The organism is Nioella ostreopsis (assembly GCF_004000255.1).
Taxonomy (GTDB): domain Bacteria; phylum Pseudomonadota; class Alphaproteobacteria; order Rhodobacterales; family Rhodobacteraceae; genus Nioella; species Nioella ostreopsis.
Genome location: NZ_RCIQ01000027.1, coordinates 1 through 45,180, shown reverse-complemented (window position 1 = coordinate 45,180; position 45,180 = coordinate 1). Strand labels below are relative to the sequence as shown.

At 59.3% G+C, this 45,180-nt stretch carries 59 protein-coding genes; 30 read left to right on the top strand and 29 right to left on the bottom strand.

Going from position 1 to position 45,180, the window contains the following annotated elements; all coding sequences use genetic code 11:
• The first annotated feature begins 107 nt into the window (after positions 1-107).
• The 3 genes from EP237_RS20095 to EP237_RS20085 are packed head-to-tail and all read left to right on the top strand — an operon-like array spanning position 108 to position 1,142.
• Complete coding sequence (locus tag EP237_RS20095) at positions 108-353, top strand: type II toxin-antitoxin system VapB family antitoxin (protein WP_074647545.1); 246 nt, start codon at positions 108-110, stop codon at positions 351-353.
• A complete protein-coding gene (locus tag EP237_RS20090; protein WP_088716897.1) occupies positions 353-778 on the top strand; it encodes a type II toxin-antitoxin system VapC family toxin in 426 nt (141 codons plus the stop codon). The genes EP237_RS20095 and EP237_RS20090 overlap by 1 nt, the downstream gene beginning before the upstream one ends.
• A gap of 22 nt (positions 779-800) precedes the next feature.
• On the top strand, positions 801-1,142 hold the full coding sequence (locus tag EP237_RS20085; RefSeq protein ID WP_088716896.1) for a hypothetical protein: 342 nt from the start codon (positions 801-803) through the stop codon (positions 1,140-1,142).
• A 105-nt stretch (positions 1,143-1,247) separates the two neighbouring features.
• On the opposite strand, the gene EP237_RS23225 is transcribed toward EP237_RS20085, so the two are convergent.
• A complete protein-coding gene (locus EP237_RS23225; RefSeq protein WP_157903891.1) occupies positions 1,248-1,409 on the bottom strand; it encodes a hypothetical protein in 162 nt (53 codons plus the stop codon).
• A 307-nt stretch (positions 1,410-1,716) separates the two neighbouring features.
• Positions 1,717-2,067, bottom strand: coding sequence for a single-stranded DNA-binding protein (locus EP237_RS20080; RefSeq protein ID WP_074647520.1), 351 nt, complete (start codon positions 2,065-2,067; stop codon positions 1,717-1,719).
• A gap of 475 nt (positions 2,068-2,542) precedes the next feature.
• Here EP237_RS20080 and EP237_RS20075 point away from each other — a divergent pair, with 475 nt between their 5' ends.
• On the top strand, positions 2,543-2,944 hold the full coding sequence (locus tag EP237_RS20075) for a thermonuclease family protein (RefSeq protein WP_164744780.1): 402 nt from the start codon (positions 2,543-2,545) through the stop codon (positions 2,942-2,944).
• Positions 2,945-3,021: 77 nt separating this feature from the next.
• Here the strand turns inward: EP237_RS20075 and EP237_RS20070 are convergent, their stop codons facing one another.
• The 11 genes from EP237_RS20070 to EP237_RS20020 form a co-directional block, all read right to left on the bottom strand.
• Positions 3,022-3,384 (bottom strand): hypothetical protein, encoded by a 363-nt coding sequence (locus EP237_RS20070; RefSeq protein WP_088716893.1) that lies wholly within the window; start codon positions 3,382-3,384, stop codon positions 3,022-3,024.
• A gap of 103 nt (positions 3,385-3,487) precedes the next feature.
• Positions 3,488-3,727, bottom strand: a complete 240-nt coding sequence (locus EP237_RS20065) for a hypothetical protein (RefSeq protein WP_088716892.1) — start codon at positions 3,725-3,727, stop codon at positions 3,488-3,490.
• Between the two features lie 66 nt (positions 3,728-3,793).
• Entirely contained in the window at positions 3,794-4,057 is a 264-nt protein-coding gene (locus tag EP237_RS20060) for a zinc finger domain-containing protein (protein ID WP_088716891.1), read from the bottom strand.
• Complete coding sequence (locus tag EP237_RS23350; protein ID WP_174861803.1) at positions 4,050-4,682, bottom strand: hypothetical protein; 633 nt, start codon at positions 4,680-4,682, stop codon at positions 4,050-4,052. Before EP237_RS23350 ends, EP237_RS20060 begins: the two co-directional genes overlap by 8 nt.
• 46 nt (positions 4,683-4,728) lie before the next feature.
• Positions 4,729-6,555, bottom strand: a complete 1,827-nt coding sequence (locus tag EP237_RS20050; protein ID WP_088716890.1) for a ParB/RepB/Spo0J family partition protein — start codon at positions 6,553-6,555, stop codon at positions 4,729-4,731.
• A 304-nt stretch (positions 6,556-6,859) separates the two neighbouring features.
• Positions 6,860-7,258, bottom strand: a complete 399-nt coding sequence (locus tag EP237_RS20045; protein ID WP_088716889.1) for a DUF3768 domain-containing protein — start codon at positions 7,256-7,258, stop codon at positions 6,860-6,862.
• A gap of 490 nt (positions 7,259-7,748) precedes the next feature.
• On the bottom strand, positions 7,749-8,894 hold the full coding sequence (locus tag EP237_RS20040) for an aminotransferase class V-fold PLP-dependent enzyme (RefSeq protein ID WP_157903889.1): 1,146 nt from the start codon (positions 8,892-8,894) through the stop codon (positions 7,749-7,751).
• Positions 8,895-8,896: 2 nt separating this feature from the next.
• The gene (locus tag EP237_RS20035) at positions 8,897-9,898 is read right to left on the bottom strand and encodes a proline dehydrogenase family protein (protein WP_088716887.1); all 1,002 of its coding nucleotides are present in this window, start codon (positions 9,896-9,898) and stop codon (positions 8,897-8,899) included.
• 3 nt (positions 9,899-9,901) lie between these two features.
• Positions 9,902-10,978, bottom strand: coding sequence for a fatty acid desaturase family protein (locus tag EP237_RS20030; protein ID WP_164744779.1), 1,077 nt, complete (start codon positions 10,976-10,978; stop codon positions 9,902-9,904).
• 22 nt (positions 10,979-11,000) lie between these two features.
• The gene (locus EP237_RS20025) at positions 11,001-11,294 is read right to left on the bottom strand and encodes an AzlD domain-containing protein (RefSeq protein WP_088716885.1); all 294 of its coding nucleotides are present in this window, start codon (positions 11,292-11,294) and stop codon (positions 11,001-11,003) included.
• A complete protein-coding gene (locus tag EP237_RS20020) occupies positions 11,284-11,997 on the bottom strand; it encodes an AzlC family ABC transporter permease (RefSeq protein WP_240661715.1) in 714 nt (237 codons plus the stop codon). Before EP237_RS20020 ends, EP237_RS20025 begins: the two co-directional genes overlap by 11 nt.
• A gap of 93 nt (positions 11,998-12,090) precedes the next feature.
• On the opposite strand from EP237_RS20020, the gene EP237_RS20015 reads away from it, so the two are divergent.
• Positions 12,091-12,543, top strand: coding sequence for an Lrp/AsnC family transcriptional regulator (locus EP237_RS20015; protein WP_088716884.1), 453 nt, complete (start codon positions 12,091-12,093; stop codon positions 12,541-12,543).
• Between the two features lie 256 nt (positions 12,544-12,799).
• Here EP237_RS20015 and EP237_RS20010 read toward each other — a convergent pair whose 3' ends face one another.
• Positions 12,800-13,999: a DNA polymerase Y family protein gene (locus EP237_RS20010; protein WP_088716883.1), complete on the bottom strand. Its 1,200-nt coding sequence runs from the start codon at positions 13,997-13,999 to the stop codon at positions 12,800-12,802.
• Positions 14,000-14,050: 51 nt separating this feature from the next.
• Here EP237_RS20010 and EP237_RS20005 point away from each other — a divergent pair, with 51 nt between their 5' ends.
• Together EP237_RS20005 and EP237_RS20000 are read left to right on the top strand one after the other, a co-directional pair.
• On the top strand, positions 14,051-14,356 hold the full coding sequence (locus EP237_RS20005; RefSeq protein ID WP_088716882.1) for a hypothetical protein: 306 nt from the start codon (positions 14,051-14,053) through the stop codon (positions 14,354-14,356).
• 9 nt (positions 14,357-14,365) lie between these two features.
• Positions 14,366-15,055, top strand: coding sequence for an SOS response-associated peptidase (locus tag EP237_RS20000; protein WP_088716881.1), 690 nt, complete (start codon positions 14,366-14,368; stop codon positions 15,053-15,055).
• Here EP237_RS20000 and EP237_RS23855 read toward each other — a convergent pair.
• Positions 15,044-15,151, bottom strand: a complete 108-nt coding sequence (locus EP237_RS23855; RefSeq protein WP_121497624.1) for a helix-turn-helix domain-containing protein — start codon at positions 15,149-15,151, stop codon at positions 15,044-15,046. The genes EP237_RS20000 and EP237_RS23855 overlap by 12 nt on opposite strands.
• A 229-nt stretch (positions 15,152-15,380) precedes the next feature.
• On the opposite strand from EP237_RS23855, the gene EP237_RS19990 reads away from it, so the two are divergent.
• Positions 15,381-15,953, top strand: a complete 573-nt coding sequence (locus tag EP237_RS19990; RefSeq protein ID WP_088716880.1) for a biotin transporter BioY — start codon at positions 15,381-15,383, stop codon at positions 15,951-15,953.
• Positions 15,950-16,381 (top strand): DUF1284 domain-containing protein, encoded by a 432-nt coding sequence (locus EP237_RS19985; protein ID WP_088716879.1) that lies wholly within the window; start codon positions 15,950-15,952, stop codon positions 16,379-16,381. Before EP237_RS19990 ends, EP237_RS19985 begins: the two co-directional genes overlap by 4 nt.
• Here EP237_RS19985 and EP237_RS19980 read toward each other — a convergent pair.
• The 6 genes from EP237_RS19980 to EP237_RS19955 form a co-directional block, all read right to left on the bottom strand.
• On the bottom strand, positions 16,378-16,971 hold the full coding sequence (locus EP237_RS19980; protein WP_088716878.1) for an energy-coupling factor transporter transmembrane component T family protein: 594 nt from the start codon (positions 16,969-16,971) through the stop codon (positions 16,378-16,380). The genes EP237_RS19985 and EP237_RS19980 overlap by 4 nt on opposite strands.
• Positions 16,968-17,633 carry an energy-coupling factor ABC transporter ATP-binding protein gene (locus tag EP237_RS19975; RefSeq protein ID WP_088716877.1) on the bottom strand — a complete coding sequence of 222 codons (666 nt, stop codon included), beginning with the start codon at positions 17,631-17,633 and terminating at the stop codon, positions 16,968-16,970. The genes EP237_RS19980 and EP237_RS19975 overlap by 4 nt, the downstream gene beginning before the upstream one ends.
• Positions 17,634-17,647: 14 nt before the next feature.
• Positions 17,648-18,217, bottom strand: a complete 570-nt coding sequence (locus tag EP237_RS19970) for a biotin transporter BioY (protein WP_088716876.1) — start codon at positions 18,215-18,217, stop codon at positions 17,648-17,650.
• A 10-nt stretch (positions 18,218-18,227) separates the two neighbouring features.
• A complete protein-coding gene (locus EP237_RS19965) occupies positions 18,228-19,160 on the bottom strand; it encodes a phytanoyl-CoA dioxygenase family protein (RefSeq protein ID WP_088716875.1) in 933 nt (310 codons plus the stop codon).
• A 210-nt stretch (positions 19,161-19,370) separates the two neighbouring features.
• A complete protein-coding gene (locus EP237_RS19960; protein ID WP_231017865.1) occupies positions 19,371-20,006 on the bottom strand; it encodes a recombinase family protein in 636 nt (211 codons plus the stop codon).
• Positions 20,007-20,133: 127 nt separating this feature from the next.
• Complete coding sequence (locus EP237_RS19955) at positions 20,134-20,340, bottom strand: hypothetical protein (protein WP_164744778.1); 207 nt, start codon at positions 20,338-20,340, stop codon at positions 20,134-20,136.
• A 302-nt stretch (positions 20,341-20,642) separates the two neighbouring features.
• Here EP237_RS19955 and EP237_RS19950 point away from each other — a divergent pair, with 302 nt between their 5' ends.
• A complete protein-coding gene (locus EP237_RS19950; protein WP_088716873.1) occupies positions 20,643-20,900 on the top strand; it encodes a hypothetical protein in 258 nt (85 codons plus the stop codon).
• 10 nt (positions 20,901-20,910) lie between these two features.
• Here EP237_RS19950 and repC read toward each other — a convergent pair whose 3' ends face one another.
• The 3 genes from repC to EP237_RS19935 form a co-directional block, all read right to left on the bottom strand.
• A complete protein-coding gene (gene repC / locus EP237_RS19945; protein ID WP_088716872.1) occupies positions 20,911-22,104 on the bottom strand; it encodes a replication initiation protein RepC in 1,194 nt (397 codons plus the stop codon).
• Positions 22,105-22,420: 316 nt separating this feature from the next.
• Positions 22,421-23,194: a hypothetical protein gene (locus EP237_RS19940; RefSeq protein ID WP_088716871.1), complete on the bottom strand. Its 774-nt coding sequence runs from the start codon at positions 23,192-23,194 to the stop codon at positions 22,421-22,423.
• Between the two features lie 222 nt (positions 23,195-23,416).
• Positions 23,417-23,671: a hypothetical protein gene (locus EP237_RS19935; protein WP_088716900.1), complete on the bottom strand. Its 255-nt coding sequence runs from the start codon at positions 23,669-23,671 to the stop codon at positions 23,417-23,419.
• Positions 23,672-23,917: 246 nt separating this feature from the next.
• Here EP237_RS19935 and EP237_RS19930 point away from each other — a divergent pair, with 246 nt between their 5' ends.
• Genes EP237_RS19930 through EP237_RS19860 form a run of 15 tightly spaced genes read left to right on the top strand, consistent with a single transcriptional unit; the run spans position 23,918 to position 35,400 of the window.
• On the top strand, positions 23,918-24,253 hold the full coding sequence (locus EP237_RS19930) for a hypothetical protein (RefSeq protein WP_088716870.1): 336 nt from the start codon (positions 23,918-23,920) through the stop codon (positions 24,251-24,253).
• Positions 24,254-24,296: 43 nt separating this feature from the next.
• Positions 24,297-24,923, top strand: a complete 627-nt coding sequence (locus tag EP237_RS19925; protein WP_074647465.1) for a lytic transglycosylase domain-containing protein — start codon at positions 24,297-24,299, stop codon at positions 24,921-24,923.
• Positions 24,920-25,210, top strand: coding sequence for a TrbC/VirB2 family protein (locus EP237_RS19920; protein WP_074647466.1), 291 nt, complete (start codon positions 24,920-24,922; stop codon positions 25,208-25,210). Before EP237_RS19925 ends, EP237_RS19920 begins: the two co-directional genes overlap by 4 nt.
• Before the next feature lie 12 nt (positions 25,211-25,222).
• On the top strand, positions 25,223-25,501 hold the full coding sequence (locus EP237_RS19915) for a VirB3 family type IV secretion system protein (protein ID WP_074647467.1): 279 nt from the start codon (positions 25,223-25,225) through the stop codon (positions 25,499-25,501).
• A complete protein-coding gene (locus EP237_RS19910; RefSeq protein WP_074647468.1) occupies positions 25,491-27,854 on the top strand; it encodes a VirB4 family type IV secretion/conjugal transfer ATPase in 2,364 nt (787 codons plus the stop codon). Before EP237_RS19915 ends, EP237_RS19910 begins: the two co-directional genes overlap by 11 nt.
• Positions 27,851-28,075 carry a hypothetical protein gene (locus EP237_RS19905; protein ID WP_127562614.1) on the top strand — a complete coding sequence of 75 codons (225 nt, stop codon included), beginning with the start codon at positions 27,851-27,853 and terminating at the stop codon, positions 28,073-28,075. The genes EP237_RS19910 and EP237_RS19905 overlap by 4 nt, the downstream gene beginning before the upstream one ends.
• Entirely contained in the window at positions 28,068-29,213 is a 1,146-nt protein-coding gene (locus tag EP237_RS19900) for a lytic transglycosylase domain-containing protein (protein ID WP_088716869.1), read from the top strand. The genes EP237_RS19905 and EP237_RS19900 overlap by 8 nt, the downstream gene beginning before the upstream one ends.
• Positions 29,213-30,061, top strand: a complete 849-nt coding sequence (locus EP237_RS19895; RefSeq protein ID WP_231017864.1) for a type IV secretion system protein — start codon at positions 29,213-29,215, stop codon at positions 30,059-30,061. Before EP237_RS19900 ends, EP237_RS19895 begins: the two co-directional genes overlap by 1 nt.
• 13 nt (positions 30,062-30,074) lie before the next feature.
• Positions 30,075-30,728, top strand: coding sequence for a VirB8 family type IV secretion system protein (locus EP237_RS19890; protein WP_088716868.1), 654 nt, complete (start codon positions 30,075-30,077; stop codon positions 30,726-30,728).
• A 7-nt stretch (positions 30,729-30,735) separates the two neighbouring features.
• The gene (locus EP237_RS19885) at positions 30,736-31,431 is read left to right on the top strand and encodes a TrbG/VirB9 family P-type conjugative transfer protein (protein ID WP_231017867.1); all 696 of its coding nucleotides are present in this window, start codon (positions 30,736-30,738) and stop codon (positions 31,429-31,431) included.
• Positions 31,428-32,741 carry a TraB/TrbI/VirB10 family type IV secretion system protein gene (locus tag EP237_RS19880; RefSeq protein ID WP_088716866.1) on the top strand — a complete coding sequence of 438 codons (1,314 nt, stop codon included), beginning with the start codon at positions 31,428-31,430 and terminating at the stop codon, positions 32,739-32,741. The genes EP237_RS19885 and EP237_RS19880 overlap by 4 nt, the downstream gene beginning before the upstream one ends.
• Positions 32,742-33,737 carry an ATPase, T2SS/T4P/T4SS family gene (locus EP237_RS19875; protein WP_088716865.1) on the top strand — a complete coding sequence of 332 codons (996 nt, stop codon included), beginning with the start codon at positions 32,742-32,744 and terminating at the stop codon, positions 33,735-33,737. It begins immediately after the preceding gene.
• The gene (locus EP237_RS19870; protein WP_127562613.1) at positions 33,724-33,933 is read left to right on the top strand and encodes a hypothetical protein; all 210 of its coding nucleotides are present in this window, start codon (positions 33,724-33,726) and stop codon (positions 33,931-33,933) included. The genes EP237_RS19875 and EP237_RS19870 overlap by 14 nt, the downstream gene beginning before the upstream one ends.
• Positions 33,930-34,322 (top strand): hypothetical protein, encoded by a 393-nt coding sequence (locus tag EP237_RS19865; protein ID WP_127562612.1) that lies wholly within the window; start codon positions 33,930-33,932, stop codon positions 34,320-34,322. The genes EP237_RS19870 and EP237_RS19865 overlap by 4 nt, the downstream gene beginning before the upstream one ends.
• 7 nt (positions 34,323-34,329) lie before the next feature.
• Positions 34,330-35,400, top strand: coding sequence for a TrbL/VirB6 family protein (locus EP237_RS19860; protein ID WP_088716864.1), 1,071 nt, complete (start codon positions 34,330-34,332; stop codon positions 35,398-35,400).
• 53 nt (positions 35,401-35,453) lie between these two features.
• Here the strand turns inward: EP237_RS19860 and EP237_RS19855 are convergent, their stop codons facing one another.
• From EP237_RS19855 to EP237_RS19845, 3 genes are read right to left on the bottom strand one after another with little or no spacing between them, the layout of a single operon-like run.
• On the bottom strand, positions 35,454-37,481 hold the full coding sequence (locus tag EP237_RS19855; protein ID WP_088716863.1) for a type IV secretory system conjugative DNA transfer family protein: 2,028 nt from the start codon (positions 37,479-37,481) through the stop codon (positions 35,454-35,456).
• Entirely contained in the window at positions 37,474-40,296 is a 2,823-nt protein-coding gene (locus EP237_RS23610) for a relaxase/mobilization nuclease domain-containing protein (RefSeq protein WP_088716862.1), read from the bottom strand. Before EP237_RS23610 ends, EP237_RS19855 begins: the two co-directional genes overlap by 8 nt.
• Complete coding sequence (locus tag EP237_RS19845) at positions 40,283-40,858, bottom strand: ribbon-helix-helix domain-containing protein (protein WP_088716898.1); 576 nt, start codon at positions 40,856-40,858, stop codon at positions 40,283-40,285. The genes EP237_RS23610 and EP237_RS19845 overlap by 14 nt, the downstream gene beginning before the upstream one ends.
• A gap of 649 nt (positions 40,859-41,507) precedes the next feature.
• Between EP237_RS19845 and EP237_RS19840 the strand changes: the two genes are divergently transcribed.
• The 5 genes from EP237_RS19840 to EP237_RS19820 all read left to right on the top strand — a co-directional run bounded on the left by EP237_RS19840 (position 41,508) and on the right by EP237_RS19820 (position 43,939).
• Positions 41,508-42,206, top strand: coding sequence for an AAA family ATPase (locus EP237_RS19840; RefSeq protein WP_164744776.1), 699 nt, complete (start codon positions 41,508-41,510; stop codon positions 42,204-42,206).
• Positions 42,206-42,841 carry a hypothetical protein gene (locus EP237_RS19835; RefSeq protein ID WP_127562611.1) on the top strand — a complete coding sequence of 212 codons (636 nt, stop codon included), beginning with the start codon at positions 42,206-42,208 and terminating at the stop codon, positions 42,839-42,841. Before EP237_RS19840 ends, EP237_RS19835 begins: the two co-directional genes overlap by 1 nt.
• A gap of 228 nt (positions 42,842-43,069) precedes the next feature.
• Entirely contained in the window at positions 43,070-43,249 is a 180-nt protein-coding gene (locus EP237_RS19830) for a hypothetical protein (RefSeq protein ID WP_127562610.1), read from the top strand.
• The gene (locus EP237_RS19825; protein ID WP_127562609.1) at positions 43,242-43,466 is read left to right on the top strand and encodes a hypothetical protein; all 225 of its coding nucleotides are present in this window, start codon (positions 43,242-43,244) and stop codon (positions 43,464-43,466) included. Before EP237_RS19830 ends, EP237_RS19825 begins: the two co-directional genes overlap by 8 nt.
• A gap of 53 nt (positions 43,467-43,519) precedes the next feature.
• Positions 43,520-43,939: a hypothetical protein gene (locus EP237_RS19820; RefSeq protein ID WP_088716858.1), complete on the top strand. Its 420-nt coding sequence runs from the start codon at positions 43,520-43,522 to the stop codon at positions 43,937-43,939.
• Positions 43,940-44,072: 133 nt separating this feature from the next.
• On the opposite strand, the gene EP237_RS19815 is transcribed toward EP237_RS19820, so the two are convergent.
• The gene (locus EP237_RS19815) at positions 44,073-44,252 is read right to left on the bottom strand and encodes a hypothetical protein (RefSeq protein ID WP_088716857.1); all 180 of its coding nucleotides are present in this window, start codon (positions 44,250-44,252) and stop codon (positions 44,073-44,075) included.
• On the bottom strand, positions 44,249-45,154 hold the full coding sequence (locus tag EP237_RS19810; protein ID WP_088716856.1) for an ArdC family protein: 906 nt from the start codon (positions 45,152-45,154) through the stop codon (positions 44,249-44,251). The genes EP237_RS19815 and EP237_RS19810 overlap by 4 nt, the downstream gene beginning before the upstream one ends.
• Between the last annotated feature and the right edge of the window lie 26 nt (positions 45,155-45,180).

Below are 45,180 nucleotides of genomic sequence, written 5' to 3'. Positions count from 1 at the left end.
CGAGGTCACGAACGACCGGGATTCGCCACGAAATTCAACAATCGAAGATACTAGCACTTGCGGGATATACTTTTCGGCTATATTGTATATCCTGAAAGGATATGCACATGCCCCTCTACATCAAAGACCCGGACGTAGATAAGCTCGTTGACCGCTACCTTGCTGCCTCTGGCGCAAGGAACAAAACCGAAGCGGTTCGCACGGCCTTGCTCAATAGTATAGCGGCGTTGGAGAAGCAGGAAACCCTCGCGGAACGTGTAGCGAAGGTTCAGCGAAAGGCAGCCGAGGCAGGTCTGAAACCGCGCGAATCCGACGACAAGCCGTTCATGGATGAGCTGTGGGGTGATGACTGATGTTCATCGACGCCAGCGCGCTTTGCGCCGTGCTGCTGAATGAGCCGGAAGCCCCGGCGATGCTCAAAGCAATGGAACAGGCCCGAGGCAAGCTGATGATTTCGCCGGTTGTGCGGGTAGAAACGACGCTCGGGATCGCACGGGATCTGAAGGAAAAGGATGGCGTAACGCATATCAGCGAGGCGCACTTCGACAAGGCGAGCGAGCTTGTCGCAGACCTGCTCCAATCACTCGGCGTTCGTGAAATGCACCTCACCGAAAGCATGGGCTCGGCGGCGATCGCGGCGTTGAGGAAATACGGCAAGGTGGCCGGTCATCCGGCGAAACTCAACATGGGTGACGCCCTCGCCTACGCCGCCGCTAAGGCGTTTCATGCCCCCTTGCTCTACAAGGGCGATGATTTTGCGAAGACCGATCTCGCATGAGGTCGGAAGAAAGGAGCTTTCGATGAAACTGATAGCGGCAAACGTGATGCGCAGCCTGCCAGCGGCGGCATACCTGGTTGGCGCAGCAGCAGCCCATGCGCAGGAAGGCTCGGCTGACGATTGCGAGCTTGTGAGCGCGGCCATGTCGCAGATGGTGCAGGCGAACATCGCCAACATCGAAGTGACCGGCAACATGCTGCAAAACCAGGCCGCCATGCTGGCGCATCTGGCGACGAGCGGCGATGGCGACGCCTTGGCGGCGGCGGCGGCCGTGACCGAGAACCTGGGCCAGCTTCAGGTGCCCAACGGCCCGGCCATTACGGATGGAATGGCCGCGCTGCGGCGCATGTGCCCGGAGCGGTGAGGGGGCTGTCTGCCCCCGCGCCTGGCGGCGCTCCCCCGAGGATATTTCAGGGAAGATGAAATGCAGAAAGGCCAAGCCCCGGAGGGCCTGGCCGTTGCAGCCGCCCTACTCGGGGCGGCGCTTGAGGGTGATCCCGACCTTCAGGAAGCCGAGGTTGATCGAGATCGTAAGGCTGAGGTCGATTGCGCGCAGCAGCTTGCGGATGGCTCGGAGCCGGCGAGCGGCGATGCGACGAAGTTTGATGGAACGCTTGCGAATGAATTTCATGGTCTGTCTCCTGATTGAAAAAACGAGGCTCGGTGACACGGCGGGAAAGGCGGGCCGTCAACACGCGCGCAGCGCCCCGAAGGGCTTGGTGTTGACGGCTCGCCGCGCCGTGTAGAGTGGCCGCTGTTTTTCAAGGAGGCAGACCCTGCACCTTCGCAGGGGTCCAGTGTCGCATTGCCGCTTGTCGGCGGTTCGGAGCTGAAGGCTGTGAAGCGCGATCGGCCGCCCTCTCGATGGGGGCGGCCGATTGGTCGGGGCGCAGCGCCGCGCCCGAAGGGCAGGCGGGCCGTGAGGCCCGCCCGGGCGGTCAGCCCGCCTGTTGCCGCTCCATCTGCTTGCGGATCATGTGGGCCAGGTTGGCGAAGTTGTCGCAGGCCAGTTTCACGCCGTGGCGGGTTTCGCCGCTATTGGTCTCGTAGCTCTCGGAGCGGATGGTGCCGGTCGCGCGAACCAGGTCGCCTTTGACGGTGTTTTCCTTGACCCATTTGATGACGTTCTCGTTGAAGATACTCACGTCGTTCCAGAAGGGTTTCGACTGAAAGTCGCCGTGATTGTCCTTGCGGCCATACTCGGCGGCGATGGAAACCCAGAGGACGCCGTTGCCTTCCTTGATCTGACCGACCCGACCGATGATTTCAAACTCAGCGAAGGTATTCATTTTTTGTCTCCTTGGTATCTTAGTGTTTCGATGAAAAACGGTCATGCTGGTCCTCGATGCGATCAAGCCAAAAATCGGAGGGTCCGCAAAGCGGAAACCGATTTTTTGATTGAAGGGCGGGGCGTTAGCCCCGGACGGTCGCTAAGAGAGGAACAAGCAATGTTCCGTTTGAGAAACCCGGACCAAGGAGACGGGTGAATACCTGGGTTGCACGAATTTCAGTGTCGGTTCCAGATCAAGGAAGGCAGCGGCGTGTGGATCTCGACAGGGGCTCGATTCATACTGCAAGGACAATCACGGCGACGGTCGAAACCTGGGGCGACGGATGCTCATCTGCGCAGCGGCAAATGGGTCAAGGGAAACCCGATGGCGGCCTAGCGACAACCGGCACAGGAACAGAAGAGGGCAGAGCGGCTTGCGAAACTGGCTGCGAGAAACTGGATCGAGACGCGGACAACATGCGCGACGCAGGCGCTTGTTTGGAGTTGCGGCAACAGGTGCGATGATCGTCGCGGCCTTGCTGTCGATCGACACCGGGACGGCGGCAGAGCCGATCAATCCGGCTTCAGTCTATGTGATCGACGGCGACACGATTGACCTGGGCGGTGAGCGGTTCCGGCTGGTCGGTCTCGACACGCCGGAAACCTACGATCCGCAATGTGCATATGAAAAGGCGCTTGGTGACGAGGCGACGAGGCGCTTGCGCGAGCTGATCGGCTCGGGCGAGTTGGTGGAACTGATCGTGTTGCCGGGCCGCGACCGAAATGACCGAGGGCTAGCGCGGCTTTACATCGGTCGTGCGGACGTGGCCGGTATCCTGATCGGGGAAGGGCTGGCGCGGGAATACAATGGGGGCAGGCGGCAGGGTTGGTGCTGACGGCCAAGCCGCGCAGCGGCCCCTGCGCGGGTAGCGCAAGGCCGGTGCGTCGGGGCGCAGTCCCGGCGCACCGGGCATCACCCTCGGCGCGGTCCCTTTCGGAACCAGCCCATGACGATAATCGTGATGCCGATGGCGAGCAGGTAGAGAACGGCAATCATCCAGATCAGCATGAACGCCTCGCCAAGCTGCCGGGTGAATGTCCGATCCGCGCCGAACAGGAAATGCTCGGACCCGCTCATGGCCCATCCCATGACGATGCCGAATCCGAGGGCAGGCAGGAACACAGTCAGGAAGGCCAGCATATAGCGGTTGATCGTCGGTCGCCCGCCACGCCAGCAGGCCCGGACGACACGGCCCGGACAAAAGACGATCTCGGCCATGCGATACTGAACCAGATCGAGCCTATCCTTGAAGGTGGTTTCGTCGTCGTCGTGCATGATCGTCCTGAATGTCGGTCCCTGGAAAAAAGAGGCCCCGCGCGAGCGGGGCCAGTGTTATCCTCACCACAAGGATATTCTCAAAAAGCTGGCCTGCCCGGCGTCAAAGATGCGCGCGGCGGCTCCGAATTTCGTTCGACAGATTGGCGGCTTGTGCGAAGCACCCGAAGGCGATGGCTGTGCCGATCCAGTAAATCAGATTGGGGACGTTGACCCCCGCGAAGAACGCGATGCAAGCGGCGATCACGATAGCCGCGCCAGCAGCTCCGATAAAGAACCAGTTCCACATCTTGCCGATCAGTTCGGCAATGATTTCTTCAGCGTGAGCGCGGCGATCAAACATCTAAGTTCTCCTTTAGTTCCAGTCGTAGCACAGTCGATCAGTTCTCGCCAGCGCCATGAATATCCCTCAGAACAAAGCCAGTTGCTCGGGCTGAGGCCGAATGCCGACGCGCCCGCGTGGATCAATGATCCATCCGTCGCCGTCGCGCAGGATGCTGGCGTCAGGTCCGTGCTGGTCGATGAAGACGCGATCCGCCTCCACCTTGCGACTGTGATGAAAGTCGCTCGCCATGTGGCCGCTCGGGCGACGGCACCAGACGCCGGGCGCTCTGCCGCAATCGGGGCAGCGCACGGCAAGGACCGGATGACGGTGGGCGGTGAAATCAGGCATGGGCGTTCTCCAATTCTCCGAGGCGAAGGAATAGCTGCGAGGCCAACACGCGATTCTGGGCGGCGCGGTCGCGATCCTTGTTCTTCGATGCCGCCAGTTGAAGATGGTGATAGGCTGCGTGACGTTCCGCCAGCGGGTGACGGTCAGGATCGGCGGCAATCTCCCGCGCCTTGAGGATCGTCACGAACAGGTCAGATGAAGCGAACAGGTTCGCGATCCTCGCGCCCGAGGCGTCGGTGCGCGACAGCGGGAAAGGCGGGCTTTTCAAGTCGATCCTGCCTTGGCTGTAGCTGTGCAGGACGCTCAACAGATAAGACGGGTCGGCGGGGTATGGGGCGCAGTCCCATGCCCGCCGCACAGCGCGGCGCTCATCTTCGGGCAGGGCGTCGATCTGGCGGCGGGCTTCATGCCACTTCTCTGCCCGAGCGCGACGGTCCCTGATTTCCTGTTCGGACCATGCCAGTGCGCGGTCTGCCATAACACGGTCCTCGCTCGGCTGTGCCTCGGCAATCTGATCGGCCAGCAACGGAAGGGCCTCGCGCTCAAGGCGCTGTTTCCGGCGCAGTGCGGCCCGCTTGCGGGGCGTGTCGGTGAACGGGTGTCGGGGTGAACGCTTGAATCTCATGGGAACCTCCATCGGTGGGCGGGGCGCTGCCGCCCCGCCCTCGATCTCACTTCATGCCTTCGGGCAGCCATGCCCCGATCTTCGCGGCCTGCTCGTCGGTGACGCCAAGGGCGCTGCGCAGATCGTGGTCGCCACGGAACAGGGCTTCCAGCTTGTCGGCCTTCTCGCCCTTTTTCAGCTTGGCGAAGGTCGTGGCGGTCGGGTGATCGTCGGACAGGTCCAGCAGATCGCGCCACAGATCGTTGAGGTAGGGGCCTCCGACGCGAGAAAAGAAGTTCGCCGCATTGGGGGTCCAGACTTCGCGGATATTCGGCTGCGTCTCCTTGTCGATCATCGCGGACAGCTTCTCGTCGCCGCCCCGATATTGAGCGGCAAGGAACCGGACCAGTTCACCGCGCACATGCTCCGGGCCTTTCTTGCGAAACGCGCGGAAGGATGCGCCAAGGTCTTTCGCATCCCACATATCGCGCGGCGGGTTGCTGGTCAGGCGCTCGTCAAGGGCATAGCCCTCGGCCTCGGTCGAAGGCCAGTTCGGAACCTCGGTCGTGGCGATGCCAAGCGGATCGTTCCAGCGCAGGGCGTGGCTCAACTGGTAGGCCAGAAGGTCAATCAGCAGATCGGGATCGCGCAACACCGCATGTTGCCGTGCGCCCTGTGCGACACGGGACAGGTCGTCGCGCAGCTTCTGGCTGATGGGGGATTTCGGCTCGGCCTCGGCGCTCGAATGGCTGGACTTGCGCAGGAACCCGGCCTCGATGGCGGCGGCCCGGTCCTCACGCCTCACCAGCCCCTCGGCGGTCTGAACCTCGCCGCTCTGGTTGACGTAGACAAGGACGCCCGAAACGGCCTTCTGCTCGGCGCTGAATGCACCATCCAACACGGCTTGCAGCGCCGCCAGTTCGGCCTCGCCCTCGGCGTCCAGAACCTCACCTTCGGCCAATTCCGCCAGTTCGTCGTAACGCTCTGACTGCTCTTCGGTGAGCGTCCCTTCATCCCGATAGATGCGGTCCAGCTTCCGTTCCTCGATCTCGTAATAACCAAGATAGGTGGTGTCCATCGCCTCGGCCCATTTCCAACCGTCGCCGGTCATGGCCTCGGCGGTGGCGTTCAGCTTCGCCTTGAACAGTTCGTCCAGCAGGGCAACATCATCGAAATAGGTCTGGTCTGCGAAAAGGTCGCCAGTGACGCGCCCGCCCTCGGCCTCGTAAGCCTCAAGGCCAACAAACTTCACGCGCCGATCCGTGCTGCGCACCGAGTCCGGTTTGAGCATCTGCTTGATCTGGTGATCGCTGTAGCCCTCGCCCCGCACCTTTTCCAGCACGGCCAGCGTGTTCGCCTCGTCCTCGCTGACGGTGAAGGCGGCGGCGTTCGACAGGGTGATTTCCCCGGCCTTCAAGGCGTCCAGAACCGACACCGGCAGGCTTGCCAGCTTCAAGCGGCGATAGACGTGCTTTTCATTGACGCCGAACGCGATGGCGATGGAGGGAACCGGAACGCCCCGCTCGGCCATGCTGCCATATTCGCGGATTTCATCGGCGGCATGGGGTTGTTCGCGGTGGTGGTTCTCGCTCGATGCCCAAATCTCGGCGGTCGCCTGATCGGGCGCGATCTTCACGGAAACCGTAGCGAAGCGCGGATCGTCTTGCAGCAAAGCCAGGGCGCGAAGCCTCCGGCCTCCGGCCACGATGCCAACCTTGCCGGTTTCATCGCGCAGCCCGGCGAGGTTCTGGATCAGGCCAAGCTGGCGGATATTCTCTGCCAGTGCCTCGATCCCCTCGGGGCTGAACACGGTGCGCGGGTTCAGGTCGGAAACATACAGATCATCGAAGGGAACCTGTTCGATGGGGGCGATGATCGTCTCTTGCTTTGTCATGGGTCTTATCCTTGTCGTGTGGTGAGTTTTTGTGTTATCGGTGCCCCAGCCCTGACGGGCTGAGGCGAGGGGGCTTAGATGGCCCCGTGCTGGATCAGGAAGCGGCGTCCGATGCCAAAGTGATCGCCCTTCCTGAGAAGCGCCCAAGCCTCGGCAATGCGGCGCTTCATGGTTTCATTGCTCATTGATTTCACCTTCCTTTCCGTTGTGGTGAGGGGGTGGGAGAGGCGCTTGCCGCCCCTCCCTTGGGCCTGCTCGACAGGCCAGCCTCGGCGCGGGGCAGGGAGAGACCCCGCAACCGAACTCAGTATTCCTCGGGCAGAAGGATGGTCAGCACGCGGCGGGTCTTAGTGGTGTCCGCGCAATCGTCGGAACCGAACTCATAGCCCGCGTCGTAGAGGTCGATTTTCCAGTAAAGCCGAACCTCGCGTTCGCCTTCGGCCACGGTGAAGATGCCGAAATCGTGGGTGCCGTAAGGGTCGTTGTCCTCGGTGAACTCGGAAAACTGCATGACCGCGACCATGATCGCCACCTGTGCCTCGTGCGACAGTGCGGCCACGCCGCGCGTCATGACAATCTGGCCGGGAACGGTGAAGTCAGCGCCCCATGTGGTGCGGAACCGGTCGTTCTGTCTTGCGATAAGCGCGACCCGCGCTGCCTCGACAGCCGCCTCTGCGGTGTTTTCCGAATGAATATCAGCCATGTCTGGCCTCCTTGTGGTGATGCCCTATCCGGTCTGGTGCCGAAAATTGGGGCGGGGTTTCTGGCGAGGACCGCGAAGCGTCCCTCTCCTGAAAGCCTGCCTCCCGGCGAGGGCAGGAGGGGGGCCCGCGCAAGCTCCATGACAAGGAAGGGGGGGAGGGGGATCACCCGGCCACGCAGCTCGGCCCCCGGCCGAGACCGTGGTTGGGGACACCCCCCCTGACGCCGCTCATGGGGCTTGCGTGGGGGAACCGGCGGTTCCCGATACGGACAGGGCGCGCTCGCGCGGCCTGGCCCAAGGATGCAGGGGGCGTTCGGCTTGCCCGAATCCCCCCTGCCAGTGTGATCCCCGCGCGAGCGCGGCGATCACAGATTATCGTCCAAGGCCCAAAAAAAGGCCAGCGCGAGGCTAGCCTAGTCTGCGGGGATTTCCGCACAGGAAGTTCAATTGAACGAGGCGTCGGGGCAAACTACGTGCCTCAGGACAGTCCTCAAGCAAGCATATCCTTCAACGCCGCCACCACCAAATCTGCATGCTCGACTGTGATCTTGTTGGATGACAACCGCACTCCCTCTATATGTCCTCTGGGAAGCATATAAAGCGGGGTATGAGACCCCTTTATGCGCCAGGCAGCAATCCGGTGCTCTCTGAGGTTCCTCACCACCTCTTCGGCGGGAATCTTTTTATGACGAAACGAAAATATACCTCCACGGTTCCTACCAGGATCGATCGGTATGACCCCTTCAAGAGCGGAAACGCCTTCGCGAATTCGGAAAATGCCATCGTTTAGCCGATCCCCGCCATGCAGAGCCTCCTCGATGGCCCGTGACAAGCCGATGATGGCCCCGCAATTACGCTCCCCCATTTCGAGGAAGCGCGCATTTCCCATGTCTTTTTCGATCCGGCCATCGGCTTTGATATCAGAAAGGTGAAGATCGACAAATCCGGGAGACATCCTGGCTCTCAGCTGTGCTGAGACAAAGGCAAACCCGGTGCCCCGGGGGCCGCACAGGAATTTACGCCCGGCACCAGTGAGCACATCGCAACCGGTTGCGTGGACATCAATCTGAACCTGACCAACAGCCTGGCAGGCATCCACGATGTAGACAGCTTGGTATCCCGAGAGGATTTCACCGATGGTCGCAACAGGATTTATGATGCCACAGCAAGATGGAACATGCACGACGGACACGAGCCCAACGTCATTTCCCATGTTTGATTGCAGCCATTCTAGGTCGATTTCACCTTTATCAGTACAGGGTATCGTGATCAGTTCGAGTCCTTCCCGTTCCGAGAGATCCTTCAGATACTGAAGGTTCCCAGCGTATTCGTATTCGGTTGTAAGGATGCGGCGCGCGCCTTTAAACGAAAGTCGGCTCACGACTTCCGTCCACGCCCGGGTAGCGTTGTCGAAGATCGCGATGTCAGCCGCAACGCACCCTAAGAGGGTGCCAAGATTTTCGTAGACGCGCTCGTCAAGCTCGACGTGATGATCGAGCTCAGTGTCATAGGCCCCGACCTGCTGCTCGATTTTCAGGTATGTCGTAGTTGCGGCCAGAACCTCATCAGAAACGGGCCCCGATCCGGCCATGTTCAGATATGCGGTTGGAACGCGCGGTGAGGTGAGTGCCGTCATCTTCAGTAGTCCGCGCCGAAGACAACCCGGTCTGGGTTGTAGAAATCTGCCAGCGCCTGCAGGGCATTCGGCGGATGCTCGGCAAGCCGGTGCAAGAAATGAAGAAGCCATTCTTCCCCGTAAACGCCGGTTATGCGGCACCGATGCCCCTCGTTGTTCAGTGTGTGGAAAAGACTTGGGTTACATCCATGTAGCCCCTCCAGCTCTTCGGCCGCATCCAGGAGGCCGCGGGCATTCAACATGTCGATGATGGCAGGGTCATGCGTTGCGACAGCGAAACGAGACCCGGCCTCGGCGAGCTTCTCGATGCATTCCACATATCGAACATCCAGCTCTTTCCCGCGCGGCAGCGTCAGCGACGAGTGCTCATCATAGACACCCTTCACAAGGCGGATCTTACGCCTGGTCTTGATTAGCTTGGGCAGATCAACCTCGGTACGATGCATGTAGGCTTGGATAGTCAGACCAAGATTTTCATGCGAAGGGGCCAGCTGGTGAAAAGCATCCAGAATGGTGTCGGTCTGGGTGCTGCGCTCCATGCTAATCATAATCGTGGCACCTTGCTCGGCAGCCACCTTCGCAATGCGCGCCGTATTCGTCATCGCGAGTTCGCGGCTTATAAGCATGCCGACACTGGAAAGATCAAAGCCAAGCTGTAGCCCATCCGAAAACGGGCGCCCGCGCGCATGTAAGAGGAAGCGGATGTTTTCCTCCACAACCTGCTCGACCTGACCGCCATCGGATATCTCCTCACCAACAAACTCGACGCCGGCGAGGTATCCCTTTACTGACAAAACGTCGAACTTATCGGCGGCTTCGGACATTGACTTGCCGATGATGTATCGCGCCACCGTTTCGGTGAAAAACTGCTTGATGAATGGGTCGGCCGAGAACTTCTCACGGATTACAGGGTGAGCAGCGATTTTCCTGAGACCCTTTGCGACATCCTGATGCAAAGCATGAAGATTTTGCGATGAAGCTTGACGGAATTCTGGCTTGGTCATAAATCAGGCTCCTTGTGCCAGCGGATGTTGGAGAAGGATGCGCTGAGCAAAGCTCGGTCGATTTGGATCGCGTTCCTCGCGCGAGATTTCATCCTTGTACTTTCTGACGTAGGAGATCAGCGTCTCTTCTTCAGGATGTCTCCGCGTGAAGATGCCGCCCCACATTGCATCCCACTTCCGATAGGACGGGTCCTCAAGGAGCACTTCGTGCGCCCTCTTGAGGTTGTAGAAGGGGATCGTCGGAAAGATGTGATGCACCAAGTGGTAGCGATCATAGTGCCGGCCGAAGAGGAAATTCTCGACTGCCCAACCATGGCGGTTACGCGTCATGAGAAGGCGCTTATTCTCTGACTCCGGCAGCGGGTAGTGCTCCGCGAGTTCAGCACACCAACCGATCGCGATGTAGGTTGTAAAACACGGTACGATCCAGAAAAGTAGGAATTCGAGCCAGATGTTGAACCAGGTCACCAGTCCTAAGACGACGATCCAGGTCGCAGCAAACATGATCCGGTCGCTCGTGACCGAGATCGGCATGCGGATGACAATCTTGTCCTTCGTGAAGAGAATGCGGTCCTGATAGATATACTTGATATACTCCCAGGATCGATACCCGATCAGAGCCAGAACGAGGTTCTTCAAGATGAACCGGCTGTGGCTTTCTTTGGCCTCGTATAGGCCCAGCAGAATGTGAAAATTGTAATCTGGGTCATCTTCCGGGTCGCCGAAATGACGATGGTGAAATCCCACGTGAGAATTTCTATAGGGCGTAAACATGTGGAAGATCAGGTAAGACGTCAGAACCGTCCCGCCCAGGAAATTGAGCAGTTTGTTCTTGGCAAAGTGAAAATGCGCAGCCTCGTGAAGAATATTGGCAAAGGTGCGCTGCGCAGACCCGATGATAATGATGGCAAGCGGATAGAACCAATAGGATACTCCAACGCACAGATAAATCGACCCTGCGATGAGAGCATATTCAAACGCGAGGGTGCGGACGGCGGCGACGTTGCTGGGCTCAGAGAAATGCTTGAGCTGGCGAAGAACATCCTTGCGTATTTCAAAATCGTGTTCGGCGTAGTCCATCATAGCCTCCGAAAGTATTTTTTTACAGTAGGTTACTGACCAAAGCGAAAGTGATGACGCCCCCGATCATGGTCAGCACGACATTGTTGGTGTAAATCGCGATCATCAGGGTGATCGCCGCAGCCAGCCATCCAACTTGAGTGATGCTGGACAGGGATGAGGCAACGAGCGCCACAATCAAGAGCCCTGGAAGCTCATCGAGCACCCAAGCGAAGCGGGACCTCTGGATCATGTTCCCCGTGACCAGGCCAAGCACGCGGATCGCATAGGTAGCGACTGCCAGCCCCCCAATCAGATACAGAATGTCATGGTTCATGGTTCTGCCTCCTGACGAAGCGCAGTAACTGCATGAAAAGCAGTCCCCCGATCGTTGCGATGACGATGGAATTCGCTGTCGCAAATCCCAATCGGGAAGCAAAAATAGCAATCGCGAACGTGACAGCCCAAGGGGCTAGGTCGGACCGGCCCCGCCACATGCCTCGGCCCATAGCAATGAACGCAGCCGTAAAGGCGAAACCCAGGCCAAGTTTCTCAAGATCCGGCACTGTGGAACCAGCGATGGCACCCATAGTCGTCGATGTCACCCAGGTCAGGATCATTACCGCCCCGGCTTCAACCAGGAAGCGTGCGCCGATAGATCGGTCTTTGTTTGCTTCGGAGACCGTTAACGCCCAGCTTTCATCACTGGTGATATGGATAGAAATGAGCTTCGCCCAAAGCGGCATCCCCTTGAGCATGTCGGCAATGGAAGCAATGATTCCGATGTAGCGCAGATTCAAAATAGCCCCTGCGAAGACTGCCCCCACGACACTTGATGTCGCAGCATACTGGTCAACTGTGACTATCTGCGCCGATCCGGCATGGACCAGCCCGCTCATGACAGGGACTGACCACCAAGGTACGCCTAACTGAACAGCTAGGAACCCGAAGGCGAACCCGTAGAGGGCGGCACCCACGGCCAGGGGGAGGATGGCAACGAAGCCAGATTTGGTGACTGCTGCGGTGTACATAAACCGCATAATTTGGTGGATTATATCAATATCATATAGCTTTTTTCCCCCAATATCGATTTTTCATTACACTTTATATGTGGCATGTGATCATACTCGATCATGGATGGTTTGGATCGAAAAATTCTTGCTCTTGTTCAAAGCGACTCACGGATCACGATCCAGGAACTCGCGGAAAGAACGGGCGCTTCCACCGCTTCTGTTCAGCGCCGACTTCGCGCCATGCGCGAGGCCGGTACCATCAAACGGGAGGTCGCATTGCTCGACCAACAGGCCCTCGGCCTTGGGATTACGGCAGTTGTCTCGGTGGATCTTGAGCGGGACAGCGTCGAACAGACGGAAACCTTCAAGCGGAAGGCCAAAAACGACCCTCACGTCACAAATTTCTATTGTATCGCAGGGGACTCGGACTTCGTCATGATCGTCGTAGCGAAAAACATTCAAGACTATGAAGCCTTTACGCAGCGGTTTTTCTTCGCTGATAAGAATGTCAGGAAATTCCGGACTTCCATCGTTGTCTCCACAGTCAAGGCCACTTTGGAGATGCCGCTTTGAATGGATAGTCACTTTCGCTGCTGCGAAAGCGACCGTTACCCGGATGGGCCGAGACTGGCCCCCTGACAGGACCATGCGCCGCGCCGCCCGGTGGCTCGGGACGAGACGGCGGGCGGCGCACCTTGGCGCAGGGACGGGCAGGGGGAAAGGCTCGGGGCGCAGGCCGCTTGCCGGCCGAAGCCTAGGGCGCGGTCCTGGGCGGGCGTGTCCTCGAGCAACCGCACGAGGTCACGAACGACCGGGATTCGTCATGAAACTACCCTTTCTCGAAGAATCCCGGATGATCCTGATGCACCCCATAGCTGACGACTCTCTGACCAAACCGGCGATTGATCCGGTCAATGGTTTCCGCCAGCTTTTCCCGCTTGTTCGCCTCACCCGGCGCCAGCGGCAGAAACAGCTCGCCCGGCCGTTCGGAAAGCGGGATGACTTCGCCCAGGTGAACGCCGATTGACAGCACATAGCCGTGACGCTCGTGGCGAAACTGCACCCATTCGGCTTCGAACAGCTTCAGGAAAATCGCGGAATCCTGACTCGGCGTCAGGGTTTTCGCGCGAGACCAACCGCGGCCTTCAGGAAGACGGATCATAAGGGAAAACCGCCGGGCGCAAAATCCGTCACGGCGCATTCGCTCGACCGCTTTTTCAGTCAGCCATCGGCCAACCGGTCGCGCGGCATCGGGCCGACGATACTGCGGAGCGAGAACCTTCGAGTTGCCGTAGCCGTTTCGCTGCGTCGGCAAGAGCGGAATCTCCATGCCCTGCAAGGCTCGAACGAAACGCTCACCTTCGACGGAGCGCCAAATCTGCCGGGCGTGGCGAGGATCGAGCGCATAGAGTTCCGCGACGCCCCAAACGGCTGCACGCTGCAACCGGGCTTTGATGCCGTGCGAAATCCCCGGCAGATCGTCAAGCGACAGATGCGCGATACGGTCGGGCATGTTTTCCGGGGCAAGCCATTGCAACCCGTCCGGTTTTTCGAGCTTGCCCGCGATCTTCGCAAGCAGGTGGTTCGGCCCGATGCCCACGGAACAGCGCAGCTCCGATCCGACCTGTTCGCGAATTGCGGCCTTCAACCGGCGGCCGAGATCGAGCGCGGCCGACAGCTCCGCTGTCTGGCCGCCGAGGGCGACCTGAAATTCATCGACGGAGCGGACGGCTTGAAGCTCTGCGATCTGGTCGATGACGCCGGCGATCTTCTGGTTCACGCGAACGTAGAGGCGGTGGCGGCTCGGGCGGAAAATGATGCCTGGGCACAACCGGCGCGCGTCGTAGACGCGCGTTCCGGTTTTGACGCCGAAGGCTTTGGCCTCATAGGACGCCGCGACACAGGCTCCCGATTCGGCGCTGATAGCGGTAATGCCGACAGGTTTACCGCGCAGCGACGGATCGGCCTGCTGCTCCACGCTGGCGAAAAAGCTATTCATATCAATGTATAGAGACCGCATCGGGGTCATGCGTCACGATCCTGCTTGTCGAGAAATGCCATATGTTCTTATTTTGTTCTCATGGTAGAACGCAAGGATCAGCTTCGGAACGTGGCCTTCGGCGGCAATTGGTCAGAAGAAATTCTGATCGTGGGCGAGCTGCGCCAGGTGCTTGCCCTTGTCGAGACGGCCGCGGCCGATTGCGCGGATCGAGATGTGGAAACAGAAGAATTTCTCGCGGCCATGCTCTATGTTCGGAAGAACATCGAGAAAGGGCCGATGCTGACAGGTGCCTTCTTCAAGGCGCTGCGGATCGAAAATCAAAGCCTGCGCCGGGCCGAGGCCCTGCGCGTGGCGAAGATGATCCGAGGATGGGCCGGACTGTAGGGGCGCGGAATGTGCAATCTCTATGCGAACATCGCCACGGCAGAAGCCATGCGTCGGCTGTTTCAGGTCTCGGCCGACCTTGATCGGCTCGGCAACGCCGAACCGAGGCCGGCGATATTCCCGAAGGGGCTGGCGCCGGTGGTGCGCCTCGATGCTGACGGAAAGCGCGAGCTGATCGAAATGCGATGGGGATTTCTTACGCCGCAGGTGTCGAAGAAAACCGGCAAGCCGATCAAGCCCGCCGCCTGGAACAATGCGCGCGACGACAAGCTGCGAAAAAGCGGTCTCTGGCGAGGCAGCTATGAGGATCGGCGTTGCCTGGTCCCAGTCACGAGCTTCAACGAGACCAAGGGCAGGCAGCCGGCGACGGATTACTGGTTTGCGCTCACCGGCGAAGATCCCGATGGACGGCCACCCTTTGCTTTCGCGGGGCTCTGGCGCGGGGAAAACCCGGAGCTGATCGAAGAGGATGAGACGGAGCTTCGGCATACCGTGGTCACGACCGAAGCGAACGAGCTGATCCGGCCTATCCACGCGAAGGGGCGAATGCCGGTCATCATCGAAGCTCCCGATTATGAGACGTGGTTGTCAGGCGATCCGGATCAAGCCGCCGCGCTGATCCGGACCTTCCCGGCTGACAGGATGCGGATCGCTCTGCAAGGTGTCGGGGAAAAGGCGGATCGCGGCTCAGACGGTTGACCGAGCCGCAAGCTGATCGTCGCGGAGTCGCGTAATGGTCTCGCGGCTGACCGCCAGCCGCTTCGCGATCTTGGAAATGGATTCGCCCGCCGCCAACGCGGCCCGCGTTTACTCTTCGGCTTTGGCCGAAAGGGCGCGAGGGTGGCCGAGACGTTTGCCCTTAACCTTCGCAGCTTCCACCCCGGCATGTGTTCGCCCCCGCGCCTTACGGCGCTCCCCCAGAGGATATTTCAGGAAAGATGATGGGCAGCCGAACCGCTTTGTCCGCTCATGCTTAAGTGGTACCGTCGGGACTATTGGTTGGAACGGGAGCAAGGGGAACTAGATGCAAATTGGAACGGGCCAAGCTTGTCCTATTATCGTTGGACGTGAGGGGGCGCTGATCTTGGTTGGCGCGGCCGTAATACTGCTCAGCATCTCGTCCCACATAGAAATTCCGATGGTACCCGTCCCTATAACGGCTCAAACCTTTATGGTATTGACTGTGGGGGCCGTTTTGGGACCGCTACTCGGCGCTGTCGGGACCGTTATATGGCTACTCTGCGGCGCTATCGGTTTGCCTGTGCTTGCGGGTGGCGCAAGCGGCATCGGTCATTTTGCGGGACCGACCGCCGGATTTCTCTTCGCGTTTCCCATTGCCGCCCTCACTGTCGGCGTCCTGGTTTCCAGACGGCAGGGCCAGGGGTTTGCCTATCGGGCATGGTGGGTATTCCTGGCAGGTATCGCAGGGCACATCATTTGTCTCGGGCTCGGCGTGCTCTGGTTGAGCACGTCGATCGGCATAGGCGCAGCGCTCGAAAATGGCTTCTTTCCTTTCATCCTGGGGGGCATCATCAAGTCGGCCGCTGTTGCCGCCGTGGTGATCGGGATTGAGCACCAGAGGGGCAAGGCATCGTGATCGAACTGCGCGCGCACCATTTGCTGTGCATGCTGACGTTTGCTGGAAAGGGCTACTCACCAGGGTTTGTAGCCAAATTTCACTCTGTTGCCAGAGCCATCAACCAGGGAACCCCGGTCAAAATCATCGCAGGCCCCGATGAACTCTGCGCGTGTGTGATCGCGGAAGACCCCGAGCCACATTGCCATAACGCGTCCGTCACGGCCCGAGATCTGACCGCTGCGCGAGATGTCGGTGACAAGCTCGGTATCGTAATCGAACCCGGTACCATTCTCAGCTTCGACAACCAAACCATTGCTTTGATGCGATCATGGTTTCGCAGCGGAATAACACGAAGGGCCTGCATTGAATGCCAGTGGCATGAACTCTGCACGCGGCTGGCAGAAGACGACTTTGCCGGCTGCGAACTGGAAGGAACGCGCGGCTAAAGCGGCGACCGTGCCTGGATCGCCTCGGCGATTTCATCCCCAGTTTTTAAAGTCCGGACGACCAATGGGACAAGGAGAGCCTTCACGCTACGATCAAGGCCCCGGGCCTTCTGCGCCATGCGCACCTCGTCCAGCGTTGCGCGCACCAGTGGGATGAATCGGAGCGCAAGGGATATGGCGAGGGCGATGTGATCGGCCGGCACCCAGGAAGGAGCATGTTTGAGCCCCGCTTGAATGCCGTCGACAAACTCGCTCGTTTTCGTCGTCATGGTGATGAGCGACGCCGCGAGGATCAAGATTCCAAAGCGCACGACAACGAAAGCAGCAAGTTCGAGCCCCGCGAGAATGATTTGCGCGATGAAAATGATGGCAAGAATCCACAAGGCAGGACGGATCGCCCGATAGGCATGTGAGAACCCGATTCCAGCCAGCCAGTAACCTATGGCGACCAGGATCGCGCCCACAGCCAAGGGCACCCATCCCGACAAAACGAATAGAAGGGTGCAGAAGAGCACGAGCGCCAGGATCTTATAGCCGGGCGATATGCGATGAAGTGGGCTATTCCCGAAGACATAGAGGTCTACGATCATGCTGATCTCGCGATATAGTCTTCGATGACGGCGTTCGGCTCGCCATCCCCAACGATACGACCTGCCTCGATGTGGATGACCCGATCAAACTCGCGCAACAAATCCAGATCGTGCGAGACGAGAACAACATGCTCCTTGAGGTCCGTAATCGCTCGCATGAGGCGCTTTTTGTTCCAGAGATCGAGCAATGTGGTCGGCTCATCGAAAACGATCATCTGAGGCTGCATGACCAGGACCCCGGCGAGCGCAACCATCTGCCGCTCTCCGCCGCTCAGTTGATGTGTGAGACGATCTTTCAGGTGTTCGATCCGGAAGCGCGCCATCACCTCGGCTATGCGTTCTTTGATCGTCGCGCTTGGCAGCTTCAGATTTTTCAGGCCGAAAGCGAGGTCTTCGTCCACGATCGGATAGACGATCTGGTTGTCTGGGTTCTGGAACACGAACCCCACCTTTCGGCGCAACTCCTTCAGCTCGGTCGATCCTTCGAAAGTAATCGTACCCGAGCTGGGCTTTTCCAGTCCATTGAAGAGCCGGGCAAATGTGCTTTTGCCCGACCCGTTCCGTCCGATGATCCCAATGCGCTTTTCGTTGAGATCTATGTTGATATCGCTCAGGATCGGCCGGTCGCCTTTCTCGACAACCACTTGCGAGAAGGAGAGCATTGCTGATGTGCCCCCTACTCGGTCGTAGCGGCCTGGCGCTTGCGGGGCGTAATGATCGGATAGGACTTCTTTACGATCACGATCACGGCAGCCGCGATAAGGCATTTGATGATGTCACCGACGAAGAACGGGAGGGAACCGACGAAGGCGGCCCAAACAGAGATTTGGGCAACGAACGCGCTCCAGGGAATACCGATCGCATAGAGCACGACAATTCCCCCCACCACCGACGCCAGGAAGGCGTTGAGGTAGTTAAGCTGATGCCAGAAGCGCTCCACGAGGAAACCGACCACGAAGGCAGTGAAGATCCAGCCAATCAGATATCCCCCCGTAGGGCCAAGGAAAACACCAAAGCCCCCACGGCCTCCCGGAAGCAGGGGAAGCCCGATCGCAACGAGCAAAAGGAACAGAATCATCGACAAGCCGCCGCGTGTGGCCCCCAACACGCCGCCGGCGAGCATGGCGCCGAGAGATTGAGCGGTGATCGGAACGCCGACAACGGGCAGGGTGATCGGCGGAAAGACCGCCAGCGCGGCCATGATGGCCGCGAAGAGTGCGATAAAGACGATATCACGCGTTTCCATGTTTGCCCCCTTAAGCCAACTCACGTCGCACGAAGCGCTTGTCCCGGTCCGTAAAATACTCGCTGTCGGTCAACAGCGAGCCGTCTGGCAGACCGATTTCCATATGGGACCGCGTGAAGGCTTTGTGACCGTATTTTTCTGCCGGATATTCCAGGTTCCGGGCGCGTTGAAGATCGTAATGCGACCCGTCCTCGACGAAGCGCATCACAAAGGCAGCTCGCTTCGGCAGTGGTCCATCCTCCAGCATTATACTGCGGTGAACAACATATTTGTTGAACACGAGAACATCGCCCGGCTCGAAGTCATCCTCGACCTGATGATATTTGAGGATTTCGGCCATGGTGGGCGAATTGAGAATGCCCGAGCGCATGGCAAAATAGTCATCCATGGTCGTCTTTTCGCCCGCCTGTTCCTTGGCTTCGAGCGTGGAAATCATGGCTGGTTCGATCTGGTCATAGATGAACTTGCCAGATACGACCCGCTCAGGCACGTAGGCCATACCACCACGTTGGCCTGACTTGTGAACGGGATGGAGTGCTGCCCATATCGTGCAGCCAAATTCATCGGCAACCTGATAGCCAAAGCTTTGAACGCCGACATGCCAGGGGAATCCTTTGCTGATGTTCTTTTCCAATTCGAAGCAGAGCTCGAAAGTCAGGAACAGGTCCTTCTGCACGAGCGCCGTCAATGCCTTGCGAAAATACGGCCGGGCGATCAGCTCATAGATATCCGTTTTTTCGGTCTCGAAATCGTATTTGAGGCGGCTGAACTCGCTTTTAAAGTTCTCCGGCGCTCGGCTCATTTCCACCTCAACCCGATTGAGCAGGGTATGCACGACGTCAGGATTGAAGAATCCGTCCAACTTTACAAACCCGTCACGTTGAAATTGCTCAACCTGCTGGGGCGTTACATGAAAGTCGTTATCAAAAGGGTGTTCCTGCATCGCTGCCTCCGCTCTAACACCATGCTCGCGTCAGACTGCACCATTTCAAAGCTGAATGCTACCGGAGGATTACACGCCCAACTACTAAGGATGTCGGGCTGAGACCCGGTTAAGGGGCGATCCAGATCAAGCCTTGGCACTTATCCGAACCTTCTCGGCCGACAGGATGCGGATCGTCCTGCAAGGTGTCGGGAAAAGGCAGATCGCGGCTCAGTCGGTTGATTGTGCCGCTAGCTGATCGTCGCGGAGTCTCGTGATGGTCGCTCGGCTGACTGCCAGCCGTTTAGCGATCTTGGAAATGGATTCGCCCGCTGCCAACGCGGCCCGCGCATCCTCTTCGGCCTTGGTCGAAAGGGCGCGGGGGCGGCCGATGCGTTTGCCTTTGGCCCGCGCGGCAGCAAGCCCGATCTGGGTTCGCTCTCGAAGCAGGTCACGCTCGAACTGAGCAACGGCGTTGATGACATTCATGGTCAATGTTCCCGATGCACTTGTAAGATCCAGCCCAGGAAATGCGAGACAGTGAACGCGAACGGGAATTTTGGCCAACTCCGCAACTGTCGATGACACGTCGATCGCATCGCGGCCGAGGCGGTCGAGCTTCGTCACAACCAGTATGTCGCCCGGTTCCAGCCGATCGACCAGCCGCGCGAACTGGGGGCGCTGTTTCGCGGGGACGCTGCCGGAAATCGTCTCCGTAAGGATTCGATATTCCGGCATCTGGAAGCCCGCCGCCTCGATCTCGTGAACCTGCGATGCGACAGACTGCTCGACGGTCGAAACCCGAACATAGGCAAAGGTTCGGGGCGGGTCGGCCTGGGCCGGTGCGAGGGGTAAAGCTGAAGGCAATGAACACGTCCCTAGAGTGACCGAAATATCTGGCCGAAAAGTAGCATGCGTTCAAAACCCGAGAAAGGTAGTTTTGGACAGGTCCAGAGGCATGTTCCATAACGGTTCCTTTGTGGACACGGTTATATTAGAGATTATTGACGGCTTTGAGCTCAGCAGATTCGTCTTCGGACATGCAACGGGCTTGATCTGGATCACCCAAAGGAAACAGCGCACCTGCATATCCTTCGTTCGCGCAGATACTCGTGATGATTTCCCCGAAAGCTCTGCCATGCTGAAGGGCAATTTGGTGGCGCACGGCAAAACCCAAAGCGGTGCCGGTGATGAAGATCAAGAAGCCTATAGTCGTGGCCTTCTGTGCTGTCGTCATGTTGTGTTCTCCAAACGTTGGAAACAGTGTTCAGTGGGGGCTGTCTGCCCCCGCGCCTTGTGGCGCTCCCCCGAGGATATTTCAGGGAAGATGAAAGGACGGAAATCATCGCGATGTTGTTGTTCTGAGTCCATCATTATGATATTGATGGCCTTGCGATACAGGCAGGGATGCCGATGGTCGCGGAAGGTGAAAGCGTCATGCGCTGTTCTCCAAGAGGGTCGGGACCGCGAGGTGCCGGCCCTCTCTCGTAGAAAGGGTCTCACATGAAAATCATCCTGATTTTGGTGCTGTTCAACATGCAGTCGGGTTCCGAGGTCATCACGGCCGAGTTTGACGATGTGGAGGCGTGCGAGCTGGCGGCGCTGCGCACGTTCCAGGGCGTCAGCGCCGAGGTCGAAATGCGGGGGCTGGAGCCAGCCGGGGCAACGATCGCCGGCACGGTCATCGCGCACGGCGATGATGGTGCGGAGCTTGGCATGTATAGCTGCAATCCGTCGCGGTCGGATCGACGGAACGGTTAACCGCTGCATCCTAGTATCCTCGCCGGCGCTGCAAGCCGATCACGCTGCCGATGAGGTTGAGGTTGCCGCGTTTGTGCGCCCGGATCATGCCGCGCAGCGCACCGCCGGGGTTACGCACCGGGGTTTGCGGGTGGTCGCGGTTCGCATCGAGGACCAGGACGCAAAGGGTGGCGCCGAGGCGGCCGAGTTCGCCGCACGCGGATCGCCATGCGGAATAGTTGATCCCGAGCGGCGAAAGCATGTCGTGGGCGGCGTCGATCATAGTTTCCTTCGTGATCTGATTGGATCTTGCCTGAAGGGTCATCTGGAAGTCGGGCGATGCGAGCTTGAAAAGCTGCTCCGGTTCAAAAAGCGCCTCAAGTTTGGGGTTGATAACACCGCTATCCGCTTCACACTTATTTTCTCTGCAAATATCGGGGCCGGAAGGCCCCGATCTAAGGAATCCAGTGTGCGCGGGCTTGCCCGCGCTCCTTTCATCCACGCTAGCGTTACAGGATACAGAAGGATTCTGCTGGTTGTCCTCTTGTATAAAGGACCGGAAGGTTTCTGCCGGTTCACAGGAAGAATTAGGTAGGTTTTCAATGATCTCTTCGAGTTCCATGCACAGCTTGGCAGTGGCTTCGACATGGACTTCGAGGCGGTCCAGTCCGAGGGAATGAAGCCGGTCGGAGCGCGGCCAGGCATCAAACCGGGCGAGGACCGAGGCGACTGCCTCATCTTCCAGTGCTTCGGGGGCGAGCCGCGCGATTGCTTCCTTCATCCGGCGCAAGCGAACGCTGCGAAGGCTCTTCAGCTCCTTGATGCGCTTGGTCACGGCGCGCTTCTGGTCGCGCAGGGCCAACAGGTCGGCAAAGCAGGCTTTGAGCGGGGTGAAAAGCAAGCCCCGCCCGGTCCCGGCTTCGCGGGCACCGTTCGCCTTGGTGTCACGCTTCAGGATGTTCTTGCGCTCGAAGTTCCGCTCATGGCTGCGGAGCTGCCGTGCGGTCATTTGAAGGCGCTCGGCCATCGTTTCCTGGGTGCCGTAGAAGGTCGGATCGGCACCGGGTTCGATCCAGTCCTTTTCGCTCGTGCTGCCGATGAGCTTGGTCAGCACGAAGATTGCTGCGCCGCTCAGGTTTAGGTCGGGTCCGATCTCGCTGATAACCGCGATCACGTCGCGGCGGGTCATGCCCTGCGGCAACGCGACTTGTGGTGAGTGGTTCATTTCCTTGTCCTTTTCTGCTCGTTGGACAAGGCGGCAAGGCAAAGTTCTCCTGTTCGCACAGGTGCGTTTTTTGCTTGTTTGGCTGTCGGGAGGGTGGTAGAACCAGTCCTGAAAACAGATTGTGTTGGACCGTTCGGAACGCCAATTCCTTGGTTCTTAGACCCCCCCTCGCTTGGTTGCCGCCTTGCGGGGGGTTTGCTTTTCGGGGTGTCTGCTCTCCTTGCCTGTTCGATTCTTATGATCGTTCACGACAGGCATACTCTCTTTAGTTGCCTGTCGCAATTATAGTATTGAACGGCCTTCCTCGGCACTACTCTTAGTAGTTGACCTGCTCGAAACCATAGTTGCCTTGATAATCACGCCATTCCACGAAAACCGAACGGTGCCAGATGCCAGGGCAGTTCTCGCCAAACCGCTCCATTCCCGTGTGAGCTTCAGGCAAAGCGCCAACCGATGAATTGCGCCAATAGAAGTCTCCTTGGGTGCCATAAGACCCCATGCGGACGTTCGCCATGCGCGAGCAGTCGTCACGGGTCTCGCGCTGGCGGGCATAGGTCACATTGAAGACGCGGATCGAACGGACGAAATCGAACTCCGACCCGCTGATGTCGATGTCGGCCGTGCCGTTGTCGTCGCTGTATTCCCCTTCCTGCACGAAATGCAGGGCGAAGCCTTCAGGCAACCGCCGGGCAGCCCCGCCGCTCTGGCGAAGAACGGCGGGTTGCGGCTTAAGCGCGGCGTCCGTGAGTGGTGCGCTTGGAAAGGATTGCAGCGGCGGGGGGGCGCTGTCCTGCATAAGAATGTCAAAGAAGCGGGCCCGGTTCAGCTCGGACGGATCGACGTTGAAGGACGCGCCCATCGGACAGCGCCAGATTTGCAGGGGCGGCTCGACCGGCCAGGGTGTGATCCTGCGAATGAACTCTGCGCGGGCACGAGCACAAGGCTCTGAGGCTGGCCAGCCGCCCGAAAGGCAGAGCAGAATGGCACAGTCGATCTGATAGCTTTGTGCTTGTGCCCGCTCCGGGGCCGCGACAAAGCTGGACGCCGCGACGGCGCAGGCCAGTGCGGTTGTTCGGAGCAGCTTCAACATGGTATCTCCTTCGATTAATGGCGGTGCTATAAGGAAGAGCGCACTCTTATAATCTTGTGATAGGGCGAATGCAGGCCGATTGGCAACATATTCCGGTTGAAAATCATCTTGCAGGCCGGGGCAAGGGCGGTTCGCGCCAGCTTCTCGCAGGCGTTCATCTGCTCGGTTCGACCGTAAGGGTATCGACGGCCACAAGCGGAAACCCGCTCAACTATAGAGGTATCAGTCGTCGGAGACCACTTGATCGAAGAAGCGTCGGTATTCCTCACTGACCTCCTGCCCTTCCTGGAAGGCCCGCGCCCGCTCTTGATCGAGACATTGCAGGTAGACGCTGAAGTCCTCGAAGTAGATCTGGAAGTCGTCATAGATCAGGTCGCGATACTCCCTTGCGGACTCGATTTCGGCGGGAACGAAGGGCCGTTCAGGGGGAAAGCAGGTATTTGCTTGCACCCCGGAAGCCGAAAAAATAGACGACATTATAAGCATGTAGGCCGGTAGCTGCGTTCTCGGCATCCTGCGCTGTCCCTTTAGATCACTTGGGAATTTGGTTGGTGATGTGTATTGGTGCCTTAGAGCAGAACTTTCTGCGAGGCGCAACATTACAATGTTGCGCCCCATCTTATAATGTCGTAGGACTGAAGAGCCCGAGAAGGGTTCACGGTCCGTTAACCAGAAGGGAAAGCGCCGATCGTGAGGACAGACCTAAACAAAGAAGCGCCTAATGTGGTTACAGAGACGCAATTCAGGGTCCTCTTGCAGCAGGGGTATCAAGCTGAGGTTGTATGTAAAACCCCAGCGTTCCGAAAAAATGCAGTCTGGTATGGGGAGTGGTTCATCCGGGCTGTCACCGAAGACAGATCGGTTGAGAAGCTGCTTGTGCCGGGGCGTCGCTGGAACAAGCAGGAAGAGGAAATCCAATTGCGGCTCTTCAAGACCGCGAACGGCCTCATCTCCTTCCTCGAAGGGTTTGGCTTCGATCCGATCCACATCCCCCTGCGAAAAGGGGGCCGCGCCCTCCACGTTCTGCCGAACGGCAACACGCTATCTGACGACGACTAGCGCCGCTCTGGCGCTGTCCTGCACCGTTGCTCTGGCTCAGGGCATGGTGCTGGTGATGGAGGGCGATGGATCGCTTCGACCCTCCACCCCGCAAACCAACTTCGCCCGAAATTACAATGATGGTGTCGGCCAAGGATCGGCTTCCGACGAGCTGACGCTGTTCGGCCGTGACCGGGATGCAGCCGAGGAAGGGGACGGTTCGTTCCGGGTGGCTGCTGTGGCGCCTCGCGCCGTGGCACCCCGACCCGCGATCCTGAATGCCATCGACCAGACCGCCCTTCGCTACGCGAGCCATCCGGCTTTGCGCCGCGCGAACATCAGCGTGACCGAATGGCGGCTGCTCTATCAAGCGAACATTGAAATTGAGAGTGCCTACAACCCGAGCGCCCGAAGCCATGTTGGCGCGATCGGGTTGGGGCAGCTCATGCCAGCGACGGCGGCCAATCTCGGCGTCGATCCCCACGACTGGCAACAGAACCTCGACGGGTCTGCTCGGTATCTCCTGATGATGCTGGCCCGCTTTGGGGACGCTCGACTTGCTTTGGCCGCCTACAACGCGGGCCCCGAGGCGGTGGAGCGGCATGGCGGCATCCCACCCTATCGGGAGACGCAAAACCACGTCAGCCGCGTGCTGGCAGTTTTCAACAGGCTCGAAGGAGAACATTCATGAAGCCTAATCTTAACGTCTTCGTCGCGCTCTGCGGGGTTCTGCTGATGCTGGCAGAACCCGCTCTGGCGCAAAGCATCGACCTATCGCCAGTCCAGGATGTGCTTCAGGGCATCGTGGACGCGATCACCGGCCCCCTTGGGATCGTGATCGGCACGCTGGCGCTGATCGGTGTTTTCCTGTCGTGGCTCTTCGGCATTCTCGATTTCCGTCAGGCCATGTGGGTTGTGGTGGCAATCGCGGGTATCGCTGCCGCACCGACCATCGTTTCCGCAATCTGGTCTTCGTAAGGAGCTGGCACGATGGCGGAACAGTCTCGTCTTTTCCTTGGCCTTGTCCGGCCTCCCAAACTTCTCGGGCTGCCGATCATGTATGCGATGGTCTGGCTTTTCGGGTCTGTTCTGATCTTCGTCTGGCTTCAGCATTGGGCAGTCGCGGCTATCGCGGCGGCTGCCTATCCCCTGCTGTGGAAGGCGGCGGATTGGGACGAAAATTTCCTCGACGTGGTGGTGACGGCCTTGCAGGTCACGCGCCCGACCCTCAATCGCAAAATCCACGGCGGAGACAGCTATGCCCCGTGATACGAATTATGACCCCCGGTCCCTGCTGCCTGGCTGGTTCGGGCGTGAAGTGAAGCTCGCCTCGATGCTGCCCTATATCAGCCTCGTTGACGACAAGACCGTGCGGACGCGGGGCAATGAACTATTTCAGTGCATCCGTCTGGACGGGGTGAACAGCAACACCACCGACGACGAATATCTGGACCGCACACGGGCGCTCTTTGCGTCCGTGGTCGCGCGGATCGGGCCGGAATGCTCGTTCTATGTCCACAAAGTTTCAAAAGCGATCACGCCCGATCTTGTTCCGGTCGAAGGCGATAGCTTCGCCGCGGCTGTGGATCGTCGCTGGCGGCAGGCTCTCGGTCAGCGCCATTTGCGGGACAAGACGCTGACGCTTACCGTCATGAACCGCCCGGCTGTCGGCTCTAAGCTGCCGCTGCGCGCGGCCAAGTCGGCCGAGCTGCTGCGGGCGCAAACGGAAAAGCGGATGGGCAGGCTTCAGGAGGTTGTTCGCTTCCTTATGTCGTCCTTCGCAGACATGAACCCCCGGCTGCTCAATGAGCCTTCGGGCGAGCTTCTTGGCTTCCTGGGCGCGTTGAACACTGGCCAAGAGCTGCCGCTGTATCGCGGTGCCCGCACGACAATCGTTGCCGAAAATGTGGCGAACACGCGCGTCACCTTCAAAGGCGACAAGTTCTTTCTGTCCGATGGGGCAACCGGCCCGCGCATCGGCTCGATCTTCGCGGTGAAGGACTATCCCGAGAAGACGCATTGCACGATGTTCGATGAGCTGAGCCTGCCGGTCGATATGATCGTGACGCACAGCTTCACCCCCATCAACAGCAACTGGATGGCAGGGCGGATCAAGCGGCAGATGCGGCTTCGGGCCTCGGCTAACGATGGCGCCGTGTCGCTGCTCGAAGAGCTGCCGACCGCGCTCGATGATCTTGAATCGAAGCGTCTGAGCTTTGGCGATCACCATATGTCGGTGGCCGTGTTCGCGGACAGCGAAGAAAAGCTGGCAAATATCGGCGGCGAGATCAAGAACACGGCCTCGACCGAAGGTGTGAACCTGATTGCAGAAGGCTTCGCCAGCGCCACCCATTTCTTTGCCCAACACCCCGGCAACGGGCACGCGCGGAGCCGAAAGGGGGCGGTGACGAACCGGAATTTCGCGGACTTCGCCGCGTTCCATCGGACACCGCTCGGCAAGACAGCGGACCAGGTGCCGTGGGGCAAGGTTATCACCATGTTTCCCACACCGGAACGCTCGGCATTCTCCTTCAACTACCATGAACAAGGCTCCCCGGACAAAGAGCCGACCGGCGGTCACACGCTGATCCTTGGGCGTCCTGGCTCGGGGAAGTCGGTTCTCTCGGCATTCCTGATGACGCAGGCCCGGCGGGCCGGGGCACGTCTTTTCGTGTTCGACTATCGCTTGGGCATGGAAATGGCGGTGCGCGCAAACGGTGGCCGCTATTCCTCGATCAAAGCCGGTGACGCGACGGGGCTCAACCCGCTGTGGACCGAGATTGACGAACGCGGGCAGGCATGGCTCTCCGACTGGCTGGCCTCGCTGATCCATCGTTCGGACAAGCCGCTGACCCCCGCGCAGACGAACCTTATTCAGCAAGTGGTTCGGCAGAACGCGACGGCCAGCGATGCGAACCTGCGCAACTGGCACGATCTGGCCTCGCTTTTTATCTCGGCCGATGATGGCGGTGATCTTCATGAGCGCCTGCAAGAATGGACTGCCGAGGGTCGATATGGCTGGATTTTCGGCCAGAACCGTGAAGATACGTTCTCACTCGACGGGGAAGTTGTTGGCTTCGATCTAACCGGCATTCTCGACAGCGAAAGCGAGAAAGAGCGGATGGCTGTGCTGTCCTACCTCTTCCGCCGCGTTGAGCGGGTTATCGAGGACCGCAAGCCAACCATCATTGTCATTGATGAGGCGTGGAAAGCTCTCGACAACGGCTATTTCGCTGAACGCCTCTCGAACTGGCTCGTGACGGCCCGGAAGCAAAATGCGGTCGTCGTGATGATGACGCAGTATGCCAGTCAGCTCGAACAGACGCGCACCGGCAAAACCATCGTTGAAGCGGTGCCAACGCAAATCCTTCTGCCGAACATCCGGGCCAAGGCATCGGACTACGCGATGCTGAACCTTCATGACAAGGAACTGGACGTGCTGCTCACGTCCAGCCCGGCGTCCCGCATGGGGCTGGTTCGAGATGACCAGGGATCGGTCGTCATCAATGCAGATTTGAGCGCCCTCGGGCCGCTCCTAACCGTCCTCGGCGGGATGGAAAAAGGTGAACAGTTGGTGGGTGCCGATTACCGCCAGCGTGAAGATTTTTGGAGGGTCGAATGAAACCTACTGCAATCCTGATTATGCTGACCGCTCTCGGTGTCGCTGGCTGTGCCGAGTATCGGCCGTCCGAAGCGAATTGTTTCGACACGGTGACGCGCAGCAGTCACAGCATGGCCTTCCTTCCTACGAGTGAACCGCAACCGCAGGCCCGGATTTCGACCAAATCAGCACCCTGCACCTTTACCGCGATCGGCGGCCCGGAGGGCCTTGGTGATGGGTAAGACGGCTGCACTGACGGCCATCGCCTTCCTGTGGGGAACCAGCGCGATCGCGCAGGGTGTCCCCACAGTGGACGGTAGCCTGATTATCAGAAACGAGGCGTCGAACGCTCATCGGGAAAGCGATCTCGCCACGCAGCGCGAAACGCTCGCGGTGCAGGAAGAGATTGCGGCAATCGAGCAAGAACAGCTCTCCATTCTGCAACAGATCCTCGACGCCCAAACCAGCCTCGGCGGCCAGGGCATTCCGGGCATGGTCTCCGCGTTGGAAGATGGGGCAGACCCCGAGGCGTCGGCCGATGTGGTCTATGACCCGGATGACAGCAACCCCAGCGCTGCGCAGATGTTCGGGGACGCGGCAAAGAACGTTGAAGAGCTGATTATCCAGGTCGCGCAGGAAACGCATGGCCGCTCGGGTGTCAATCAAGCGGGGTTCTCGGTCAGGGAATGGCGCTACATGTTGCAAGCTCTGATTTGGCAGGAAAGCCGGTTCTCCATCGGCGCACGGTCGCCGGTCGGGGCCTTTGGCCTGACGCAGATCATGCCCGGCACCGCCGGCGATCTCGGCATCTATCCCGAGTATTACGACAGCCCGTATTTGCAGGTTGAAGGCGGCGCTCGCTATCTGGCGCAGATGCTTGCCATGTTCGACGGCAACATCATCCACGCCCTCGCTGCCTACAACGCCGGTCCCGGCAACGTGCAGAACTATGGGGGAGTGCCGCCGTTCCAGGAAACGCAGCACTACGTTCAGGTGATCCCGGCGAAATACAACGAATATCTGGCGCGTGGCGGCGGCGGCGATGCCGTTGGCACCATCGACCCGGCGCTGCTCGCGAACTCGAACCTCTCCTTCACCGGCGCCGGGGCCAGTTTCTACGCGAACAACAGCATGGCAACGGTCGAAGCTGCCGCGCGACGACTTCAAAGCATCATCCAGCGGATCAGCGAAACCGAGGATGTGCAGGAGGCTATGGCGCTGAACACCTATGCCCGTGCCGAGTTTGGGCGGCTCAGCGCCATCATGGCCCGGCTCCTTGCGGCCAGGGCACGCCCGGCAAGCGCCGAGTCGATCGCGCTCGCGGCCGACCGCCAGCAAGAACAGCAATTCATGGACTTCAATATGGAGGATTTCGACTGATGAAACCGTCGATGAACATCAACGCGGTGATCCGCAAAATCGCAACCGCCGGTTTCCTCGGCCTCGGCCTCGCTGTTGCGCCCGTTTCGCTGCTCGGGACCACGGCACCGGCTGCCTATGCGCAAGGCGTTCCCACCGTGGACACGCAGAATATCGCGCAGGAAATCCGCCAGCTTCAGCAGATGATCGAAGATGAAATCCTTCAGAACGATCAACTGCTTCAGCTTCAGGAACAACTGACAACGCTGCAAGAGCAATACGCGCAACTTCAGGACACTTATGCCGCCCTGACAGGCCTCGCCGAGCTTCCCGAGATCATTTCGACGGAAATGGAAGACTGGCTGAACGGGCTGCTCGATCAAGAATTTGGCGACATTACCGGCACCATCGCCGCGATCCAGCAAGGCGATTGGAGCGGCCTTACTGGCTCCGGTTCCAGTCAAATCCGAACACAGATGGAGCAAGTTCTGGCCGAACACGGTTTCGATGAAGACACGCTTTCGGAAATGGCGAACAGCGGCAATGGCGGCGCGGAACGGGTTGCCACCCGAGCCACGACTGGCGCGATGGTCTCTGCCGCCGCACAGAACAGCTACACCGAAGCCGGGCAGTCGCTTGAGCGGATCGACCGCCTCGTGGACCTGACGGGTGACATGGAAACCCTGAAGGAAAGCATCGACCTCAACACGCGCGTCGTGGCTGAGAACGGCATCATTCTTGTCTCGATCATGCAGCTTCTCGCGGTTGGCACCGTGGGCGAGGGCCAGGCCGGCGTCATCGAAGCAGCGGATCGGGCGGAAGAAGATCGCTACATGGACTTCACCATGCCCGATCTTTCGGCAGACTAAGAGAGGCGGGCAAGTGGTTAAGGATCAAGAAATCATTGAGGAAGAGCTGATTTACGGTGCCCGTCGCCGTGAAAAGCTCTGGCAGAAGCTGGCCTTCGTCGGTTTGGGTTTCGGCGTGTTGGGATGCCTTGGAGGAATGGCGGTCGCGGTCCTCGATGTTGATCCTGCGCCGGTTGTCGTTCCCTACGACCCCAATTCCGGCATGGCCCTGCCGAATGCCTCTGTCGGGGCCGTGCGCGTCACCGAGAATCAGGCGGTCATTGAAGCTGCGGTCTTCCGCTATGTCACGCAGCGGGAGACTTACAACCAGCTCGACAATGACCTGCGCGTTCGCGGGGTGCTGGCAATGTCGGACGGCAACGCCGCTGCCTCGCTGCGCCAGCTCTGGAACAGCGCAAGCGAGAACTATCCGCCCAACGTCTACGGCCCGGATGCCCGGCTCGACGTTGAAATTCTGAGCATCAACCGGATCGGGGACAACCGGGCCACTGTGCGCCTTCGCAAGCGGCTCACGTCGCAGCAGGGCGTCCAAGCTGGCCTGTTCACGGTCACGTTGATGTTCGACTTCCGGCCCGAAGAGCGGCGGCAGATTGATGAGGTCTGGACGAACCCGTTCGGCTTTACCGTCACCGAATACGCAATTCGCTCGGACAGAATGGAGAACTGATATGAAGATGCTTAAAACCGGCCTTCTGTCCGTCGCTCTTGCCCTGGCAGTTGCTCCGGCCTTCGCGGAAAGCAACCCGAGAGCCGGAAGCCACGACAGCCGCGTTCGGATCGCAACCTACACCGATGGACAGGTCTACCGCCTTCGCGTCAGCCTGACCCATGTTACCAGTGTGGAGTTCGGTGAAGGGGAAACCATCCGCTCGATTATTGCTGGTGACACGGAAGGCTTTCAGCTCGACGGCGTTCCGGGTGGCCGTGCCTTCGCCGTGAAGCCCTTGGCTCGGGGTGTCCACACGAACATCACGGTCTATACGAACCGCCGCAGCTACTATTTCAACGTCACGGAATCGTCCTCCCCGACCTACTACGTTGTCCAATTCCGGTATCCGCAGGATCGAACGCGCCCGACGAACGCCGTCGCGCAAAGGGCACCGAATTACAACTATGCGGCGTCGGGGCGCTCGGAAATCACTCCGACAGCCGTGTGGGACGATGGGACATTCACCTATTTCCGCTTTGCTCCGAACGCCCCGGTCCCTGCGATCTTCCAGTATTCGGCAGGCCGCGAGCGAACGGTGAACAGTCAGCAGATCGAGGACGGCGTTCTTCGCGTGTCAGGGGTGAACCGCCAGTGGGTTTTGCGCCTGGGCGATACCGTCATCTGCATACAGGAAAATAGCGCCGGAGGAACCGGATCATGAGCGACGAAAAGGATCTTGAAGAGCGCCTGTCCGCGCTCGAAGCCGGAGGCGAAAGCGGGCCCAAGAAGGAACGACCGTCGCCCAAGGTGGCGTTGGCCGGTGTCGGCGCCATCGCGGCCATTGGCCTGATCGCATACCTGGCCCTGCCGTCTGATGAACCGGAAAACCCGCTGCCAACCGCGCGGCCTGCCGAGTTTCAGGAAGAGGGCGATGGCTTCGGTGCGATCGAGCCCTTCGTGCCCCCTGCCCCGCCTGAACCGGAGGTCGTCGAGGTAGAGAGCGAGATTGAGTCTGCGCTTCGGGCTCAGCTCGAAGCTCTTCAGGCTGAAATTGCAGAGCTGCGCGATGCGCCGGACGATGATGGTGAAGCGGCTGCGGCATTGGAGGCCCTAACGGCACAGGTAGCCGCGCTTCAGGAAGCATCGGATGCCGCAAGATCGGAATTTCAGGAAGAGTTGGCGGCTCGGGATCGCGAGCTTCGTCGCCTTCAATCTGAGCTCGAAATCGCGCGGCTCGATCAAGAAAATCCAATGGCACCGCCAAGCAATGAAGAGGACGCGCGACTTGCGGAACTGGAACGCCGGCGAGCGGAGGCGGCCGCGTTTCAAGAAGCCCGGATCAACTCGCCCATGATCGCCTTTGGCAACTCCGGTGCAGGGAGCGATGAAAGCGCCCTGTCGGAAAGAACGCTCGGAGAAGTGACAGATTTCGTTCTCAATGGCGCATCGCCTTCGCAGGTAACGCAGGCTGAGGTCATCGCCAACCCGTCGAACACGGTGGTTCAAGGCACGATGATCCAAGCCGTCACCGAAACGGCGCTGGACAGCTCTCTGCCGGGACAAATTCGGGCGATTATCTCGGAGGACGTGCATTCCTATGACGGGTCGCGCGTCCTGATCCCTCGCGGCTCTCGTCTGATCGGGCGCTATCGCTCGGGCCTCAATGTGGGCCAGCAACGTGTGACCGTCGCATGGGACAGGATCATTCTGCCGACGAACCAGACTGTCACCATCAGCTCGTTCGGTGGCGATGAGTTGGGCCGGTCGGGCGTAACGGGCTTTGTGGATACGCGCTTCGGTGAACGCTTCGGTTCTGCCGCCCTGATCTCGATCCTCGGCGCGGTGCCTGCGGTAGCAGCAAACCAGATTGATGACGAAGTATCCTCTGACATTGCTGAGGACGTTGGCGATGATCTGCAAGACGCGACCGACGATGTGATGAGCGATTACCTGTCACTCGGCCCGGTGATCTACGTCGATCAAGGTGCGCGGATCACCGTCATGGTGGATCGGGACGTGGAGATCTTCTGAATGACTTCCAGCTACCTCCAAGCATCGCTCGACAAGCTGCCTGACGCCATGCGGGATGATGTGATCGAGATTTGCATCAACCCGGATGGCCGGGTCTGGGGCGAATTTCAGGGCGATCACTTCATGCGCCTTCTCGATGCGTCCATGAGCCAGACGGAAATCCGCGACCTGGGCAACCAGATCGCGTCCGGGGCAAATACTAGGATCGGGAAAGAGAAGCCCATCGTCTCCGTAAGCATCGAGTATCGCGGCCGACCGATCCGGGCGCAGGTGATCCAACCGCCTGCCGTCCAGACAGGGCATTCGATCTCGTTGCGCTTCTTCTCTACCCTGCCGCTGGAAAAGATCGAGCTGAAGTATCTCTATGGTGCAGAACGCAGCCTTGAAGGCGTCCGCCAGGAACGGAACCGCGAGCTGCGCCAGGTCGTGAAGAGCGGCGACATTTACGCCGCGATCAAGTTCTGCGTCGAGAACAAAATGAACATGGTGGTTTCCGGCGGAACGTCCACTGGGAAAACCGTCGCGGCCAGGAAGATCCTCTCCTATGTCGGGGAAGATGAGCGCATCGTGACTATCGAGGAAGCGGCCGAGCTACTGCCGAACCAGCCGAATGTCGTAACGCTGATCGCGAACCGCGATGTGGAGACGCAATCCGCTGACACTCTTCTTACCTCCACGCTGCGGATGCGGCCTGATCGCATTGTCTTGGGTGAGGTTCGGGGGCGCGAGGCGATGACCTTCCTAGAGGCCATCAACACCGGGCACGGCGGCTCGATGACGACGCTCCACGCGGAAACGCCGCAATTGGCGGTTCAGCGCCTCGCCATCGCCGCCCTGAAGACGGATGTGCCGATGACCTATGCCGACATGATACAGTATATCGAAAGTTCGATAGACGTGATTATCCAGGCCGGGCGGCACAACGGCGACCGGGGTATAACGGAGTTCTACCTGCCGGGCAACGAAAGTGAGGACCAGAGCAATGAAAACCTTTGAAAACGAAGTGCTGACTTTCGACCCTCTGTCGGCAAAGAGCATGAAGTCCATGCCCGAAAAACTCAGGGAATGGGGACAAGCAGGCTTCAAGGTAGTCTCCGTGGTCCACGCCAGTGCGGAAGGGCGTGCTGGATCGAACATTCATGTATTCTTGACGCGTGAAAATGCTTCAGGGGAAAAGGAGGATGCGGCGTGATTAAAGCTATCAGCATCGCGGTCCTCGTTCTGGCCCCCGTCCCCGCCATTGCGCAATTCGTGCCCACGCTGGACAATGAACCCCGTGTGTGTCCGGAACAACCGCCCCGCCCTGACTGGATGGAGAATGCACATGTGCGGGACGCGCATAAGAACATCCTCGTTCAACAGATGTATCGAGCTCAAAGTTTGAATGCAGTTGTCGAAACTGGCGATTGTTCCTGTGAAACTCGCTTTCCCTCCTGGGATGCGGCTTCGGAATATTACTTTGAAAACTACGCCGGCCTCGACAGACACGAGATCCTTGAACGCACCTCGGAATACAGTCGAACGGCGAACGAGCTGAGGCCCGCAGCAAGATCAATTTGCGAAGAGCAAGGTAACTGGTGAGGGTCACATGAGCGTAGTAACCTTCTTCGTAGAGACGGCTGATAGCTTCCTGGAAGAAGCAGCCGAATCACAGTTCGGAGCTATAGCTGCGACCGTTGGAACTGTGATTGCCCTGTCCGCTACACTGATCGTAATCCTGATCTTCATAAACATGGCCTTTCAGGTTCGAAGTGTGGACGGGCGCACGTCATTCTGGCTTGCCGTGAAGATCGGATTGGTAGCGCTGTTTGCAACGAACTGGGCCCAATTCAACTATCTTGCAGACGGGATTCTCAACGGGATCGACAGCATCGCCGGGTCTCTAGTGGCCTCGGTAGGTGGCGGTGCGCCGGGGCCGTCTGGAACTTATGCGGAAGAATTTGACCAGCTCATCAACCGCATGGGCGAATACCTCAACGCGATCGGTGAGAACCTGAACTGGATGGCCGGGGCATTGATCGACACGCTTGGAATGTTCCTTCTCTCGGTTCTAGGCGCGATCGCAGCGTGGCTTGTGATGATGTCAAGGATGCTGATCTCGATCCTGATTGGCCTTGCTCCGATCATGATCTTCCTGACGCTTTTCGACGTTACGAAGGATTACTTTGCTCGGTGGCTGTCCACCCTGATCTCCTTTTCCATGTATCCGATCATCATCGCAGGCGTATTCTCGACCATCATCGGCGTTGCGAGCGCGCTGATCGACCGTCTCGGAGACCCCTCAAGCGCAGCAAACATCGGTGCCTTGCTGCCCTTCTTCATGATGATCCTGATGGGAAAAGGTTTCATTCTGGCGACCCCGTTTATCGCGCGCTCCCTATCTGGCAACATCGTCATGCCTGCCATGAATGCAGGGATGGGCGGCAGCTATCAGTTCGCCCGAGCTGCTATGGGAAGCCAACAAGCCCGAAACCGCTACCAAGTGGGAGCGGCTTCTACGGCGGAAGTGGTTGGCCTTCGGGCCAATGAATATGGGAGGCGAGCTATGGCCTCGATGCGGGGATCGCCGTCTTCGACGGGCGGAGGCACCCCACCATCGACCGGAACGGGTGCCAAGATGCAGCGCATGAAAGATCGAGCTGACCGCCTCGGAGATTGAAAAAGGCCCGCACAAGCGGGCCTTTTTCTTTGTGTTGGTCGGCAAGGACATCGCTACTCGGCCGCGGTTGCGCGTTCGCCTCCCTGCCCTTCCGTAAAACTTGCCTCGAACTCTGCCAGCTTTGCATCGGCATCACGCAACGCCTGCACGTCGGCATCGGAAACGTCGCCCGGCTCGGGCAGATCGAGCCTCTGCTGAACAGACAGGTCTAACTCGCGCTGGCGCTCGTCCATGTCCCGAGTCGCCTGCGTAGCCTGGGCGACAGCTTTGGACCGTTTGCGCTTCGACGTTTTCAGCTTTGCTCGATGAGGCTGATCGCTGGCCTCTTTCACGGAAAGGTTCTCGGCCGCCTCCTGCGGCGCAGCCGCCGGCGTCGGCTGCGCCTCGTCCTCCGGTTCTTCCGCAATCACCGGCTCGACGGCTTTCAAGGTCCGCTCAGGGAAAGGTAGCTCGCCCTTCTGTGCGCCGTGGATCGCCTTGAAAAACGGATCGTCGTAATACTGGATACGCTTTGCCCGGATCGGCATTTGGGCATCCACGACCATCACAATGTCATCGAGCGGCATCCGCCGCGCCTCATCTTCGGGCAACAGAGACGTTTCCTCGGTGCGTTCGGACATGCTGCGACCCTCGAAGGGGTTCCGACCAATCGACCGGGATCGCGTGACCACGCGCTTGGTCGTCTTGCCCACGGCCTTGCTCAGTTCTTCGACGGTCTTTTCATCGGAGGGCGTGAGGTAGAGCTTCACACCAGCGTTGCCCTGCAACGCCCTGCGGGTGTTCTCGCCATATATCTCGTCCAGCGCAGGGATCGTTTGCGTGACGATAGCCAAGTGCCCCTTGTAGGAGCGCAGCGTCTCGATGCTCTCGACCACGATGGGCATCTTCCCGAGGCGGTTGAACTCGTCCAGCATAATCATCACCGGCCAGGGTTCATCCTTGCCCGGCTCCTTGTCCTGAAGCGATGAAATCAGGTCGGAGAAGAACAGGCGGATCAGCGGGGCCATCGGCTTCACCATGTTCGGAGCGACGACCAGGTAGACGGTGAACGGCTTCTTGCGGATCGTCCGGAAATCGAAGTCCGATTCGATGGTGGCGGCGTCGATCGCCGGGTTGCTCCATTGATCGAGGCCCGAGGTCATCAACAGGGACACATAGGAGGTCAGCGTATCGTTGTTGGTGGATGCAAGCCGCTCGAAAATCAGCTTCGCAGCGTGGTTCCGAACCTCGTCCCGACGCTTCATGAACTCTTTCTGCTTATTGCCGCCGGACGCGCTGATCCGGTAGATTTCGCCCAAGGTGGGCCGCTTCCGCTCGAAGGCCAGAAGACCGGCTGCAACGAAGAGGTCGATACCGCCTTTCAGAAGCCCTTGGACACGATCACTGTCAGCTTGCAGGAAGAGCGAGGCGAGAAGCTGAAGCTCCATCTGCTTTCGGTCAGGATCGTCCAGCTCGAAGATCCTCAGCAGCGGGTTGTAGCGATGGCTGCGCCGGTCGTGCCAATCGGTCGGTGCAAAGCGGAACACCTTGTCGCCCTCCGACGCTCGATGCCGGGCCGTATGCTCAAAATTCTCCCCCTTCACGTCCAGGACCACGGCGGACCCTTTGAAGGTAAGAAGGTTCGGGATAACGAAGCCGGTGGTTTTCCCCCGCCCGGTCGGTGCGACGATCAATGCGTGGGGAAAAACCTTCGACGTGACGAGCTTTCCGCGCGACTTCGGCTTGCCCATCTTGCCCAGGATAAACCCTGTGCCGGGTTTACCGAAAAACCCGTTGCGGGCCATTTCAGCGGCCTTCTGCCAATGGGTGCGCCCGAAGCGGGTGAGTGCAGACCCGGACAGAACCGCGCTCAGAAGCATCCCGGCTAGGGCAAAGCCGCCGATGATGAGATTGACCTTCTCGAAGTCGTTGGGGCGGACGATCCGCATATCCAGGTAGTTCTGCGCCAGCCAGAAGAAGTCAATCTCAGCCGACAGCCCATAATCGCGAAACGTGAGGTAGGCAGTCGCAATCACATAGCCGACAGCGGCCGAAACCAGCGTCAGGAGGATTACGCCAACTGCGATCTTGCCCTTATCCATGCGTCTGCCCCTTTTCGCTGTGGCTCTGAACATGCTTCAGGCGCTGCGCATCGTATTCTTCATCGGCAATCTCGGAAATGACCTCGCGGGTGGCCTCGCTGTTGGCCGTCGCTTCATCCGATTGCAGATAGGCTTTCGCGGCGTAGAGCCGTTCCAGACGGTCATCAATGACGTTCTCCAAGGCATCTGCATCGCCTTCGCGCAATGCCTCGATCCGCTCGTCATCCAGCTCGCGTTCGATTTCCTCGCGATAGGCGCGGCCACTGGCCTCGTCTGCGAAGGTCGGGTTGATCTTGTCGTCACGTTCGTGAGCAATGACACGCTCGATCTCAGGACTGCGGCCGGCGCTGGTCAGTTCACGTTGCGCCGCCACCTCGGAAACCCGCTCACTGTCCCGAATGCTCATTGCCGTGGCGTAGGTCTGACCCAGACCCCGTGCAAGGTGATCGGGCATGTCCGGATACCGGGCCTTGAAGTCATCTGCGACAGTCGCCTTCACATCGGTGGATTCGTCAGCTCCGGCGGCGCGGGCCTCCGTCTCGATCCGGTCGTATAGGTCGTGATCGACAATCGTTTCCTGATAGGGCTGGTCACGATAGATCAGGTCCGGGGACGCTACGATTTCCGGCTTGTCTCGGAGATAATCGGCCTGCTCGCTTGCAATCCGCTCCCGCGCCATTGCCTCGATCCGGCCGTCCTCGGACATAGCCTGCACACGATCATAGCGCGTATCGAAGTCCTCCGATTGATCGGCTGACATAAGCTCGTCGCGGATGCGGCTGCTCATGCGATCAAGGCTGGCCTGCTCGATATGGGCCTGATGGGAAACCCCGCCCTCGTTGTCGGTCTCGACTTCGTAGGGGCGCATCGCATCATCGAACTCGCGCAAGCGATCCTGCTCGAACCGCTCTACTTCAGCACTGTAGCCCGCAAAATCCTCATGCTCATGCGAACGGAACTCGCGGGTATCCTCGCGCACCAACCCGTCGCGCATCTGCTCACCATATCTGTCAGCGGTGTCGCGCAACAAAGCATCGGCCCGGCGCTGATCTTCAACCGACATACCTCCTGCCGCGCGCTCTTTCGCCAGAGCCGTGAACGCCATGCCCAGCTCCGCGTTGGTGCTGACATTCGTGCGCCCCTGCGCCGCACGATCCCGCTCGATCACCAAAGGCTCGAATGTGGCATAGTCATTGTTTGGCCCATCGAAATTGTCACGAACCCCCTTCTCGACCTCGGCCACGGCCTCAGCCTCTCGTGCGGAAATGCCATCATTCTCAGCTCGAATTAAGGCGTCCTCGGTCCGCAGCTCATCGCTGACACGTTCCCGATAGACTTCATCGTTCGCCTGATCGCGCAGGAAGTCTTGATAATCCGGATCGTCCTCGAACACCCCATCGTCGCGCAGAACCTCGGCCCGTTCGAGCGCGGTCCCTAGCTGGACATGCACCTGGTCCAGCTTGTCCACCGCTTGTTGAAGATCTTCGCGCCGTTCGAGATTGAGCCCATCAGTCTCCGCGATGCGGCTCAAATCATCGGAAAGCCATTGGCGTTCCAGCGCAGCGTTATTCGCTGTGGTTTCGATCCGTGCGATGATCGTCTCGGACGAAATGCCTGTGCCACGCAAGGCCGTTTCGATCTGCGCCCTCGTCTCAGGCTCGCGCAGCCGCTCGACGGCATCGCGGTTCACATTGGTCTCGGAATAGACCCCATCGGCCGAAGGCGCATCAAGTAGCGTTTGCGAACGGGTGCCAAGAGGCTGCATGTGGGCAACCCCCCGATAGATTTCATTGAGACGCGCCTGCGCTTGGGGTCGCTGCACCTCGGGCGTGCTGGCAACCATCGCCTCAACGCGCTCCATCCGTGCGGCAAAGCTGCTTCTCAGATCATCAAAGGACTGTTCCTCGGCCATGTAAACTTCTCCATTCTGTTCAAGATGCCCGCCCCGTGCCATCATCTCACCGGCACGAAACAAGGCGTTTGCAATATCCTCACGGTTCTCGGCCGACGCCTCGGCGGCCAGTGAACGGTAAACCTTCGTATTGCTGGCGATCTCCGCCAGCGCGCGGTCCAGATCGCGCCCGACGCGGACACGTCCAACCGGCTCCCTGCCCTCTTCCTTGGCCGCGTAAACCTCCTTGGTGCGCGGCTGATATGTTACCACACCCCGATCCAAACGGCGCGTTGCTTCGAGACAAACACCATATTTTTCAGCCTCTTCGACCATCGCCGTGCGGAAGTCGTCGTAGTTGAAATGGTGATCCCGCCCCAGATAGAAGAACTCGCCCTCCTGGGACCGCCGGTTCAGGACGACATGGGCATGAGGATGAGCCCGATCCTCATGCACCGCGATCAGGTAGTCGAAATTGCGATCTTCCGTGGCGAAGAACCGCTCGCAAACGTCGCTGGCAATGTCTCGAACATCAGCCCCGCGCGTGCCAACGGGGAACGACATAAGCAGATGGGTCGTGTGCCCCATCTTCGGGTTGAAACCCTTGTCCCAACGCTCGGTGAAACGATCTGCCACGCTCTTGATCTCGTCGGCGCTCAACTGGCGCTTCCCATCGAGAACGCCACGGCTGTCCACGATATGCGAACTCTTGGTGGTCAGATACTCAAGCTGATTGACGAGCTGACCCCGCGTGTGTGTTCCGCCTGACCGGATTGCCTTGAAAACGGCCGCTCGATGCCCCGCCCCGGCACGGGCCATCTGCTGCCGCTTCTGACCCAGGCCCTGCATAGAGCCTCGAACCTTGCTCCACCCATCTTGGAAAAGCTCACCAGTGACGGCGGCAACCGCATTATTCTTCGCCATCTGCCAGCTCCTTCAAGGCGGCATTGACCGTCAATGTCAGGTGACTGCGGCGGCGCTCTGCTAGCGAATGAACCTGATCGGCAAAGTCCAGAACGAACCCGGCGAGGCTCCGCATCTGCGATAGACTGCCCGGCCCGAAGGGCGGTCGAAGGCCCTTCTTGTTCGCCTCGTTCATGCGCTTGGCGATCTGGGAGACGTTGTTACCCACACGATTCAGGGCTGCACGGAAGCTGCTCAGCTCAGAAGACAGGTGTTCATCGGGGATGAAAACGCCATTCGCACACTGGATCAGGCGGCGCAAACCATCCGATCTGCTGTTGATCCCGTTCTTGCTCAAGACGGCATCGAACGCGCGAAGCTCTTCTTCGGTAACGGTTACGCTGACCTGGCGCGTCCTGATGCTGCTTTCGCGGCGGCGCTCTTTTTCAGTCCGAACCGTGTAGTAGATCGCCCGTTCCGTCACCTTGAAGCGCGCCGCAAGTGCCTTTGCGGAAACGCCTTTTCCGCTCTCGCGGACGATGACGAGCCGTTCTTCACGGGTTAGACGGCGGCGCGACGACATACTGAACATACACTCCTTATTTCCTGCCACCTTCATACAGACGAATAGGCTTCGACGCAATCCGGGGATTGTGTCGAGTGTCGAAGCCGTTAAGTTCGGCTGTATTCCGCATTAGGCACGGCTAGCCCGTGCCGTGATCGAACCCTGGTTCGATCTGGGCCGCTCCGGCCCACCCCTCTAAAAATGCCCCGTGAGGCGCTAGAAGCGCCTCTCCGCACCCCTCCCCCTCAGAAGCCTCGGAAGCACCCTCAGCGAGCCGCTGCGGCGCTCCTGTGCGCCATGCCGTCCCCGACCGAAGCAGACAGTCCCAGCGAAAGGTCTGATTGCGATGAAGAAGAGAGGCAGCACGCCGGCCCTTTCGCCTCCTTAACGCTCCGCCCCGCACGCAACACGCAACACGTAACACGTAACAATGAACAGTTGCCACGCGACAAACAACACGCAACACGGAACATACCACAGGCAACAAGCGGCACTGGACACTGGACACTGGCCACTGGACACTGGATAATTAACACTTGACCCGCAACACGCAACAAGGGACAAGTAACAGGCGACAGTTGAAACGCGACAAGCGACAAGCGACAATCAGCCCGGAACACCGGACAAGCAACACTGAACATGAGGCCGAGCAATGCCGAACGAAAACATGAAAGTCATCACGGTCATGACACGCAAAGGCGGCGCCGGAAAGACGATGCTGACCCGTGCCCTGGCGAGTGCAGCTATGAACACAGGCAAGAAATGCCTTGTCCTAGATGCTGACCCGCAACAAGCCTTGTTTCGATGGGCTGAGAAGCTGAAGATCGAAGATCCGAATTTCACCATCGAAGAGCTGAAGTCACCCGAAGCATTCGAGGCGCGGGTGGATGCTGCCTGGGAAGAAGGGTCAACGGATTTCATCTTCGTTGACACGCTCGGGGCCGCTGGTGCTTGGGCCGACGATCTCGCGGCCTTCAGCGACATTCTTGTGGTGCCCATGATGCTGTCCAACGACGATATGGAAATCACGCAAGACACCCACAAATGGTATGTTGACCTCCGGGGAAGGACCGAAGATCCCGAAAACCTGCCGACCTTCCATGTCGTTCTTTCCAGCGTTCCCGCACGGATGAGTAAAACCGAACAGCAACTTGAGCTGGAAGCGGTTCAATCCTTCCCCGTCGTCCAGAACTACTTCATGGAGCGCAAACAGCATAAAGACGCCGCCAGCCTCGGATTTCTCCACTATCTCGCTGAGGCACGGCGCAACGATCCGAACCCTCTGCTCCGCACCCACGCAAAGCACTATGAAGAGGCTCTGGACGAAGCACTGGCGATCCTTCAGGACATTGGAGGGATCGCATAATGGCCCGAAAGCAACGCCCGAACATCAAGGGCTTCAACCCTGAATACACCACCAATTTCGGAACCACTCGCGAAAGCACCGGAACCTTCGCAGCGGAAATCCCGAAACCCTCCGCTCCGGCGGAACCGGCGGCTAAACAAACGCCAACTCCTCCGAAGCCCGATCCTGAAACCGACACGCCCTCTGCCAGCAAGCCTAAAGCTGACAAGCCCGCTCGCCCGCGCGTGGAGAAAGAGCGACAACCGCAGGCCCCAAAGGCACCAAAGCCCGCCGCAGAAAAACGGGAAACGCGCCTCGACGCTGCTGTGAAGGTCGATCAGGGCAAGAAACTCGATGCTCTGGAAGGGCAGGGGATCGCGGCCCGCGATGTGATCGTGCTTGCCGGACGCCGAGCAACGGCCAGGTTCGAGCTGAAGGCCAAATACATCGAAAAGCCCGAGGCAGATCGCCTCCCGATGCGTGAAGGCTACCACACAACGAAGCGGCTCCCCGCGAACATCCTGGACGATCTGCGCGAAAAGCATGATCCGCTTCGTCTCCAATCCGATAGCGCGATGGTGCGGGGCCAGTTCGAACCAGTGTTCTGGACCTGCCTTGATGAAGTCATCGAAGAGCTTCGACAGAAGAAAGATTAGAAGACGCGGCAAGCCGCGTCACGTTATTGCGTAGAAGGGGGAAGGAGTTTCGGCTTCCTTCCCCCTGAAGCAAAATAGACAGGGCCGTGTCCTCGGCTGCGCCTGCGGGCCGCACCACCCCTGTCGATTTTGCTTCACCCCCATCCTCTCACGCTCGCCGCTCGGCAGGGGTAAGCGAGCGCTTACCCTCCCTTCAATGATGAAGAAGGCGCGGGAACGGGGCGCTCCGTGGATCAAAAAAACGGAGTGAAAACCATGCCGAGGCAAAAAAGACTGGAAGCGAAAGCAATCAAGCGCATCCTCGATGCCAGGACGCGCGAAATCGTCGGATGGCTCTACGAGTGGAACACCGGCGAGATACTTCCGCGCTGGAAGGACGGGCGTAGGGAAAATGTCATCTATGAGTAAGACACCAATGTTTTCGCTGTCGGCCGAGGAAGACGGGCGAAGCCTTGGCACGGTCTACTCGACCAGCTCGAAGACCCTGCGCGAGTTTGGCGCGGCTTACATGCGCGATCCGAAGACGCGCGGGGAAATTACCTTGAAGAACCCCGAGGGGCGCGTGGTTGCCTCTTTCGACGTGTGGCAAGACAAATGGTCGGAAACCGCCGAAACCTTTGAATAATCTTCCCTTTTTGTTCTCAAAATGCTAGGCTGGCTCCCAAAAGGAGGCAGCCTATGCAGTTTCATAAAGCATTGATTTGCAGCACAATTATTCTGACGGCATCGCCCGCTGTGGCAAGTGCCTGGGAACATGAGCATGAACGCGGGGTCGATCTCTACCGCACGGAGAATGCGGGCATGGTGGTCTCGCTGGTTTGTGATCCGAACACGGTTTACGGGACCTCGGAAAGCGCCGTCCTGATCGAAGCCGGCAACAACCCCGACCTGTCGGCCGAGGTGGGCTTCAGCTTTCCCGATGGCAACAGGATCGGCGCGGCAATGGTGCATGGGCGCTACGGAAAAGCGACGGCCAACCCCGTGGAATGGGAAACTCTGATCGCCGGATTCCGCGCGCATCAGACAGTCACGGTTATGATTGGCGACAGCTCGACCGAGGTTGAGCTTGGCGATCCCATGCCCTTCACCTGCCTCTGACCTTGCGCCTGCGAAAGCAGGCTCGGCGCGAAGCGCCGGGCGGGGCCGGGGCCGCGCGCAAGCGTGGCCCCGGCCCCGTCAAACATAGCACCAGGGCAAAGGAAACCCCCGCCGGGGGCAGGGGCTGACAGGTTCAAAGCTCGACGCCGGGGCGCAGATTGCCGTCTTGGTCCAGCCATTGCCGCGCCTCGGCGCAAGCGTAGCAGATGCAAGAGCCCTCGCCCTCGATCGCCACCGGCGCGAAATAGACCGGCGGGTTTATCCTGCCGCATTTGCGGCAGGACAGGCGGGGCAGGGTGTGGGGGCCGCTCATGCGGCCACCTGCTTTTCACCCTCGGATACGCGGGCCTTTTCGTTGATGTAGTCCACGGCCTTCTGTGCCTCGGCAGCAGCCTTGAAAATCATTTCCTTGTCGGATTTCAGGGCCTCAAGCCATCCTTCGACATAGGCCGCGCTCTGGTCAAACTGCGGCTCGACGCCAAGCTGAACGGCAAGGAAACATGCGCCGATCTCCGCGACCAGCTCGTCAAAGGCGTATTCCTTCCGGTTCGCACGGGCCTTCTGAGTGGCAAGGCGCTTTTCACCGCAAGCCCAATGGGTCAGTTCGTGGGCAAGTGTCCCATAGTATCCGGCGGCGCTGTAAAACGTCGCAATCGGAGGCATATGGATGTGGTCTTTCGTCGGATGGAAATAGGCGCGCGGTTCCTCCGTGGTGATGATTTCCGCCCCGCTGCGGGCAAAGAAAGCGTCAAGTTCGGCGTCGGCCTCGGTGCCAAGATCGCGGGGCGGTTCCGGGCGGATGTAATAGGCTTCCGGCAAGCCCTCGATCTGGTCGGCATTGAAAACATTGTTGGTCTTGGCAAACCGGATGCGGCGCTTGCCGTCCTCGCCCACTGCCGCGTTCTCGTCCTCGCGTTCAATCGAGCCATAGAAAACAGATTTCGTCGCCTTCTCGCCCTTCTTCACGCAACCGCCAAGCTCAAGGGCCTGTTTGAAGGTCATCCAGCGCGCGGAATTGTAGCCGCGAACATGCGCCGTCGCCCAAAGCATCAGAATGTTGATGCCTTGATAGGAATCGCCATTGTGCCGCAAGGGAAAGCTCGCGCCGCTCATGTCGCCCGTCCACGGCTTGCGCCACGGCGGGGTGCCCGCCTCGATCTGCGCAATGATCGTGTCGGTGACGTGCTGCTTGATGTCAAAACGCTCTTTAGCCATATCTGGCCTCCTTGTGGTGATGCCCT

Bases quoted from the DNA above. Each gene is read 5' to 3' on its own strand.
- EP237_RS19815 (WP_088716857.1), bottom strand. From the start codon at position 44,252: ATGAGCGGCCCCCACACCCTGCCCCGCCTGTCCTGCCGCAAATGCGGC.
- EP237_RS19965 (WP_088716875.1), bottom strand. From the start codon at position 19,160: ATGCAGGAACACCCTTTTGATAACGACTTTCATGTAACGCCCCAGCAG.
- EP237_RS19975 (WP_088716877.1), bottom strand. From the start codon at position 17,633: ATGCTCTCCTTCTCGCAAGTGGTTGTCGAGAAAGGCGACCGGCCGATC.
- EP237_RS20050 (WP_088716890.1), bottom strand. From the start codon at position 6,555: ATGACAAAGCAAGAGACGATCATCGCCCCCATCGAACAGGTTCCCTTC.
- EP237_RS23350 (WP_174861803.1), bottom strand. From the start codon at position 4,682: ATGAGATTCAAGCGTTCACCCCGACACCCGTTCACCGACACGCCCCGC.
- EP237_RS19935 (WP_088716900.1), bottom strand. From the start codon at position 23,671: ATGTCGTCTATTTTTTCGGCTTCCGGGGTGCAAGCAAATACCTGCTTT.
- EP237_RS20040 (WP_157903889.1), bottom strand. From the start codon at position 8,894: ATGACGGCACTCACCTCACCGCGCGTTCCAACCGCATATCTGAACATG.
- EP237_RS20010 (WP_088716883.1), bottom strand. From the start codon at position 13,999: ATGACCCCGATGCGGTCTCTATACATTGATATGAATAGCTTTTTCGCC.
- EP237_RS19835 (WP_127562611.1), top strand. From the start codon at position 42,206: ATGGCCCGAAAGCAACGCCCGAACATCAAGGGCTTCAACCCTGAATAC.
- EP237_RS19920 (WP_074647466.1), top strand. From the start codon at position 24,920: ATGAAGCCTAATCTTAACGTCTTCGTCGCGCTCTGCGGGGTTCTGCTG.
- EP237_RS20085 (WP_088716896.1), top strand. From the start codon at position 801: ATGAAACTGATAGCGGCAAACGTGATGCGCAGCCTGCCAGCGGCGGCA.
- EP237_RS19860 (WP_088716864.1), top strand. From the start codon at position 34,330: ATGAGCGTAGTAACCTTCTTCGTAGAGACGGCTGATAGCTTCCTGGAA.
- EP237_RS19855 (WP_088716863.1), bottom strand. From the start codon at position 37,481: ATGGATAAGGGCAAGATCGCAGTTGGCGTAATCCTCCTGACGCTGGTT.
- EP237_RS19845 (WP_088716898.1), bottom strand. From the start codon at position 40,858: ATGTCGTCGCGCCGCCGTCTAACCCGTGAAGAACGGCTCGTCATCGTC.
- EP237_RS19825 (WP_127562609.1), top strand. From the start codon at position 43,242: ATGAGTAAGACACCAATGTTTTCGCTGTCGGCCGAGGAAGACGGGCGA.
- EP237_RS19980 (WP_088716878.1), bottom strand. From the start codon at position 16,971: ATGATCGTAGACCTCTATGTCTTCGGGAATAGCCCACTTCATCGCATA.
- EP237_RS20060 (WP_088716891.1), bottom strand. From the start codon at position 4,057: ATGCCTGATTTCACCGCCCACCGTCATCCGGTCCTTGCCGTGCGCTGC.
- EP237_RS19820 (WP_088716858.1), top strand. From the start codon at position 43,520: ATGCAGTTTCATAAAGCATTGATTTGCAGCACAATTATTCTGACGGCA.
- EP237_RS19915 (WP_074647467.1), top strand. From the start codon at position 25,223: ATGGCGGAACAGTCTCGTCTTTTCCTTGGCCTTGTCCGGCCTCCCAAA.
- EP237_RS19900 (WP_088716869.1), top strand. From the start codon at position 28,068: ATGGGTAAGACGGCTGCACTGACGGCCATCGCCTTCCTGTGGGGAACC.
- EP237_RS19950 (WP_088716873.1), top strand. From the start codon at position 20,643: ATGAAAATCATCCTGATTTTGGTGCTGTTCAACATGCAGTCGGGTTCC.
- EP237_RS19990 (WP_088716880.1), top strand. From the start codon at position 15,381: ATGCAAATTGGAACGGGCCAAGCTTGTCCTATTATCGTTGGACGTGAG.
- EP237_RS19940 (WP_088716871.1), bottom strand. From the start codon at position 23,194: ATGTTGAAGCTGCTCCGAACAACCGCACTGGCCTGCGCCGTCGCGGCG.
- EP237_RS20045 (WP_088716889.1), bottom strand. From the start codon at position 7,258: ATGGCTGATATTCATTCGGAAAACACCGCAGAGGCGGCTGTCGAGGCA.
- repC (WP_088716872.1), bottom strand. From the start codon at position 22,104: ATGAACCACTCACCACAAGTCGCGTTGCCGCAGGGCATGACCCGCCGC.
- EP237_RS23225 (WP_157903891.1), bottom strand. From the start codon at position 1,409: ATGAAATTCATTCGCAAGCGTTCCATCAAACTTCGTCGCATCGCCGCT.
- EP237_RS19840 (WP_164744776.1), top strand. From the start codon at position 41,508: ATGAAAGTCATCACGGTCATGACACGCAAAGGCGGCGCCGGAAAGACG.
- EP237_RS20095 (WP_074647545.1), top strand. From the start codon at position 108: ATGCCCCTCTACATCAAAGACCCGGACGTAGATAAGCTCGTTGACCGC.
- EP237_RS19925 (WP_074647465.1), top strand. From the start codon at position 24,297: ATGGTGCTGGTGATGGAGGGCGATGGATCGCTTCGACCCTCCACCCCG.
- EP237_RS19880 (WP_088716866.1), top strand. From the start codon at position 31,428: ATGAGCGACGAAAAGGATCTTGAAGAGCGCCTGTCCGCGCTCGAAGCC.
- EP237_RS19875 (WP_088716865.1), top strand. From the start codon at position 32,742: ATGACTTCCAGCTACCTCCAAGCATCGCTCGACAAGCTGCCTGACGCC.
- EP237_RS20005 (WP_088716882.1), top strand. From the start codon at position 14,051: ATGGTAGAACGCAAGGATCAGCTTCGGAACGTGGCCTTCGGCGGCAAT.
- EP237_RS19810 (WP_088716856.1), bottom strand. From the start codon at position 45,154: ATGGCTAAAGAGCGTTTTGACATCAAGCAGCACGTCACCGACACGATC.
- EP237_RS19970 (WP_088716876.1), bottom strand. From the start codon at position 18,217: ATGGAAACGCGTGATATCGTCTTTATCGCACTCTTCGCGGCCATCATG.
- EP237_RS20080 (WP_074647520.1), bottom strand. From the start codon at position 2,067: ATGAATACCTTCGCTGAGTTTGAAATCATCGGTCGGGTCGGTCAGATC.
- EP237_RS20065 (WP_088716892.1), bottom strand. From the start codon at position 3,727: ATGTTTGATCGCCGCGCTCACGCTGAAGAAATCATTGCCGAACTGATC.
- EP237_RS19905 (WP_127562614.1), top strand. From the start codon at position 27,851: ATGAAACCTACTGCAATCCTGATTATGCTGACCGCTCTCGGTGTCGCT.
- EP237_RS23610 (WP_088716862.1), bottom strand. From the start codon at position 40,296: ATGGCGAAGAATAATGCGGTTGCCGCCGTCACTGGTGAGCTTTTCCAA.
- EP237_RS20020 (WP_240661715.1), bottom strand. From the start codon at position 11,997: ATGCGGTTTATGTACACCGCAGCAGTCACCAAATCTGGCTTCGTTGCC.
- EP237_RS20035 (WP_088716887.1), bottom strand. From the start codon at position 9,898: ATGACCAAGCCAGAATTCCGTCAAGCTTCATCGCAAAATCTTCATGCT.
- EP237_RS20070 (WP_088716893.1), bottom strand. From the start codon at position 3,384: ATGCACGACGACGACGAAACCACCTTCAAGGATAGGCTCGATCTGGTT.
- EP237_RS20015 (WP_088716884.1), top strand. From the start codon at position 12,091: ATGGATGGTTTGGATCGAAAAATTCTTGCTCTTGTTCAAAGCGACTCA.
- EP237_RS20000 (WP_088716881.1), top strand. From the start codon at position 14,366: ATGTGCAATCTCTATGCGAACATCGCCACGGCAGAAGCCATGCGTCGG.
- EP237_RS19870 (WP_127562613.1), top strand. From the start codon at position 33,724: ATGAAAACCTTTGAAAACGAAGTGCTGACTTTCGACCCTCTGTCGGCA.
- EP237_RS19895 (WP_231017864.1), top strand. From the start codon at position 29,213: ATGAAACCGTCGATGAACATCAACGCGGTGATCCGCAAAATCGCAACC.
- EP237_RS19910 (WP_074647468.1), top strand. From the start codon at position 25,491: ATGCCCCGTGATACGAATTATGACCCCCGGTCCCTGCTGCCTGGCTGG.
- EP237_RS20030 (WP_164744779.1), bottom strand. From the start codon at position 10,978: ATGGACTACGCCGAACACGATTTTGAAATACGCAAGGATGTTCTTCGC.
- EP237_RS20090 (WP_088716897.1), top strand. From the start codon at position 353: ATGTTCATCGACGCCAGCGCGCTTTGCGCCGTGCTGCTGAATGAGCCG.
- EP237_RS20025 (WP_088716885.1), bottom strand. From the start codon at position 11,294: ATGAACCATGACATTCTGTATCTGATTGGGGGGCTGGCAGTCGCTACC.
- EP237_RS19885 (WP_231017867.1), top strand. From the start codon at position 30,736: ATGCTTAAAACCGGCCTTCTGTCCGTCGCTCTTGCCCTGGCAGTTGCT.